The organism is Rhodospirillales bacterium, assembly GCA_028824295.1.
In the GTDB taxonomy this organism is placed as follows: Bacteria; Pseudomonadota; Alphaproteobacteria; order TMED109; family TMED109; genus VXPW01.
Window position 1 is genome coordinate 1 of the sequence record JAPPED010000002.1, and the last position, 57671, is coordinate 57671.

The 57671-nt window shown below is 66.2% G+C and carries 50 protein-coding genes, 1 pseudogene and 1 riboswitch (1 of these 52 running past the window's edge); of the genes and pseudogenes, 28 read left to right on the top strand and 23 right to left on the bottom strand.

Annotated elements, in window-relative coordinates; translation table 11 throughout:
* From OXH60_01065 to OXH60_01080, 4 genes are all read right to left on the bottom strand, one after another.
* The coding region (locus OXH60_01065; GenBank protein MDE0710709.1) for a methyltransferase type 11 at positions 1-345 on the bottom strand (345 nt) is incomplete at its 3' end.
* A 19-nt stretch (positions 346-364) separates the two neighbouring features.
* Positions 365-766 (bottom strand): carboxymuconolactone decarboxylase family protein, encoded by a 402-nt coding sequence (locus OXH60_01070; protein MDE0710710.1) that lies wholly within the window; start codon positions 764-766, stop codon positions 365-367.
* Between the two features lie 29 nt (positions 767-795).
* Positions 796-2163 carry an aspartate aminotransferase family protein gene (locus tag OXH60_01075; protein ID MDE0710711.1) on the bottom strand — a complete coding sequence of 456 codons (1368 nt, stop codon included), beginning with the start codon at positions 2161-2163 and terminating at the stop codon, positions 796-798.
* A 223-nt stretch (positions 2164-2386) separates the two neighbouring features.
* Complete coding sequence (locus OXH60_01080; protein MDE0710712.1) at positions 2387-3160, bottom strand: SDR family oxidoreductase; 774 nt, start codon at positions 3158-3160, stop codon at positions 2387-2389.
* Between the two features lie 392 nt (positions 3161-3552).
* Between OXH60_01080 and OXH60_01085 the strand changes: the two genes are divergently transcribed.
* The 4 genes from OXH60_01085 to OXH60_01100 all read left to right on the top strand — a co-directional run bounded on the left by OXH60_01085 (position 3553) and on the right by OXH60_01100 (position 7670).
* Positions 3553-4155, top strand: coding sequence for a DUF899 family protein (locus OXH60_01085; protein ID MDE0710713.1), 603 nt, complete (start codon positions 3553-3555; stop codon positions 4153-4155).
* 217 nt (positions 4156-4372) lie between these two features.
* Positions 4373-5851 carry an acyl--CoA ligase gene (locus OXH60_01090; GenBank protein ID MDE0710714.1) on the top strand — a complete coding sequence of 493 codons (1479 nt, stop codon included), beginning with the start codon at positions 4373-4375 and terminating at the stop codon, positions 5849-5851.
* Positions 5848-6834 (top strand): 2-dehydropantoate 2-reductase, encoded by a 987-nt coding sequence (locus tag OXH60_01095; protein MDE0710715.1) that lies wholly within the window; start codon positions 5848-5850, stop codon positions 6832-6834. Before OXH60_01090 ends, OXH60_01095 begins: the two co-directional genes overlap by 4 nt.
* 92 nt (positions 6835-6926) lie before the next feature.
* Positions 6927-7670 (top strand): methyltransferase domain-containing protein, encoded by a 744-nt coding sequence (locus OXH60_01100; GenBank protein MDE0710716.1) that lies wholly within the window; start codon positions 6927-6929, stop codon positions 7668-7670.
* A 99-nt stretch (positions 7671-7769) separates the two neighbouring features.
* Here OXH60_01100 and OXH60_01105 read toward each other — a convergent pair whose 3' ends face one another.
* Both OXH60_01105 and argJ read right to left on the bottom strand, forming a co-directional pair.
* The gene (locus tag OXH60_01105) at positions 7770-8195 is read right to left on the bottom strand and encodes a (deoxy)nucleoside triphosphate pyrophosphohydrolase (protein MDE0710717.1); all 426 of its coding nucleotides are present in this window, start codon (positions 8193-8195) and stop codon (positions 7770-7772) included.
* Entirely contained in the window at positions 8176-9411 is a 1236-nt protein-coding gene (argJ, locus tag OXH60_01110) for a bifunctional glutamate N-acetyltransferase/amino-acid acetyltransferase ArgJ (protein ID MDE0710718.1), read from the bottom strand. Before argJ ends, OXH60_01105 begins: the two co-directional genes overlap by 20 nt.
* 375 nt (positions 9412-9786) lie before the next feature.
* Here argJ and secA point away from each other — a divergent pair, with 375 nt between their 5' ends.
* Positions 9787-12420 (top strand): preprotein translocase subunit SecA, encoded by a 2634-nt coding sequence (secA, locus tag OXH60_01115; protein ID MDE0710719.1) that lies wholly within the window; start codon positions 9787-9789, stop codon positions 12418-12420.
* Here secA and ubiG read toward each other — a convergent pair.
* Complete coding sequence (ubiG, locus tag OXH60_01120; GenBank protein ID MDE0710720.1) at positions 12417-13169, bottom strand: bifunctional 2-polyprenyl-6-hydroxyphenol methylase/3-demethylubiquinol 3-O-methyltransferase UbiG; 753 nt, start codon at positions 13167-13169, stop codon at positions 12417-12419. The genes secA and ubiG overlap by 4 nt on opposite strands.
* 178 nt (positions 13170-13347) lie before the next feature.
* On the opposite strand from ubiG, the gene OXH60_01125 reads away from it, so the two are divergent.
* The 9 genes and pseudogenes from OXH60_01125 (at position 13348) to clpB (ending at position 25766) form a co-directional block, all read left to right on the top strand.
* Entirely contained in the window at positions 13348-14568 is a 1221-nt protein-coding gene (locus OXH60_01125; protein MDE0710721.1) for an aspartate kinase, read from the top strand.
* Between the two features lie 96 nt (positions 14569-14664).
* On the top strand, positions 14665-16932 hold the full coding sequence (locus OXH60_01130) for a GAF domain-containing protein (protein MDE0710722.1): 2268 nt from the start codon (positions 14665-14667) through the stop codon (positions 16930-16932).
* A gap of 123 nt (positions 16933-17055) precedes the next feature.
* A complete protein-coding gene (locus OXH60_01135; GenBank protein ID MDE0710723.1) occupies positions 17056-17622 on the top strand; it encodes a helix-turn-helix domain-containing protein in 567 nt (188 codons plus the stop codon).
* A complete protein-coding gene (gene ispG, locus OXH60_01140; protein MDE0710724.1) occupies positions 17622-18734 on the top strand; it encodes a flavodoxin-dependent (E)-4-hydroxy-3-methylbut-2-enyl-diphosphate synthase in 1113 nt (370 codons plus the stop codon). Before OXH60_01135 ends, ispG begins: the two co-directional genes overlap by 1 nt.
* A gap of 9 nt (positions 18735-18743) precedes the next feature.
* A complete protein-coding gene (hisS, locus tag OXH60_01145) occupies positions 18744-20003 on the top strand; it encodes a histidine--tRNA ligase (protein ID MDE0710725.1) in 1260 nt (419 codons plus the stop codon).
* Complete coding sequence (gene prfA / locus OXH60_01150; GenBank protein MDE0710726.1) at positions 19996-21078, top strand: peptide chain release factor 1; 1083 nt, start codon at positions 19996-19998, stop codon at positions 21076-21078. Before hisS ends, prfA begins: the two co-directional genes overlap by 8 nt.
* A gap of 8 nt (positions 21079-21086) precedes the next feature.
* Entirely contained in the window at positions 21087-21935 is an 849-nt protein-coding gene (gene prmC / locus OXH60_01155) for a peptide chain release factor N(5)-glutamine methyltransferase (GenBank protein MDE0710727.1), read from the top strand.
* 207 nt (positions 21936-22142) lie between these two features.
* A pseudogene (locus OXH60_01160) lies at positions 22143-22382 on the top strand (DUF4167 domain-containing protein).
* An 822-nt stretch (positions 22383-23204) separates the two neighbouring features.
* Positions 23205-25766, top strand: a complete 2562-nt coding sequence (clpB, locus tag OXH60_01165; GenBank protein MDE0710728.1) for an ATP-dependent chaperone ClpB — start codon at positions 23205-23207, stop codon at positions 25764-25766.
* 53 nt (positions 25767-25819) lie between these two features.
* Here the strand turns inward: clpB and OXH60_01170 are convergent, their stop codons facing one another.
* The 3 genes from OXH60_01170 to pip all read right to left on the bottom strand — a co-directional run bounded on the left by OXH60_01170 (position 25820) and on the right by pip (position 30709).
* Positions 25820-28561 (bottom strand): M23 family metallopeptidase, encoded by a 2742-nt coding sequence (locus tag OXH60_01170; protein ID MDE0710729.1) that lies wholly within the window; start codon positions 28559-28561, stop codon positions 25820-25822.
* Between the two features lie 256 nt (positions 28562-28817).
* Positions 28818-29750 carry an alpha/beta hydrolase gene (locus tag OXH60_01175; GenBank protein ID MDE0710730.1) on the bottom strand — a complete coding sequence of 311 codons (933 nt, stop codon included), beginning with the start codon at positions 29748-29750 and terminating at the stop codon, positions 28818-28820.
* Between the two features lie 5 nt (positions 29751-29755).
* Positions 29756-30709 (bottom strand): prolyl aminopeptidase, encoded by a 954-nt coding sequence (gene pip / locus OXH60_01180; GenBank protein ID MDE0710731.1) that lies wholly within the window; start codon positions 30707-30709, stop codon positions 29756-29758.
* 131 nt (positions 30710-30840) lie between these two features.
* On the opposite strand from pip, the gene rpmE reads away from it, so the two are divergent.
* Positions 30841-31062, top strand: a complete 222-nt coding sequence (rpmE, locus tag OXH60_01185) for a 50S ribosomal protein L31 (GenBank protein MDE0710732.1) — start codon at positions 30841-30843, stop codon at positions 31060-31062.
* On the opposite strand, the gene OXH60_01190 is transcribed toward rpmE, so the two are convergent.
* Genes OXH60_01190 through OXH60_01205 form a run of 4 tightly spaced genes read right to left on the bottom strand, consistent with a single transcriptional unit; the run spans position 31031 to position 33872 of the window.
* Positions 31031-31543, bottom strand: coding sequence for an acyl-CoA thioesterase (locus OXH60_01190; GenBank protein MDE0710733.1), 513 nt, complete (start codon positions 31541-31543; stop codon positions 31031-31033). The two genes, rpmE and OXH60_01190, sit on opposite strands and share 32 nt — an antisense overlap.
* Positions 31540-32340, bottom strand: coding sequence for an alpha/beta hydrolase (locus tag OXH60_01195; GenBank protein ID MDE0710734.1), 801 nt, complete (start codon positions 32338-32340; stop codon positions 31540-31542). The genes OXH60_01190 and OXH60_01195 overlap by 4 nt, the downstream gene beginning before the upstream one ends.
* A complete protein-coding gene (locus OXH60_01200) occupies positions 32337-33632 on the bottom strand; it encodes an O-acetylhomoserine aminocarboxypropyltransferase (GenBank protein ID MDE0710735.1) in 1296 nt (431 codons plus the stop codon). The genes OXH60_01195 and OXH60_01200 overlap by 4 nt, the downstream gene beginning before the upstream one ends.
* A 51-nt stretch (positions 33633-33683) precedes the next feature.
* Positions 33684-33872 (bottom strand): DUF1192 domain-containing protein, encoded by a 189-nt coding sequence (locus OXH60_01205; protein MDE0710736.1) that lies wholly within the window; start codon positions 33870-33872, stop codon positions 33684-33686.
* A 103-nt stretch (positions 33873-33975) separates the two neighbouring features.
* On the opposite strand from OXH60_01205, the gene OXH60_01210 reads away from it, so the two are divergent.
* Positions 33976-34974 (top strand): NAD(P)H-quinone oxidoreductase, encoded by a 999-nt coding sequence (locus OXH60_01210; protein MDE0710737.1) that lies wholly within the window; start codon positions 33976-33978, stop codon positions 34972-34974.
* A 138-nt stretch (positions 34975-35112) separates the two neighbouring features.
* Here the strand turns inward: OXH60_01210 and OXH60_01215 are convergent, their stop codons facing one another.
* From OXH60_01215 to OXH60_01235, 5 genes are all read right to left on the bottom strand, one after another.
* Complete coding sequence (locus OXH60_01215; protein MDE0710738.1) at positions 35113-35838, bottom strand: DsbA family protein; 726 nt, start codon at positions 35836-35838, stop codon at positions 35113-35115.
* Positions 35839-35871: 33 nt separating this feature from the next.
* Positions 35872-37233: a M48 family metalloprotease gene (locus tag OXH60_01220; protein MDE0710739.1), complete on the bottom strand. Its 1362-nt coding sequence runs from the start codon at positions 37231-37233 to the stop codon at positions 35872-35874.
* A 41-nt stretch (positions 37234-37274) separates the two neighbouring features.
* A complete protein-coding gene (gene meaB, locus OXH60_01225; protein ID MDE0710740.1) occupies positions 37275-38471 on the bottom strand; it encodes a methylmalonyl Co-A mutase-associated GTPase MeaB in 1197 nt (398 codons plus the stop codon).
* A gap of 13 nt (positions 38472-38484) precedes the next feature.
* Positions 38485-40635 carry a methylmalonyl-CoA mutase gene (gene scpA / locus OXH60_01230; GenBank protein ID MDE0710741.1) on the bottom strand — a complete coding sequence of 717 codons (2151 nt, stop codon included), beginning with the start codon at positions 40633-40635 and terminating at the stop codon, positions 38485-38487.
* A 78-nt stretch (positions 40636-40713) separates the two neighbouring features.
* Positions 40714-41130 carry a DUF1178 family protein gene (locus OXH60_01235; protein ID MDE0710742.1) on the bottom strand — a complete coding sequence of 139 codons (417 nt, stop codon included), beginning with the start codon at positions 41128-41130 and terminating at the stop codon, positions 40714-40716.
* 61 nt (positions 41131-41191) lie between these two features.
* Here OXH60_01235 and OXH60_01240 point away from each other — a divergent pair, with 61 nt between their 5' ends.
* Positions 41192-41752 (top strand): class I SAM-dependent methyltransferase, encoded by a 561-nt coding sequence (locus tag OXH60_01240; protein ID MDE0710743.1) that lies wholly within the window; start codon positions 41192-41194, stop codon positions 41750-41752.
* Between the two features lie 68 nt (positions 41753-41820).
* On the opposite strand, the gene OXH60_01245 is transcribed toward OXH60_01240, so the two are convergent.
* Genes OXH60_01245 through ggt form a run of 3 tightly spaced genes read right to left on the bottom strand, consistent with a single transcriptional unit; the run spans position 41821 to position 44529 of the window.
* Positions 41821-42669, bottom strand: coding sequence for a carbon-nitrogen hydrolase family protein (locus OXH60_01245; GenBank protein ID MDE0710744.1), 849 nt, complete (start codon positions 42667-42669; stop codon positions 41821-41823).
* On the bottom strand, positions 42662-42931 hold the full coding sequence (grxC, locus tag OXH60_01250; GenBank protein MDE0710745.1) for a glutaredoxin 3: 270 nt from the start codon (positions 42929-42931) through the stop codon (positions 42662-42664). Before grxC ends, OXH60_01245 begins: the two co-directional genes overlap by 8 nt.
* 8 nt (positions 42932-42939) lie before the next feature.
* The gene (ggt, locus tag OXH60_01255) at positions 42940-44529 is read right to left on the bottom strand and encodes a gamma-glutamyltransferase (GenBank protein ID MDE0710746.1); all 1590 of its coding nucleotides are present in this window, start codon (positions 44527-44529) and stop codon (positions 42940-42942) included.
* A gap of 341 nt (positions 44530-44870) precedes the next feature.
* Positions 44871-44972, top strand: a riboswitch (SAM-I-IV-variant riboswitch).
* Between the two features lie 206 nt (positions 44973-45178).
* Between ggt and metF the strand changes: the two genes are divergently transcribed.
* The 11 genes from metF to OXH60_01310 all read left to right on the top strand — a co-directional run bounded on the left by metF (position 45179) and on the right by OXH60_01310 (position 57517).
* Positions 45179-46066 (top strand): methylenetetrahydrofolate reductase [NAD(P)H], encoded by an 888-nt coding sequence (metF, locus tag OXH60_01260; protein ID MDE0710747.1) that lies wholly within the window; start codon positions 45179-45181, stop codon positions 46064-46066.
* The gene (metH, locus tag OXH60_01265; GenBank protein ID MDE0710748.1) at positions 46063-49758 is read left to right on the top strand and encodes a methionine synthase; all 3696 of its coding nucleotides are present in this window, start codon (positions 46063-46065) and stop codon (positions 49756-49758) included. The genes metF and metH overlap by 4 nt, the downstream gene beginning before the upstream one ends.
* 509 nt (positions 49759-50267) lie before the next feature.
* Entirely contained in the window at positions 50268-51041 is a 774-nt protein-coding gene (locus OXH60_01270; protein ID MDE0710749.1) for a F0F1 ATP synthase subunit A, read from the top strand.
* Positions 51042-51090: 49 nt separating this feature from the next.
* Positions 51091-51318 (top strand): F0F1 ATP synthase subunit C, encoded by a 228-nt coding sequence (locus OXH60_01275; GenBank protein ID MDE0710750.1) that lies wholly within the window; start codon positions 51091-51093, stop codon positions 51316-51318.
* A 93-nt stretch (positions 51319-51411) separates the two neighbouring features.
* On the top strand, positions 51412-51906 hold the full coding sequence (locus tag OXH60_01280; protein ID MDE0710751.1) for a hypothetical protein: 495 nt from the start codon (positions 51412-51414) through the stop codon (positions 51904-51906).
* Positions 51903-52412 (top strand): F0F1 ATP synthase subunit B, encoded by a 510-nt coding sequence (gene atpF / locus OXH60_01285; protein ID MDE0710752.1) that lies wholly within the window; start codon positions 51903-51905, stop codon positions 52410-52412. The genes OXH60_01280 and atpF overlap by 4 nt, the downstream gene beginning before the upstream one ends.
* 40 nt (positions 52413-52452) lie before the next feature.
* Positions 52453-53019, top strand: a complete 567-nt coding sequence (gene hslV / locus OXH60_01290; protein MDE0710753.1) for an ATP-dependent protease subunit HslV — start codon at positions 52453-52455, stop codon at positions 53017-53019.
* A complete protein-coding gene (hslU, locus tag OXH60_01295; GenBank protein ID MDE0710754.1) occupies positions 53016-54323 on the top strand; it encodes an ATP-dependent protease ATPase subunit HslU in 1308 nt (435 codons plus the stop codon). The genes hslV and hslU overlap by 4 nt, the downstream gene beginning before the upstream one ends.
* Positions 54324-54531: 208 nt before the next feature.
* Positions 54532-55839, top strand: a complete 1308-nt coding sequence (locus OXH60_01300) for a DUF3422 domain-containing protein (GenBank protein MDE0710755.1) — start codon at positions 54532-54534, stop codon at positions 55837-55839.
* A gap of 157 nt (positions 55840-55996) precedes the next feature.
* The gene (locus OXH60_01305) at positions 55997-56683 is read left to right on the top strand and encodes a DUF2461 domain-containing protein (GenBank protein MDE0710756.1); all 687 of its coding nucleotides are present in this window, start codon (positions 55997-55999) and stop codon (positions 56681-56683) included.
* 33 nt (positions 56684-56716) lie between these two features.
* Complete coding sequence (locus OXH60_01310) at positions 56717-57517, top strand: N-acyl homoserine lactonase family protein (protein ID MDE0710757.1); 801 nt, start codon at positions 56717-56719, stop codon at positions 57515-57517.
* Positions 57518-57665: 148 nt separating this feature from the next.
* Here OXH60_01310 and mnmG read toward each other — a convergent pair whose 3' ends face one another.
* Positions 57666-57671, bottom strand: partial view of a tRNA uridine-5-carboxymethylaminomethyl(34) synthesis enzyme MnmG gene (gene mnmG, locus OXH60_01315; protein MDE0710758.1) — the end only. The gene runs 1875 nt beyond the window's last position; the window shows 6 of its 1881 coding nt (coding positions 1876-1881); the start codon falls outside the window, past its right edge; it ends in the stop codon at positions 57666-57668.

The following is a 57671-nucleotide window of genomic DNA, read 5'->3' on the forward strand; positions in this document are numbered from 1 at the left end:
GCGCCACACGTCGCGGAGCACGGCCGCCTCATCCTCCGCGTTCTCCAGGGTGTGCAGCAACAAGACCCGGTCGAACACGCTGTCAGCGACGGGCAGCGCCTCCGGCTCGACCCCGACCCGCAAGTGCCGCGATGTGGCGTCGCGCTCCGGAACGCCCGGATGCAGCCCCACCACCCGGTCAGCATCGGTCGCCAGCCCGGCGAGGGCGGCGCCGGTGGGTCCAAGTACCGCGACTCGAAGCCCGCGGTAGTCGCTCCAGCCCGCCTCCACCGCGGCGATCAGGAGGCGCGCCGCCTCCGAACCCCGCGGCGTCCGGTAAAAGCGAGCCGTCGCGTCCGGCGACACCAGCCTGCCTGTTGTACCCCTACGGAGCTACCTTGAACCCTTCGTCGACCGGCACTTGGTAGCCGTTGACAAGCGCATTCGTCTGGTTGGCCATGCCCGCAACGGCCAGCAGCTCGCCGATCATCGCTTCAGTCGCGCCCAGCTTGCGGGCGGCGGCGGTATGCGAGTGAACGCAGTATTCGCACGCATTGGTCGCGCTGACCGCCAAGTACACGAGTTCCTTGACCAGCGGGTCGAGCGCCCCCTCTCCCATCACCTCCTTGAGCGACTCCCAGGTCCGCTCCAGGGTCGGCGGATGGTTGGCCAGCGCCTTCCAGAAGTTGTTAACCCGCTTGAGGTTACGGGTCTTCATGATGTCGTCGAAGACGGCCTGAACCTCGGCCGGTGCATCCTCGTACTCGATCAGTGGAACGGTTGCCATGATGACTGTCCTCGCGCCGGGAACCGAACTCAGTCCGTCGCTTCGATGGCCGAACGGAGCGTCGCAAACAGGAGGTCGATCTCTGCGCCGGAGATGATCAGCGGCGGCGAGACCGCAATCGTGTCTTGCGTGTAGCGCACCAGCACTCCCGCCTCGTAGCAACGCATGAACACCTCGCGCGCGCGCTCACCGGGGGCTCCCTCACGGGATTGCAGTTCGACGCCGACCATGAAACCGAGATTGCGGACGTCCACGACGTGCTCGAGGGAATCGAGCGTGTGCGCTGCCTCTTCGAAGGGGAGGGCCTTGGCGGCCGCTCCCTCGAAGATCTCTTCGTCTCGGTACAGGTCCAACGTCGCCAACGCTGCGGCGCAGGCAAGCGGATGCCCAGAATACGTATACCCGTGGAACAGTTCGATGATGTTCTCCGGGCCCGTCATCAGGGCATCGTGAATCGGCTTGCGCACCCCGACGGCGCCCATCGGGACGGTCGCGTTGGTCAGTCCCTTGGCGATGGTCATGAGATCCGGCTGGATGCCGAACCGATCAGCGGCGAACGCCGCGCCCAAGCGCCCGAAGCCGCAGATCACTTCGTCGAAGATCAGCAGGATTCCGTGGTCATCACAATGGGCCCGAAGGCGTTCCAGGTATCCGATCGGCGGGACCAGAACTCCGGTGGAGCCGGCGACGGGCTCGACGATCACGGCGGCGATGCGCTCCGCTCCGTGCCGCTCGATGATCTCCAGCAGTGCGTCGGCCCGCTCGGCCCCGTGCTCCGGCTGGCCGCGGCTGAAGGCGTTGCGGTCGGGAAGATGCGTGTCCGGCAGGTGATCGACCGCCGTCAGCAGGTTGGGGAACTGCCGCTGGTTTGCCGCAATTCCGCCGACCGAGAGGCCGCCGAAGTTGACCCCGTGGTAACCCCGTTGGCGCCCGACCAGGATGGTGCGCTCGGTGTCGCCTCGCGCCTGGTGGTAGGCCAGCGCGATCTTGAGGGCAGTGTCCACTGACTCCGACCCGGAATTCGTGAAGAACACGTGATCCATGTCGCCGGGAAGGAGCTCGCGCAGGCGACTGGCGAGCAGGAACGTCTTCGGGTGGCTCATCTGGAAGGCGGTCGCGTAGTCGAGTTCCGCGACCTGGCGCTGGACCGCTTCCACGATTTGCCGGCGACAGTGGCCGGCGTTGACGGCCCAGAGGCCGGCGGAGCCGTCAAGGACCCGCCGACCGTCCGTGGTCCGGTAATACATTCCTTCAGCGGCTTGCAGCAAACGGGGCGCGCGCTTGAACTGGCGATTCGCCGTGAACGGAAGCCAGTAGGCATCGAGATCGTTTGGAGCAACCGCTTCCGAGGAGGGCGTCTCGGAGAAGGTGTGCACAAGCTTGGGGACGATGCTCATGGGAGTTCTCGCAGTGTTGATCCCGTCATTCTAGGCCTCCCGTCCACGCCCGCGCAGGCGGGCCCCGCTGGACGGGGACAGCTGCGAGCATTCGGTCGTCAATTCCGGAACTTACATGACGTCGACGGGTGACGAGGGATCGGCTTTCCCGGTCGCGTTCCGCCCCGTCGGTGTCTCTCGCCGGGCGTTCCGCCTAGGCGACCGGCGGCCCTTGCAGCTGCGTCTACACGACGGCTGCCATGCCGCCGTCAAGGTTGATCGCGGTGCCGGTGATGTAGGCGGCTCGATCGGATACCAGGAACGCGACCAGATCGGCGTATTCCGCCTCTTCTCCGATGCGGCCAAGCGGCACGGACGCCGACAGCTCCTGATAGAGCTCCTCGACAGGCCGCCCGGCGGCGCGCCGGACCCACTGCTCGCTCTTCAGCAACCCGATGCAGATGGTGTTGACGCGGATCTGGTCGGCCGCGTACTCGTTGGCCAGCGACTTGGTCAGGTTGATGCCGGCGGCCCGGGAAACGCTGGTCGGCAACGCGCGCGCCAGTGGCGCCTTGCCGCCGACGATTGTCGCGTTGACGATGCTCCCACCGCCACGTGCGCGCATGATCGGCACCACAAGCCTGCACACGCGCACTGCCCCCATCACCTTGAGATCAAGGTCTTCCTGCCAAGCTGCGTCGTCCACTTCCTCCAGCGATGCGGCAGCCGACTTGCCGGCGTTGTTGACCGCGATGTCAACGCCGCCGAAGCGGTCCACGGCCGCCCCGACAAACCGTTCAATGTCGGCGGCCTTCGACACGTCGGCAGGTACTGCAAGGACCTCGGATCCGGTCGTGGCGGCAATCGTTTCGGCGACGTCGCTGAGATGTGCCTCCCGGCGCGCGCAGATTGCCACCTTGCAGCCCTCCGCCGCCAGCTTTTCCGCGGTCGCGCGGCCCAACCCGTCGCTCCCGCCGGTAATGATTGCAACACGATCTTTGAGTCCCAGTTCAAGCATCCCGCTTGCTCCCTTGCAGCAGCACCCTCCGGCCGGCTCACGGATCCGACGGGTCAGGCCAGCGGCCCGCAGTCCTACCCCAGAGATGGGTGAGCCCACAAGGCCGCGGGCGCACAGCGATGCCGTGAAACGCCGACCCCGCCCCGGCTGGTACCATTCTGGACGACGTCTGCGGACGGTGACGGGAACGCCGCCACGGGAGCGGGGCGGGGGCACACGGCCCGTGTGCCTCGCGCCGACGCCGGGCGCGTTGGCCGGCAGGCGGCCTCCCGTCGAGAGGGGGCACGGCGGTCAAAGCCAGCATCGCGATCGCAAGGCGCCATGGTGCGCGGGGATTGCCCCATCACGTGAAGGGTGACGGAATGATCCCGAACAACGGAAAGGGCTTGGCAATGGCACAGGACAAGATCGTCGAACTCGAGCGGAAGATCTGGGAGCTGACGAGCGAACTCACCGCATTGCGCAAGGCGGGCTCGGATACGCCCGTTCCGGACTACAACTTTCAGACCCAAGAAGGAGAAGCGACCCTGCGCGACCTGTTCGGCGGTCGCGACAAACTGCTCGCCATCCACAACATGGGCCAAGGCTGCCGCTACTGCACATTGTGGGCTGACGGGTTCAACGGCCTGCTGCCGCATCTGGAGTCGGCGATGGCTGTGGTCTTGGTGTCGAAGGATCCGCCGGAAGTCCAGCGGAAGCTCGCCAATGCGCGGGGCTGGCGTTTCCGACTCGCCTCCCACGGCGGCGGCAACTACATCAGCGAGCAAGGCGTCGCGAAGGGTGGCGACAACGACCCTGGCGCCGTGTTGTATCAGCGCGATGGCGACACGATCCTGCGCAGGAACGCGTGCGTGTTTGGCCCAGGCGACTTGTACTGCGCGCTGTGGGGGCTGCTTGGGCTGGCGGGGTTGGACGCCTCCGACTGGACACCCCAATTCAATTACTGGCAGCGTCCCGCGCAGCTCGACGACGGCGGCAAGGACGTGCTGGACTGAGAAGATCCGCTGGGAGCGGGCGCGCCCGCCCGCGCGAGACCGATGGCGAAGCGCCTGGTCCCGAACCGCGGAAATTAGTCAGGCAGGCCGGCGGTGCGGTTTCGCGGGAGCCGGCATTGCGCGCGATTCGATGACGGCGAGCCTAGTCCCGGACGTGTGCCCCTATGCTTGAACCATGAACCCACCGTGCGCAGTGACGGCCCTTTTGGCCAGCGGCATGAGTGACGGGCCGGCGCTCGTCGAGCCGGGTCGCGCGACCATCACGTACAACGACTTGCAGCAGTTGATCGCGGCCACCCGCGCCGAGCTGCACAGGTGCGGCATCGGACGGGGGATGCGGATCGCGCTCCAGCTGGGCAACGGGCCCGTCATGGCGACGGCGTTCCTGGCCGCCAGCGCCACCGGGACCGCCGCCCCCCTCAACCCGGCGCTTCGCCGGGAGGAATGCGACTTCTACCTCGCCGATACCAGGGCGGCGGCGCTGATCGCCGAAGCCGGGGCGGACGGTCCCGCGGTCGCGGCAGCGGAAGCACTCGACATCCCGGTGATCCGTGTGCACGCGGATGTGGCCACGGCCGGCGGGTTTCGCGTGGAAGGCCCGGACGGTGCCGTCCCTCCCGACCGGGCGCCCGCAACGTTCGACGATATCGCGCTGCTGCTGCATACGTCGGGCACGACGGCGCGGCCGAAGCTAGTGCCCCTGACGCACGCGAACCTGCAGGCGTCCGCCCGCAATATCGCCGGCACCCTGGAACTCACGTCCGGAGACCGCTGCCTGAACGTGATGCCACTCTTTCACATCCATGGCCTTGTCGCCTGTCTTGCCGCGCCGTTGGCCGCCGGTGGATCAGTGGTCGTGCCGCCGGGATTTGATGCGTTCTCCTTTTTTCGCTGGCTCACCGACGCGGCTCCGACTTGGTACTCCGCAGTGCCGACGATGCACCAGGCGATCCTCACGCGTGCCGCACGGAACCGGGCCGCCATCGGCGACAGCCCGCTGCGCTTCATCCGCTCGAGCAGCGCCTCCCTGCCCCCGATCGTCATGACCGAGCTGGAGGAGACTTTCGGGGTACCGGTGATCGAAAGCTACGGGATGACCGAGGCGGCCCACCAGATGGCCTCGAACCCGCTGCCGCCGGCAGTCCGGAAGCCGGGCTCCGTGGGCGTGGCCGCGGGACCGGACGTCGCCATCATGGATCCGGACGGTACCCTGTTGGCGCGCGGAACCGTCGGCGAAGTGGTGATCCGCGGCTCCAACGTCACGGCCGGTTATCTCGAGCGCCCCGAAGCCAACGCCGAAGCGTTCACCGACGGGTGGTTCAGGACCGGTGACCTCGGACGGCTAGACGACGACGGCTACCTGTTCCTCGAAGGCCGGATCAAGGAAATCGTCAATCGTGGCGGCGAAAAGATCAGTCCGCGCGAAATCGACGAGGCCCTGCTGGCGCATCCTGACGTGGCGCAGGCGGTCGCGTTTGCGGTGCCGCACCCCAAGCTCGGCGAAGATCTTGCGGCGGCGGTCGTTGCCGCCGACGGCAGGGAGCCGACACCGGAGGAACTCCGGCAGTTCGTCGCCGAACGCGTGGCGGCGTTCAAGGTGCCGCGAAAGGTGCTGATCGTCGACGAGATTCCCAAGGGACCAACCGGCAAGCTGCAGCGAATCGGGCTCGCCAAGCAGCTCGGGCTCGGATCGTGAAGGTCTGCGTCTTTGGGGCAGGCGCCATCGGCGGCCTCGTGGGCGCCCGGCTCGCGCGGAACGGTGTCGATGTCTCGTTGATCGCCCGGGGGCCCCACCTCGCGGCCATGCGCGAACGCGGCTTGCGGTGCAGCGGGATCGACCCCGACGACGATTTCACCGTGCAGCTTCCGGCGACGGACGATCCGGCCGAACTCGGGGTCCAAGACATCGTGTTCGTGGGCCTGAAGGCGCACTCGGCGGCCGAAGCCGCCGGAACGATGACCCCGCTCCTCGGTCCCAACACGGCCGTGGTGCCGGCCGTCAACGGCTTTCCGTGGTGGTACTTCCACGGGTTCGGTGATCCGTACGAGGGACACCAGGTCCATGCCGTCGACCCTGGGAGCGCGCAGTGGAATGCGATTGGTCCCGACCGGGTGGTGGGCTGCGTGGTGTATCCCGCGGCAGACCTGCCGGCCCCCGGCCACGTGCGCCATACCGAGGGCACCCGCATGCTGGTCGGAGAGCCCGACGGCGCGGTCAGCGACCGCGCCCGGGTCATTGGACGCATGCTAACCGAGGCTGGCTTCAGGGCGCCGGTTCGCCGCAACCTGCGGGGCGACGTCTGGATGAAACTCTGGGGCAACCTCGCCTTCAACCCGGTCAGCGCCCTTACGGGCGGGACGCTGGAGGAGCTCGCCGCTGATCCGGCAGTACGCGGCGTCATCCGGGCGATGATGTTGGAAGGCGAGCACGTCGCGAATGCGCTTGGCGTCAAGTTCCCGCTCGACATCGAGACCCGGATCGATGGCGCTGGCGCCGTCGGTCCGCACAAGTCCTCGACGCTGCAGGACCTGGAACAGGGTCGGCCACTCGAAATTGACGCCCTGACCCTTGCCGTCTCCGAAGTCGGGAAATTGGTCGGGGTCGAGACACCGACGATCGACCTTGTCTACGCCCTAGTCCGGCAGCGTGCAGTCACAAAGGGATGCATGCCGGCGTGAGTGCCGCTGGTCGCCCGCCGACCGCCTCGTCCAAGGTCCCGCAACTCTTCGACCGACGGGCGGTGCGGCGACGCCTGGCGCGGAGCGCACGCATGGAACCGCCCGACCTGCTCGGTGCTTCGGCCCGGACGCTCCTGGAGCGGCTCGACGAATTCCAGCATTCGCCGAAAGCATGCCTCCTGCTGGGTGCCCGTCACCGCTCGCTGGTCCACGCTGTCCGCCGTCACGCCCGGATCGATCACCTGACCGTCCTCGCCCCGGACGCCGTCGGCGCGGTCGCCACGCCAGCAGAAACCGTCGTCGGCGACGAGGAACTCCTTCCCTTCGCCGCCGAAGCCTTTGATGCGGTGCTGGCGCCACTAGCGTTGCATCGGGTGAATGACCTCCCCGGCACCTTCGTCCAAATTCGTCGCATTCTCCGCCCCGGCGGGTTGTTCCTGGCTTCGCTCCCCGCAGAGGAAACGCTGCGTGAACTCAGAGAGGTCCTGCTGGAGGCCGAAGCGACCACCACCGGTGGGGCAGCACTCCGGGTACCGCCGTTCGCCGATGTGCAGACGTTGGGCAACTTGCTGCCGCGGGCCGGATTCGCCACGCCCGTCGCCGACATCGACCGGCAACAGCTCGGTTTCCGAAGCGTGGGCATCCTGCTGCGGACGTTGGCCCGCGCCGGAGAGCGGGGCGGGCTGCGCACGTCGGTGGAGGGCCGTCTCGAGCGGCCGACGTTCCTGGAGGCAAGCCGTCTCTACGAGGCGCGTTACCCGCAGCCCGGCGGCGGCATCACCGCATCGCTGGATCTCGTGACGTTGACGGGCCGGGTGCCGCCAGAGCCGCGCTAGGCGGCCGGTTGCGGTGCCGGCTCGTGGCATCGGCTCAACGCTTGCGCCGCTGTGCGGTATGGCTGACGGCAGGTCGCCGGGGTCATGCCCCGGATGATGTCAGGCGGACAGCAGGGCCCTGAGGTGCGGAGTCAGCGGTTGGTCGGCAGCCGGCATCGCCAGCGTGTCGAGCTGGGCCGTCGACACCCACGCCAGTTCCTGCAGCTCGCGCGGCCTAGGCTCCCCGACCCAGCGGCGCAGGACAAACACGGGCATCAGGAGATGCATGGCGTCGTACCCGTGGCTCGCGAAGGTCAGCGGCTCTAGGTCAACCGGCTCCGCCACCAGGCCGAGCTCCTCCGCCAGTTCCCGCACCAGGGCAGCCTCTGGCGTCTCCCCATGTTCGACCTTGCCGCCGGGCAACTCCCAGAGCCCGGCCATCGGCTTCCCGGGAGGACGGCGCGTCACCAAGAGCCGCGACTCGGCGTTCACCAGTGCTCCGGCAACCACCAACACCAGCGGCAGATCAGCTCCGGTAGTCGGCATTGATAGCGATGTATCCGTGCGTGAGGTCGCAGGTCCAGACCGTGGCGTCCGCCGTTCCGGCCCCCAGGGACACCTCTAGGGAAATCTCGGAACCCTGCATGTGGTGGGCCACGGGCGCTTCATCGTAGCCGGGCACGACACTGCCGCCGCGCGCAACGGGGATGCCGCCGATGCTGATCCCGACGCGCTCAGCCCGCACGGGCACGCCAGCCTTGCCCACTGCCATCACGATACGTCCCCAGTTTGCGTCTTCCCCCGCGACCGCGGTCTTCACCAGCGGCGAATTGGCTATGGAGAACGCCACGGCGCGCGCATGGGCCTGACGAGTGGCATCCCGGACCGTCACCGTCACCAGCTTGGTGGCGCCTTCGCCGTCCCGGACGATCTGGCGGGCCAGATCAGCCATCACGCCCTCCAACGCCTCGCGGAACGCGTCGAGCCGAGCATCGCCCGCCGATTCGATGGGTGTCTCGGCCGGCGCCGCACGGGTCGCGAACAAGGCGCACGTGTCGCTCGTGGACGTGTCGCTGTCGACGGTGATGGAATTGAACGTCCGGTCCGTCAGCGGGCCCAGCAGGTGGTCGAGGACGTGGCCCGGGAGATCCGCATCGGTGAACACGAAGGCGAGCATGGTCCCCATGTCGGGCGCAATCATCCCCGAGCCCTTCGCGATGCCGCCAATGGTCACCCGGCGCCCGTCGATGCTGGTCTCCGCACACGCTCCCTTCGGGAACGTGTCCGTCGTCATGATCGCTTCTGCGGCGGCTTCCCAACCCGCTTCGCCGCCCCCGGCAGCGATCGTCGGCACGGCCTTCACGATTTCCGGCAACGGCAGCGGCTCACCGATGACCCCGGTCGACGCCACGTAGACCTCGTGCGGCTTGCAGCCGAGGACGTCGGCGACGGCTTCGGCCGTGGCCCGCACCGCGGCGCGGCCCGGCTGGCCGGTGAAGGCATTGGCGTTGCCCGAATTCACCACCAGGCCGCGGGCCCGTCGATGACGCCGCACCCGCTTGCACCAGAGCACCGCCGGCGAAGCCGTGCGCGACCGGGTCAGGCGTACGGCGGCGGTCGCGGCTTCTGGCAGGCTGGCGATCAGCAGGTCGTTCCGCCCCGGCGTGCGAATGCCGCAGTGGCCCGACGCGAGGACGACGCCCGGAATCTCCGGCATGTCGGGGAAGCGCGGCGGGGCGAGAGGGGCGCGTTCAGACATCACATCAACCGAGCGGCAGCCCGAGCACGGGGTTCTGGCTCGGCAACGCCCTCGCGGAACGAATGCCCTTCCGGGTTTCCGGACGCCATCGACACGCGCCGAGCGGGCGCGCATTGTAGGGGCTCGCGTGGCGGAATCCGAAAACATGTTACGATCAAGGCCGCCTGCGACGGGTTCGGTTCGGCCCGGGTACAGGCAGGACAGGATGGGGACTTCCGTCTTCCGTGGCAGCGGTAGAACGCGGGGTGAAACCCCGGGTAGCCGAAGCAGTGCCTTCGCGCGCCGCCGGAACGGTATCGGAAGTCGCTCCTGACGGTCCTATATAGGTCCCCATCGAAAGCTGTTGCCGGGGCGCGCGCTCCCCCGGAAAAGGCCGCAATGTTAGGTGCCGTTGCCCAGCGCATCTTCGGGACACCGAACGAGCGCACACTTCGCAAGTACCGCCAGGCTGTCGAGCACATCAATACGCTCGAGGCCGATGCGCGCGCCTGCACCGACGAGGCCCTGCGGGCACGCACCGGCCAGTTCCGCGAACGGCTCGACGGCGGTGAATCCCTCGACGATCTCCTGCCCGAGGCGTTTGCCACCGTCCGCGAGGCGGCGCAGCGGGCACTCGGACAACGCCCCTTCGACGTGCAGCTCATCGGCGGCATCGTGCTCCACCAGGGGAGCATCGCCGAGATGAAGACCGGCGAAGGAAAGACGCTCGTCGCGACGCTGCCCGCGTACCTCAATGCGCTCGCCGGGAGCGTCCACATCGTGACCGTCAACGATTACCTGGCACGCCGGGATGCCGGCTGGATGGGCGCAATCTACAACTTCCTCGGGCTCGAGGTCGGCTGCATCGTTCCGGGCCTCAACGACGAGGAACGCCGGGCCGCCTATCGTGCCGACATCACCTACGGCACCAACAACGAGTTCGGGTTCGACTACCTCCGCGACAACATGAAGCACCGGCTAGCCGACATGGTTCAGCGGCCGTTTCTGTTTGCGATCGTCGACGAGGTCGACAGCATCCTGATCGACGAAGCCCGCACGCCCCTGATCATCTCGGGCCCGGCCGAGGACACATCCGAGCTCTATCGCGGGGTCGACCGGGTGATCCCGGGCCTCCGGCCCGAGGACTACGAGGTCGACGAGAAGTCGCGGGCCGCCTCGTTCACCGAGACCGGCAGCCAGCACGTGGAGGAGCTTGCCCGAGCGGCCGGGCTGATAAAGGACGGGGGTCTCTACGATCCTGACAACGTGAGCGTCCTGCACCATCTGCATCAGGCACTGCGGGCGCACCTGCTGTTCCAGCGAGACCGCGACTACATCGTCCGCAACGGCGAAGTGGTGATCATCGACGAGTTCACCGGTCGGATGATGGAGGGGCGGCGGTATTCCGACGGCCTGCACCAGGCGATCGAGGCCAAGGAGCGGGTGGAGGTCAAGCGCGAGAACCAGACCTTCGCGTCGGTCACGTTCCAGAACTATTTCCGCCTCTATCCGAAACTTTCCGGCATGACCGGAACGGCCGTCACCGAGGCCAGCGAATTCGGCCAGATCTACGGCGTGGATGTCGTCGAGGTACCGACCCACCGCACCATGATCCGCGAGGATTGCGACGACGAGGTGTACCGGACGGCCGCCGAGAAATGGGCGGCGATCTCCGACGAGATCCGGGCCGCCCGCACCCGCCAACAGCCAGTCCTGGTCGGCACTACGAGCATCGAGAAATCCGAGGATCTGTCCAAGCGCCTGAAAAAGGCCAAGATTCCCCACCAGGTCCTGAATGCCCGCTATCACGAACGCGAGGCCGCCATCATCGCGCAGGCCGGCGTCCCGGGCACGGTGACCATCGCGACCAACATGGCCGGTCGCGGCACCGACATTCAGCTCGGCGGCAACCTGGAAATGCGCTTGGCCGCCGTCACCGACGACGACGGTCATGTGGACGAGAAGCGGGTGGAGGCGATCACGACGGAGATCGAATCCGCCAAGCAGCAGGCGCTATCCGCTGGCGGCCTCTATGTGCTGGGCACCGAACGGCACGAGAGCCGCCGCATCGACAACCAGCTTCGGGGCCGCTCCGGCCGCCAGGGCGATCCCGGAATGTCGAAGTTCTTCCTGTCGCTGGAAGACGACCTGATGCGAATTTTCGGCGGCGAACGGCTGGACAACATGCTGTCCCGCCTTGGCCTGGAGGACGGTGAGGCAATCGTCCACCCCTGGGTCAACCGCGCCATCGAGAAGGCGCAGGTGAAGGTCGAGCAGCGCAACTTCGAGATCCGCAAGAACCTGCTGAAGTTCGATGACGTGATGAACGAGCAGCGAAAAGTGATCTACGAGCAGCGGCGCGAGCTCATGGAGGGGGGCGACGTCTCCGACACGGTCGTCGACATGCGGCGGGACATCGTCGAGGAGTTGCTCGAGCGGTTTGTGCCGTCGAAGGCCTACGCCGAACAGTGGGAAATCGAGCCGCTCACGCGGGCCCTGCGCATGCTGTCGGGCCTGACGCTGCCGATCGCGGAGTGGGCGGCGGCCGAGGGAGCCGACGAGGACACGCTGCGAGGCCAGATCAACGAAGCTTTGGATGCGCACATGGCAACCCAGGAAACCCGGATCGGCGCCGACGTCTTCCGGACCCTGGAAAAGCAGCTGCTGTTGCAGATCCTCGACGGCCTCTGGAAGGAGCACCTGCAGGCCCTGGAGCATCTGCGCCAGGGCATCGGCCTCCGCGCCTACGGTCAGCGTGACCCGTTGAACGAATACAAGCGCGAAGCGTTCGAACTCTTCGACCGCATGCTGAACGCCATGCGCCACACGCTCACCCGGATTCTCCTGTCATTTCCCGTGGAGCAGATGCAGGCGCGCGCCGCTCCACCGCCGCCACCGCTGGCGCCCGCCGAGAGGGTCCCGGCGACAGCACAGGCCGGCGGCCCGCTCCGCTCGCGGCGCCGCGTGGGGCGGAACGATCCCTGCCCGTGTGGCTCGGGCCGCAAGTACAAGCATTGTCACGGGCGGGCCTAGCCGGGGCGGACGGCGGCCAAGATGTAGTTCACCGACACGTCGTCGCTGACCTCCCAGCCCCTGTCAAGCGCACGGTAGCTCAATCCCCGAATCGCCGTCACCTGCAAGCCTTCCGCCTCGAGCGGGCCCGCAAATTCGGACGGCCGGACAAACTGCGAGAACCGGTGCGTGCCGCGCGGCAGCAGTCCCAGGACGTACTCCGCACCCACGATGGCCTTGGCCAGCGCCGCGAGAGTCCGGTTCAGCGTGGATCCGACGAGCACACCGCCGGGCGCCAGGCATGCCGCCGCCTGGCGCAGGAACGCCGTCGGGTCCGGAACATGCTCCACCACCTCAAGCGCGGTCACCAGGTCGAACCTGCGGCGCCGCGAGGCTAGGTCGGCCAGCGACGAGTCCCGGTAGTCGATCTCCAGCCCTTCGACGGCAGCGTGGCGGCGCGCCACCTCCAGCTGGGATGACGCCGCGTCGATCGCGGTCACGCGCGCGCCCATGCGGGCCAGCGGCTCGGCCACCAGGCCCGCGCCACAGCCGATGTCGAGCGCCCGTACGCGGCGAAGCGGAGCGCGCCCACGGCCATCCGAACCTCGGGTCGCGGTGACCTGATCGCGGATGAATGCGAGCCGCGCCGGGTTCATGGCGTGGAGCGGTGCCATGGGGCCATTCGGGTCCCACCACTCGGCCGCAAGCTTGTCGAAGCGAGCGATTTCGTCCGGATCGACGTCGACGGACGATGCGTCGGCACGGGCCATGATGGACTCCACTGCAGGATTCCTCTTCCTGTCGGCACTCGCAGCCACAGCAGGAGTCGAATCCGCGCCCGTACTATGCCATTTTCTGACGATGCGGCCCCGCATGCGGACTCGGCCGTCTCCATGACAACACTGGTCCGGACCGCGGGAACCGCGGCACCCGGCGGGTCCGGCGCAGATGGCACGCATCGTCTTCAAGTTCGGCGGAACTTCCGTTTCGGACGTGGCGCACGTTCGGCGGGTAGCGGCCCGCGTCGTCAAGGCCTTTCGGGCCGGCGACGAAGCCGCGGTGGTGGTATCGGCAATGGCCGGGACGACGGATCAGCTGGACTACTGGACGCGCGAGATCGGCGGCATGATGGACGCGCGCGAGTACGACACCGTCGTTGCCGCCGGCGAGCAGATCACCGCCGGCCTGATGGCGCTGGCGCTCCAGTCGGAAGGATTGATGGCCCGATCGTGGCTGGGATGGCAACTGCCAATCGAAACCGACGACGCCCATGCCCGCGCCCGCATTCGTCACATTCATGCCGCCGAGATCGAAGACCGGCTTGCCCGCCGTGAAATCCCGGTGTTGGCGGGCTTCCAGGGCATCGCATCGACCGGCCGCATCACGACCCTCGGACGGGGCGGCTCAGATACCTCCGCGGTGGCCATCGCCGCGGCCCTCAACGCCGACCGGTGCGACATCTACACGGATGTCGAGGGGGTGTTTACCGCCGATCCGAGGATTGTCCCGTCGGCAAAGCGGATTGAACGCATTGCCTACGAGGAAATGGTCGAACTGGCCTCGCTCGGCGCGCGGGTCCTGGAGACCCGGGCAGTCGAAATGGCCATGCGCAACAGCGTGAGCGTCCAGGTACGCTCAAGCTTCCACGACACGCCCGGCACGCTGCTGGTGGACGAGGACGAGATCATGGAACAGGACGTAGTCACCGGGGTCACGTACAGCCGTGACGAAGCCAAGCTCACGCTGACGGGCGTTCACGACAAGCCGGGCGTCTCAGCCAGCATCTTCGGGCCGCTCGCGGCGGAAGGCGTGAACGTCGACATGATCGTGCAGTCGGGCTCGCACGGGGGGGAACGGATCAACTACACGTTCACCGTCGTCGAGCGGGACATGGAGCGCGCAGTCCGCGCCATCGAGGACGCCCGGAACGAGATCGGGTTCGATTCGATCGTGGCCGACGCGAATGTCGCCAAGGTCTCGATCGTGGGGCTGGGCATGCGCACCCGACCCGGCGTCGCGCAGACCATGTTCGCGACGCTGGCCGAACGCGGCATCAATCTCCAGGTCATCTCCACCTCGGAACTGAAGATCAGCGTGCTCATCGACGAGACTGCGACCGAGGAAGCCGTTCGTGCCTTGCACGCTGCCTACGGGCTCGATTCCGCGTAGCACGCCCCTGCCGGCGCACGACCGGCGAATCAAGGGCACAATGGGCCTCCTGCCATGACCGGGATCGGGCGTTCCGACACGCCGAGGAGGTCAGCCATGCCAACGCCGCCCGCGCCGCTCGAACCGCGCCGCCTCCTGGCCCGCGTGCAGAAGATCATGGGCGGCCGGAGATCGGCCAATGCCCGCCTCGGGCAGGTGGTTCGGGAAGTGGCCGAGGCGATGGGCTCGGACGTGTGCTCATGCTACCTCCGTCGGGCCGGCAACCTGCTGGAGCTGTTCGCCACCCAGGGTCTTGACCGCCGGGCGGTCCACCGAACCCGGCTGCGCCTGGGCGAAGGACTGGTCGGCGCGGTCGCTGCCCGTGGGGAACCCCTGGTGATCGAGGATGCGCCCTCGCATCCCCGCTTCGCTTTTCGGCCGGAGACCGGCGAGGAACCGTTCCATGCGTTCCTGGGCGTGCCGCTGCTGCGCGGCGGGCGATCGGTCGGGGTGCTCGTCATCCAGAGCCGTGATACCCGCTCCTACGTCGACGCCGACGTCGAGACGCTGCAAACCGTGGCCACAGTGCTGGCCGACCTCGTCAGCCGCGAGCGCCTCGTGGACCCGGTGGAACTGGCCGAGGTCAGCGGGAACGTCATGCTCCCCCGTCGGTTCCAGGGAACACCTCTGGCGGGCGGGGTCGGGCTCGGTCAGGTCGTCCATCACGGCCCGGCGACGGCGTCACGCAACACGGTCGCCGAGGATCCCGACGTCGAGCGGGCGCGGCTGCGCACCGCGATCGCCGAACTGACCGCCGATCTCGACCACATGGCCGCTACCGTTGAATCGACGGGCGGCCGGGTCGAACGCGAGATCCTCGACGCCTTTCGGCTGTTCGTGGCCAGTTCCGGCTGGATTCGCCGCATGCACGAGCATGTCGAAGCGGGATTGACGGCAGACGGCGCGGTCATCCAGGTGCAGGAGGAGACGCGCGCCCGCATGCTGCATTTGCCGGACGCCTACCTCCGCGAGCGTCTCGCCGACTTCGATGACCTGGCCAACCGCCTGCGCTCCCTGCTGGCCAATGACAGCGAGCGTGAACCCTATCCGGAAGACGTCGTGGTGGTGGCTCGCGAAATCGGGCCGGCCGCCCTGCTGGAGTACGGGATCGAGCGAATCCGGGGACTGGTGCTGGAAGGCGGTTCCCCGTCCATGCACGTCTCCATTCTCGCGCGCAGCCTCGGCATTCCTGTCGTCGGGCAGGTGCGGGAGGCGACGCTGCATTGCGAGGAGGCTACTCTCCTCGCCCTGAACGGTGATTCCGGCGAAGTGTTCATCGACCCGCCGGAAGACGTGTTGGAACAGTTCCGAAGCCTGCTGCGGGCCGGCACCGCCGACGCCGAGTGGCACGAGCAGATTCGCCTGTTCCCGCCAACCACCCTCGACGGGGTCTCGGTCTCCCTGCAGATCAACGCGGGGTTTGCCGCGGACGCGGACCAGATCGTGGCCACCGGCGCTGACGGCATCGGATTGTACCGCACTGAGCTGTCGTTCCTGCTGCAGCGCACGCATCTTGATGCGGACCGGCAGGAGGCGCTCTACAGCGAAGTGCTGAGGCGCGCGGCCGGCCATCCGGTGACATTCCGCACGCTGGATCTCGGCGGCGACAAACGCATCGACTCTCTCGAGACCTACCGGCACGGAGCCCGCAACCCGGCGCTGGGGTGGCGCGGGGTCCGGACAGCGTTCGACCAGCCGCAACTCCTCAAGGAACAGCTCCGCGCGCTGCTCCGCGCGCACGCGGGCCGGCCCATGCGCGTGATGTTCCCGATGGTGGCCAACGGGACGGATCTCGAACGCGCGCGCGCGGTGCTGAAGCACGCGCTGGCCGCCCACAAGACAGACGGCGGCGTCCCCCCCGATCGCCTGCAGGTCGGGGTCATGATCGAGGTGCCGGCGCTCGTCTGGCAGGCCGGAACCGTCCTGCGCGACGTCGATTTCGTATCCGTGGGGACCAACGACTTTACGGCGTTCCTGTACGCCCGGGACCGGGGCGATCCGGTACTGACCCAGCGGTACCCGTTCCTGTCGGGTCCGCCGCTGACCGCGCTCCGAACCCTGGTCAAGAGCGCCCGCCACCGGAACGTCGAGTTGTCGGTCTGCGGGGAGGTGGCTGGCCAGCCGCTGGCCGCCCTGGCCCTGATCGCCATCGGCGTGCGCAGCCTGTCCATGAGCCCGGCATCGGTCGGTCCCGTCAAGACCGCCATCCGGAGCTTCTGGATGGGGAAAGCCGAGTCTTACCTGAAACGGCTCATCCGCACCTCTCCCGGTAACTTCCGGCCCCAGTTTCAGAATTTTGTGCGGGACCACGGAGTTCGCATCTAGTTCCCGGCTGCTGTATGCTGACGCACTGCCACGGGCGGCGCCCGTCGAGATGCAGGGCAGCGAATGCTCCTGCGCGGCGGCCGTTGCATGTGAATATGGGTGACTGGGCCGCGATCGGTCGTTATGCCGGTAATTTCCCCCGCCGTAGTTTCAAATCAGCTCCAACTGCGGCTGCCCCGGACCCCCTCGACAGCAATCGGAAACAAGCTCGCGCATGCGGGCGACCTGCTGCGGAGCACGCGGGAACAGCTCGGCCTTTCCCTGGCCGAGGTGAACCGCGACCTGCGTATATCCCGAACCCAGCTCGCTTACATGGAGGCAGGGGAATTCGAACGAATCTCCTCTGTCCCCGCGCTTCGCGACGGCCACGTGCGCACGTACGCGCTGTACCTCGGCGTTGACCTGCAGCCGATCATGGATGCCGTGCACAGCCAGGCCGGAGACGACGCAGCCGCGGAGCACGAACCCCTCTATCCGCCGCCGCCGCGCCGCAACCCTCTGGCCTACGTGATGATGGGCATTTCGCTGGTCATCCTGGTCCTCTTGATCATGGCGTGGGACCGCTTGTCGACGGTGGAAGCCTACTTGCCGGCGGACGGCGTCGAAGCCGCCGGCCTTGAAGCGCCCACGGCGACCGTACCGTCAAGCTCGCTGCAACGAATAGGGATACAGAGCGAGTTCAGAGAGTGATTTCTCCCGGCCAAGCAAGTGCGCCACCCGAACGTCGTCGCTCGCGCGCTATCAAGGTGGGGCCGGTAACGGTCGGCGGGGACGCGCCGATCTCCGTTCAATCGATGACCAACACCCCGACGGCGGACGCTGCTGCCACGCTGGCGCAGGTCAAGGCGCTCGCCACTGCCGGTGCCGACATAGTCCGGGTTTCGTGCCCCGACGAGCCGTCGACCGAAGCGCTTCGGACCATCGTCCGTGACTCCCCTGTCCCCATCGTCGCGGACATCCACTTCCACTATCGCCGCGCCATCGAGGCGGCCGAAGCCGGGGCTGCGTGCCTGCGGGTCAATCCGGGAAACATCGGCGGCCGCGAACGAGTTGGGGAAGTCGTGCGGGCAGCCCGCGATCACGGGTGCTCCATCCGGATCGGCGTGAACGCCGGATCGCTCGAGCGCGACCTGCTGGAGCGATACCACGAACCGACGGCACCAGCCATGGTCGAGAGTGCGATGCGGCACGCGGCCATGCTGGAAGACCAGCAATTCTTCGACTACAAAATCAGCGCCAAGGCGTCGAGCGTCCGCCTTGCGGTGGAAGCCTATCGCGCCCTGGCCGAGGCCACCGACGCGCCATTGCACTTGGGGATCACCGAATCCGGAGGTCGCGACACGGGCTCCGTGCGATCGGCGGTTGGCCTCGGCATGCTGCTGGCCGACGGCATCGGCGACACGATCCGCGTCTCGTTGTCGGCGGACCCGGTAGAAGAGGTTCGTGTCGGCAACGAGATTCTCAAGTCGCTCGGCCTCCGGCACCGGGGTGTGACGGTGATCGCCTGTCCGAGTTGCGCCCGCCAGCAGTTTCCCGTCATCGACACGGTCCGCCGCATCGAGGAACGACTGCAGCACATCGCGCAGCCAATCACGGTGTCCATCATCGGCTGTGTGGTCAACGGTCCGGGGGAAGCCCGCACCTCCGATGTCGGCGTGACCGGCGGCGGCCGTGGGGTGCACCAGCTGTACGTCGACGGGGAACCGCACACCCGGCTTCAGGGTGACGACTTCGTCGAACATGTGGCCCAGCTAGTGGAGGAGCGCGCACGAGTTCTTGAAGACCATGCCGCAAAAGCCTGAGAGAGCGTCATGGCTAAAGGATTGCAGCCGGTGCGCGGGACCCATGACCTGTTCGGAGACGACAAACGCCGATTTGACCACATCGTAGCCGCCGCCCGGTCGGTCGCCGCCACCTACGGCTATGCGCCGATGGCGACGCCGGCGTTCGAGTTCACCGAGGTGTTCCGCCGCACGCTGGGCGAGACTTCCGACATCGTCACCAAGGAGATGTACACCTTCGCCTCTGGTTCCGGCGAGGAGGTGACGTTGCGCCCGGAAGGCACGGCTCCGGTGGCCCGCGCCTTAGTTTCGGGCGGACGGCTGCAGGTGCTGCCGGCGCGGCTGTTCTACGACGGGCCCATGTTCCGGCGCGAGCGGCCGCAGAAGGGCCGGATGCGCCAGTTTCACCAGGTCGGCATCGAGTTGATCGGCGAGCCTTCGCCGGTGGGCGATGTCGAGGTGATCGCGGCCGGTGCGCGCCTGCTCGAGCGGCTCGGGCTGACAGATTCCGTCACCTTGCATCTCCACACCCTGGGCAACGGCGCCAGCCGCGACCGTTACCGAACCGCGCTCATCGCCTACCTCGACCGGCACCGCGCAAGCCTGTCCGCCGACTCGCAGCGGCGGCTGGACCGGAACCCGCTGCGAGTGCTGGATTCGAAGGCTCCGGAGGATCGCGAGGTCGCGGACAAAGCGCCGCGGCTGCTTGATTACCTCGATCCGGACTCGGCCGGGTTCTTCGCTGAAGTCCGGTGCCAGCTCGACGCATTGAACATCAGCTACGAGATCGATCCGCTGCTGGTGCGGGGTCTCGACTACTACATGCATACGACCTTCGAGTTCGTCACGGATCGGCTCGGGGCCCAGGGCGCCGTCCTGGCCGGCGGCCGCTACGACGGTCTCACCGAGCGGATGGGCGGGCCTCCCCTCGCCGGGACCGGCTGGGCAGCGGGAATCGAGCGTCTCAGCATGCTGACCGGTGACAACTTGCCGGAGAGGCCCCGGCCCATACTTGTTGCCCGCGTTTCGGAGGACGCCACGACGCAGGCGCTCCAGTGCGCCGAAGCCCTGCGAGATGCGGGCCTACCCACCGAGCTCGCATTGCAGGGAAGTCTCAAGCGTCAGCTGCGACATGCGGACCGGATCGAGGCCCGGGCCGCCGTTCTCCTAGGGCAGCGCGAGCTCGAGGCGGGCGTGGTCTCGGTGCGGGACCTGGACTCCGGGGACCAAACCGAGGTTCCGTTTGTGCGGCTTCCGGGCCACGTATTGGAGATGATCGACGGTGGTTGAGCCGGGCCTTGAGGATGCATTCGAAGGGATCCTGAAGCGCCGGCGGGAGCTCGAGGCGGCGCTCGGCGACCCCGCCCTCAACCATGACCGTCGGGGGCAGATTGCGCGCGAACATGCCCAGCTCCAGCCGATCGCCGAGAAAATCGACGAGTACGCCAGCCTCGCGACGGAGCGCAGCGGGCTCGACGAGATCCTTGCCGACCCGGACACGGACCCGGCGCTGCGGGCGCTTGCCGAAGAGGATCACGCCAGGATCGAAGCAAGCATCGACACCTGCGGAAAGGACATTCGCGAGCTCCTGGTGCCGGCGGACGAAGCCAACATGCGGGACGTCATCCTCGAGGTGCGAGCCGGCACCGGTGGCGATGAGGCCGCCCTCTTCGCTCGCGATCTCTTCCGCATGTACGAACGGTACGCCGAAGCCCACAGCTGGAAGTTCCGGATCCTCTCCCTCAGCGAAAACGCTCTCGGCGGAGCCCGTGAGGCGATGGCGGAAGTGGTGGGGCGGGGCGCCTATGGCCGGCTGCGGCACGAATCCGGCGTGCATCGCGTGCAGCGGGTTCCCACGACGGAAGCATCGGGGCGCATCCACACGTCGGCAGCGACGGTGGCCGTCCTTCCGAAGGCTGAAGACGTCGACTTAGTCATCGAGCCCGGCGACCTCCGGATTGACACCTTCCGCGCTCAGGGCGCGGGCGGCCAGCATGTCAACAAGACCGACAGCGCAGTCCGGATCACGCATCTTCCGACCAATACGGTCGTGGTGTGCCAGGACGAGAAGTCGCAGCATCGGAATCGGGAAAAGGCGATGAGCGTCCTGCGGGCTCGCCTCTATGAGCAGGAACGCCGCGCGCAGGAACAGGAACAGGCGGACCAGCGCAGGACCCAGGTCGGCTCAGGGGATCGCTCCGAACGTGTGCGGACCTACAATTTTCCGCAAGACAGGATTACCGACCACCGGATCAACCTCACGGTGCATCGCATCGATCAGGTGCTGAGCGGGGAAACGCTGGACCGGCTGGTTGAGGCCCTCATGGCCGAAGAGAAACGCCAGCGACTGGCCAGCGGCGCCTGACCAACCCCGTGCGCCTCACGGTCGAAGCGGCGATTCAGCACGCACAGACCGTGCTGCGAAATGCAGGAATCGACGGTCCGAGGCGGGAAGCTCGCCTGCTGGTGGGGCTTGCCACGGGTGTGGACGCCTTCCTCGCCTCCGAAACCCGGTTGTCGTCGGACGCCGCAGGACGGCTTGAAGTGTTGGTCGCGCGGCGTGCGGCGCGCGAGCCCTATGCGCACCTGGCTGAAGAGCGGGAGTTCATGGGGTTGCGTTTCTTTGTGTCCGGAGCGGCACTCATCCCTCGGCCGGAAACAGAATGTCTCGTCGAAACCCTTGTCCGGGACCGGCCGGCGCGGCACGTCCTCGATCTCGGCACCGGCACCGGGGCGATGCTGCTGTCGCTCCTTGACCAGTGGCCCAACGCGCGCGGGATTGGCGTGGATCGATCCGTGGCGGCACTAGCCGTCGCCGGCCGCAATCTAGCGGCGCTGGGACTCCGTGGCCGCGCCTTGCTGCTGGCGTCCGACTGGACCGGTGCCCTCCGGGCTGTCCCGACCTTTGACCTGGCGGTCTGCAACCCGCCCTACGTACGGACCGATGAGTTCGGGACCCTGGATCCCGAGGTGCGCGACTACGAGCCGCGCCTAGCCCTTGATGGAGGTTCGGACGGCCTTGATCCCGTGCGAGCACTGCTCCCCCGGCTTTTCCGGGTGCTGGAACCCGGCGCCCGTGCGGCGTTCGAGACCGACCCACGCCTATGGGAAGGCCTAGCGACGCTCGTGGAGCGGTATGGCGGGCGCGACATCAGTTGCGTCCCGGATCTGGCCGGCCACCGTCGCGGCCTGATTGCACGGTTTCCGGGTTTGACGAGCTGAATCCGCCGCTCGAATCATCGTCGTCAACGGATCGCATCTTCATGTATAGTACGCGCAATTGGTCCTCGTATCGGTGCTGGCCGAATTGCTGTTGAACGGCCCCGCGTACTTCCGATCGACTCGTGTTTTGCCAAATGCACGTGCCTCGCGCACGGACCATGCAAGCAGACTCATTCTCAAGACCCAACAGGAGTAGCACGACCCCACATGTACGACCGACCTAAATCTCCCGCTGGTCCCCGCCGCCATCGCGGTCGGCCCCAGGCTCGACGCGGCAGCGGTCCAAACCAGACGTTCGAAAGCAACGGCGGCCCGGGCATCAAGGTGCGGGGATCGGCTCGCCAAGTTGCGGATCGTTACCACGGCCTGGCTCGCGACGCGCTCTCGTCCGGGGACCGGGTTGCCGCGGAAAACTTCCTGCAGCACGCCGAGCATTACCAAAGGATCCAGGCCACGCTGAACGCACCTGCACCGACCAATCCGGTGCGTTCCAATGGCCGCGCCGACCGACGTCACGACGGGGACGCCCGGCCCCAAAGCGAAGAGCCCCTCCCGGCCGACGGTCCCTTCCGCTAACCAGCCGCCTGGCGACCGCGTGATCACCTGGATGCCGCGGCGTCCATAAACCAGCGATGCCGATCCCGGACGGCGTCCGCCGCCTGTAGCCACGCCAATTCCGGCTGTCGGTCCGGCGACGTGTCGTCTGACCGTATCGCCTCGGCACGAACCGGCATCTGCGCCCGCACGTGCAACGGCCCAAGGGCACCGATTGGAGGCGTCGCGGGGATGGAACCGCCACCCCCACGGATCGCTGGCTCAGCCAGCACCCCGTAGATGCCTGGTGAACCCCGGTGAGCGGATCAGCCGCTCGATCTTCGACGAGGACGCTCGCCCGTTCCCGCCGACAAGGCGTGGTTCGGAACACGCACCGGCGTCGAGTTTACGAATAGATGGGAAGTCCGCCCGCAGCTCTGGGCGTGTGGTCCGCACCCGGCGAGATTCCGGCCCCGAGCCGACGGCGGGTCCGTTGGAAAATTGCTGCCCGCTCGGTTCCGCAGCCTTCGGAGCGGGCGCCACAAGACATGGTCGATTTCCCTTGACGGAACGGGAATCACCCGCGCAGCGATCGTACCGATCGGTCGGTCGGACGCCGGCCGGGCTTTCCGAAACCGCTTCACGTTGCGAACGGGCCAAGCCTCCCCATATGAAAGACGCGGCTCCTGAATGGCTGCACCACGTGCTGCAAGTCGGCACACAAGGGAAACTCGTATGGATCTTCAGTCGCTGAGCGAACGCTGCCAGGGCTTGGTGCAGTCCGCGCTGACACGCGCACGGGCCGCCGGCCACCAGTCGTTCGTTCCGGAACACCTGCTTCGGGAGCTGCTGTCCGACCCGGCCGGTCTGGCAGCCAACCTCATGCGAAGCGCAGGTGCCTCCCCGGAACAGGCGCTGGCGGGGTGTGATGAGCGGCTCGCGGCACTGCCGATCGTGGATGGACCGGGGGCCGGGCACCTCACACCACATCCCGAGACGTTGCGGGTGTTGGAACAAGCCAATAAAGCGGCGACGGCCGCGGGCGACCGCTTCGTCACGGCAGAACGCCTGCTGGCCGCGCTCGCCGTACTCAAGAACTCCTGGTCCGCCCGGATCCTGTTGGCCGCGGGTCTTGAGCCGTCCCGCCTGGAAGCGGCGATCGAACAGCTTCGCAAGGGCCGCACTGCCGACAGTGCGCAGGCGGAAAGCGGCTACGAAGCGCTCCGCCGGTTCACCCGAGACCTCACGAGCGAGGCCAGAGAGGGGCGCGTGGACGCCGTCATCGGACGCGACGAGGAAATCCGACGCGTCATGCAGATTCTTTCGCGCCGCACCAAGAACAATCCAGTGCTGATCGGCGAGCCGGGGGTCGGGAAGACGGCCATCGTGGAAGGATTGGCGATGCGGGTTGTCAATGGGGATGTTCCGGAAGCCCTGCGCGACGCCCGCATCTTCTCACTCGACCTCGGTGCCTTGGTCGCCGGCGCGAAGTACCAGGGCGAGTTCGAGGAACGACTGAAGGCCGTGCTGGCCGAAGTCGAACATGAGACCGGCATTGTCCTCTTTATCGACGAGATGCATACCCTGATCGGCGCCGGCGCGCCGTCCGGTTCAACCGACGCATCCAACCTCCTCAAGCCGGCGCTCGCGCGGGGCGTACTGCACTGTGTCGGAGCCACGACGCTCGACGAGTACCGAAAGCACGTGGAAAAGGACGCCGCGCTCGCGCGCCGCTTCCAGCCGGTGTACGTGGCCGCGCCGTCCGTTGAAGACACCGTTTCGATCCTGCGAGGCATCAAGGAGAAATACGACCTTCATCACGGCGTGACGATTTCCGATGCGGCGCTGGTCGCGGCAGCAACCCTCTCGGACCGCTACATCAGCGACCGCTTCCTCCCGGACAAGGCCATCGACCTGGTCGACGAGGCCGCCTCCCGAAAACGCATGGAACTCGACAGCAAGCCGGAGGCGCTGGACGAGCTTGATCGCCGGATTGTTCAGCTGAAGATTGAGCGTGAAGCGCTCCGCAAGGAGAGCGATTCCCGAGCCGCCAAACGCCTCTCAAAACTGGAGGACGAACTTGCGGAACTCGAGGAGCGGGCCTCGGAGCAAAAGGCCGAGTGGGTGGCATCCAAGGACGTCATGGCCGCCAACCACAAGCTCAAGGAGCAGCTCGACAAGGCCCGGTCGGAACTGCAGCTGGCCCAGCGGGACGGCAACCTGGCCCGAGCCGGCGAGTTGGCGCACGGAGCGATCCCGACGCTGGAGGCGAGGCTGGCCGAGTCGGATCAGAAAGGTGCCGGCAGCTTGACCGGGACGGCCGTCCTGGATTCCGATGTCGCGTCAGTCGTGGCGCGGTGGACCGGCATTCCCACGGAGAACCTGCTCGCGAGCGAAGCTGAACGGCTGGTGCATCTCGAATCGGTACTGCAGTCTCGGGTCGTGGGACAGGACGATGCGCTGAGCGCGGTCGCCAACGCCGTCCGACGTGCCAAGGCAGGCCTGCAGGACCCCAATCGACCGCTGGGATCCTTTCTGTTCCTGGGCCCGACCGGCGTCGGCAAGACAGAGCTTGCCAAGGCGCTGGCGGAATTCCTGTTCAGTGATGAGCGTGCGCTGCTCCGGTTCGACATGTCGGAGTACATGGAACGGCACTCCGTGGCTCGGATGCTGGGCGCTCCGCCGGGGTACGTCGGCTACGAGGACGGAGGCACGCTTACGGAAGCCGTGCGGCGGCGCCCCTACCAGGTCATCCTGTTCGACGAAATCGAGAAGGCGCACCCGGACGTCTTCAACGTGCTGCTCCAGGTACTGGATGACGGGTGCCTGACCGACGGCCAGGGCCACGTGGTCAACTTCCGGAATACGCTCGTGATCCTGACCTCGAATCTCGGCAGCCAGTTCCTCGGTGACGATTCAATGGAAGCCGAGGCCAAGCGGCTCGCCGTCATGGAGGCGGTCCGGGCCCAGTTCCGGCCCGAGTTCCTGAACCGGCTCGACGAGATCATCCAGTTCCGCAGCCTCGCAGAAGAGCACATGGGTCGAATCGTCAACATCCAGCTTGACCGCCTCATCAAGCGAGCGTCCCGGCAAGACCTCGCGATCGACGTAACCGAGGGCGCGCGCGAGTGGCTGGCACGGCGAGGCTACGACCCGGCGTACGGTGCCCGGCCGCTCAAACGCGTGATCCAGCGCGAAGTCGAGAATCCGCTCGCGGCGCTCGTGCTGGCCGGCGGCATTCGCGAAGGCAGCCCGGTTCGCGTGTCATGCGACGGGGACTCGCTGTTGCTGCAATAAGCAGCTTCGAACCAAGCCGGGGGCAATCACGCCCGGCCCAGGGCGGAGCCCCTTCAGTTGAAGGCGGCGCCGCCCGCCGACGGACGGACGGCCAACCGAGCGGCCCCCGGACCGAAGTCGTTCCAGGCTTCGTCAATGTGATTGCGCTCGCTCAGGAACGCCACGAAGCTGTCCCCTTCAAGGAACACGGGGCTCGGCAGGTCGATGCTCTGCGGATTGACCTGCTTGTTCCGATACAGAACCTCGTAGTGCAGGTGCGGGCCCGTAGACCGGCCGGTTGAACCGACGCGTCCGATCACCTGCCCCTGTGTCACGCGCGTTCCCTGCTGGAGACCCTTCGCGTACCGGGATAAATGCGCGTAGGCCGTCTTGTACTCGCTGTTGTGCCGGATCCGGATGTACTTACCATAGGCACCGTACCGTCCGATCCGCTCGACCACTCCGTCCCCTGCGGCATAGACGGGCGTGCCGGTCGGCGCGGCAAAGTCCATACCCCGATGCATCCGATTGAAGCCCAAGATCGGATGACGGCGCATGCCATATCGCGAGGAAATGCGCGCTCCGTCGATCGGCGTGCGCATCAGGGCCTTGGTAGCGCTCCGGCCCTCGCCATCGAAGTAGCCTGCCGGCGCGTTCACAGGATCGAAGTAGTACAGCGAGCGTTTCTCGCCACGAACAACCATGGCCGCATACACGATCCGCCCGTGGTCGACCATCTTGCTGTCGACCACGTGACCCTCGTACATGACCTCGACTTCGTCGCCGGGCTGCAGATCCCGCTGGAAATCGACGTCGAAACTGAATAGTCGCACCAGTTGCTCCAGTACCGGGAGCGGCAGCCCCATGTGGCTGGCAGCTTGGTACAGGCTGGTGTCGATGGTGCCGACGGTGCGATTGAACACGACATGAAATGCGCGTTCTACCCGGTGGGTGACGTAGGCACCGTCCTCGAGAACTGCTTCGACGCTGCGCAGTGGATCCAATTGTATGGAGAACCCTTCCAGCGGACGAGCTCCCTTGTCACCGGCGCCGACGGCGACGTGCAGAACCTGCCCGATGTCGAGCGTTCGGGGATCGAATTCCCCGCTGATGGCCCGGACTGCCTTGTCAACCTGCAGTCGGTTCGCACCCGTGCCAACGAGCATCTTGGCCAGCGTGTCGCCCTGCCTGGCCGCGACCTCGAAACGTTCCACGTGGTCGCCATCCGGTAGGCTGGAAAAGGAGCGGACCGGGTCGGCATCCAGCGACGGGTCGGGGCCCAAGTCGGCGGCGATTCCCTGCTGTGGCTCCGGTGCAAGCGCCGCGAGCTGCACTTCCGCCTGCGCGGTATCTGTCCAAGCCGCCTTGTATCGACCGCGTGAGTCCCTGAGGACCAGAACGCCGCGCTTTTTCTTTGCCAAGGTTTCCAGGAAAAAGCCCGACAGCGGCTCGTCTGCGGGTGCACGGGGGTAGATCAGCTTCTGGCCAGGCTGAAGCCGGTCGACGCGACCGACTTTTCCGAAGGCGGCTGCCGCAGCGTGCGCGTGGGTCCGCCGTTCCCCGATTCCGGCCAACACGGACAGCAGGAAGTCTCCCGATCGGATACGGGTCTGTTCAAGCGCGTTTTGCAGTCGCTCTTCTTGGACCGCAGCCTGTTGGTCTTCGAGGTCCCGTGGCCATGCCCGACTTGCCAGACGTTCAGCCGTGACCTCGACCTGCGCCCAGTTGACCCGCTGCGCCGTCCATTCGCCCGTCGCGGTGCGCGCCACCAAAACCGCCTTCCTGCGGCGGTCGGAAACCGCAAAGTACGTTACCGCACCGCCCTCCAGACCGTACGAAAAATGCTGGCCGGCGATAATGGATGTCGGCCGCTTTTCCCTGGCGAAGGCGCGTACGGCGCCCCGAATTTCGGTGAGCGACATGCCAGCTCGCTGCAAGTGCAGGCCCAGCGTGTCGCCGCGCTTGAAGGTCTCGTCGACGCGGCGGCCGATCCCCCTGGGGGCCAGGCGATCGCTGATGCCGGCGAATTCGTCGGCCTGGCCGGTCGGCGTTGCACTTGTTGGCTCGACCGGAGGCGGAGGCGGGGCAGGCTCGGCCGCAGCCACGTCGGCCACCGGGCGGAAGACACCGAACGCATCGCGACGCATGTCCGCATTGCGCCCGCGGTTCGGGAGCGCGACCGCCTCCAGGACGGTCTTTCCGTCCTGAACCGAAAATTCGACGTCGATCGGTTCACCGATTGCCAGTCGGCGCAAGTTGACATGGTTCCGCAGACCCGTCGCGGCACGGTGAGCGTCATCACGCGTGGCGCCGGCCCGCAACAGCGCCATGACCAGGTTATCGCCCCGTCTGAGCTCGAGCCGCCTTGATCCCGCGCGCGCCGTCTCTGGCGTCGTGCCGACGGCGGCTTCAATCCAGTCGGCCGCTTCCTCATCTACGTAGACGCCGCCACGAACCCGGTCGCTCTCGCCTTCCCGGACAGCTACGACCGACCGTCCGCGACGCAAGGGAATGGCAACCGCGCGCAAGGCCGAGTCGCCGACAATCGGTACCGACCGGTACAGGATGACAACCTGTCCGGCAGCCATGCGCCGCAAGTTGAGATGACGCCGCAACGTGCGGACAAAGAGCTCACCTTCTACTCGAGAGATTCCTTCGCGCGTAAACAGTCGCGACAGAGTTTCGCCGGGGGCCAGCGCATCCGAGTGCACGGCCATGCCATCAATGTTGGTGAGCGGCTCGCGCGCAGAAGTCCCTGTAGCAACCAGTACAGACGCAGCAAAAACAACAGCAATCAGCGGGACCTGGATACGCATGCGAAGTCCGGGCAGGCAACACAAACGCGGGCGCACGGCCCAGGTCCGAGCAAACACCTGAACCATCGTCTAAAGCCCAAATCGATCATGCGGATACGAAAGTGTCGTGTCAACGGGTCCACAACGGCTCAGCAGGTATGCGGGGGAGCTGGCGCAGGCTTGTCGCTGGCCACGTGCACGGGGCATGGGAAACGTCATTACGGTTCCCGGCCAGCCGCCGACTGCAAGGCGGCGCCGGCGCCCGCACCCGTCCCCATCATGGCGGACCCGGCGCCTCCGCATGAACGCGTTCAAGGAACGCCAGCATTCGGTCGTTCGCGAGGTCCGGCTGCTCAAAATGCACGAAATGGCCCGCCGACTCGGCCACCTCGATCGTCAGGTTTGAGAAATAATCTTCGAGCCCGTCGGTCCACTCACTCCGCAATACGGGATCGTGTCGCCCCCAGAGAACGTAGGCCGGGACGTGGATGACCTGCGGGGCCGGCGCCTCACCCGCAATTGCGCGGCGGCGCTCCTCCGCGATCGATCGGTACCAGTTGAAGCCGCCTTGCAGCGCGCCCGGCTGCATAAAGTTGTCGACCCACGCCTCCAGGTCTTCATCGAACGCATGCGGATCATGGCTCCAGTGACGCAGAAAATGCGAGAGATAGATGCGGCAGGTGTCTCGACTGGTGCCTACGAGTTCGGCCGACCATTCCATCTGGTGAAACGTCTGGTACCAAATCTCACGGAACTGCCCGTGCTGCAGCCAGCGCCCGCCGATGCCGTCGTACGGGCAGTTGAAGAAGAACAGGCCTCGCAGGCGCTCCGCATGCGCGCGCGCCAGCATCTGCCCCACAAACGCCCCGACGTCATGCCCGATCACGGTGAACGCGCCGGCCCAGTTCGCGCCATCCGTTCGCCCGCCCAGATGATCGGCAAGAGCCAGCAGGTCATCCGCATACGCCTGCGGCGCACACACGTGCCCGGGTTTCGAACTCCGGCCGAAGCCCCGCAGATCAGGCGCCACCACGTCATAACGCTCCGCCAGGGCCGGAAGATTCTTCCGCCACGTGCGGCTGAATTCGGGCCAACCGTGCACCAGCATGACCGGCGGACCGTGGCGGTTGCGGCTGCGAAGAAAATGGAGCGCAACTTCCCCGAGCCGGACATCGTGGCGTGTCCAGGCGTGCGTCTCATCTGCGTGCATGACCGTTATCCGTACCGCACGCCGAGCTCGGTGATGGCGGTGGTCAGCGCATTCCGGATCGGCGGCTCCGTTCCGGCGTGTCCAGTGCCCGGCACGACCGTGAGCTCCGAATCAGGCCACGCCCGCGCGATGGCGGCCGCGGCGGCAGGCGGACACAGCAGGTCGTACCGTCCCTGCACGATTCGCCCGGGAATCCCCCGAAGCCGGTCAGCGTTCCGCACGAGCTGATCGGGCTCCAGAAAGAAATCATTCTTGATGTAGTGCCATTCCACATACGGCGTGTTCGGCCCTTTCCCGTCATCGGAGCCAGGCCCCCGGTCGAGCCGGGCCGGCAGCTTCGGCTCCGGCGGCGTAATCGTCGAGAGGGTCCCTTCGTATACGGCCCAGGCGTCGGCAGCGGGCAGATGAATTCTTGGGTCCGGATCTTCAAGCCGTCGCCCGTAGGCGCGGATCGGGTCCTCCCTTTCGCGTTCGGGCAGCAGGTCCCGAAACGCCGCCCACAACTCGGGCCGGAAGATTTCAGCCGCACCGCGAAACGCCCATTGGCACTCCTTGCGAGTTCCCAGGAAGACGGCCCGGAGGACAATCCCGAGAACTCGCTCAGGAAAGGCCTGTGCGTAGGCGAGCGCCAAGGTGCTTCCCCAGGACCCCCCGACCACCAGCCATCGTTCAATGCCCAAATGTGTGCGGACCTGCTCCAGGTCGGTCACCAGATGCGCGGTGGTATTGGCAGAGAGGCCTCGTTTCGGACGTGAGCGGCCCGCACCGCGCTGATCGAACAGCACGATCCGGAAACGGGCAGCATCGAACAGTCGCGCGTGGGCCGGCTGACAACCGCTGCCCGGCCCGCCGTGCAAGTACACGGCCGGGATTCCGCCTTCACTCCCGTACGTCCGCACGTGCAGTACGTGCCCCTCGCCCACCGCGAGGTCCGCCTGCTGGCTGCGATCGGTGTCCACTACGGCACCCTACGCGAAAAAACCGGATCTGTGCGGACTCGACGCCTTCGGCGGCACACGGGTTGTCCAGCCGTAGCCGATCCGGTATTTAGGCTTGAATTCTCCCGCCTGCAGTTGCGATGGTCGAGGCCATGAAGAAGGATATTCACCCGGATTATCACGAGATCACCGTGGTCATGACCGATGGAACCGAGTTCGCGACACGGTCGACATGGGGCAAACCTGGGGACACCCTCAAACTGGACGTGGATCCGCTGACTCATCCCGCGTGGACCGGCGGTCCGGTGCAGCTGCGCGAGTCCGGCGGCCAAGTGGCGCGATTCAACCGTCGGTTTGCCGGACTGAAGTTGTAGGCCCCGCGCTCAGTTTTTTCCCCGCTCCTTCGCTGCCTGCCATCAGGCGCTGGACGGCGGCGAGAATGCCCGCCGGAACCGCCACCGTCTGCTCTTGACGTTCTCGGGCCACGAACACGTGGACGAAATAACCGATTGCGGCGGGGTCAGGATCGCCACGTCGGAATAAGCCGATATCAAAAATAAGGCTCTTCCGCCCGACATGTGCCGCGCGGACCCCGGCATCAACAGGATCGGGATATCGAAGCTGCTTGAAGTACCGGCACCGCGTCTCAGGCGTGATGCCGATGGCCTCCGACGTGGCGGGATCCCACCCGGCATCCTCCGCGTAGAACCTGTTTACGACCGTGTCAAACAGCTGATAGTGCACCACATTGTTCATGTGGCCGTAAATGTCGTTATCACCCCACCGGGTCTGGAGCTCCCGCCAGTACGGGTAGTGCGCGCGCAGTGCCTGCGGCTCCGGGGCGGCCGTATTCATGGTTGCGCTTCAAAGGCCGTCCGGACCGCCTGGAGTGTCTGTTCGGGCGCCTCGATCATCATCATGTGCCCGCACTCCGGAATTTCCTCGAACACGGCGCCGGGAATGGCGAGACTCAACTTCCGACCGGCCCGCGCCGGTGTCATGCGATCATCGGTGCCGCTGATCACCCGCGTCGGCATCGTGACAGCTGCAGCTGCAACCGGACCCTCTTCGTAGGCGTTGCAAAGGGCAAGCGCCGCATGCAGTGTGCCGGCCGGGGCACGCGCCAGCAGACGGAGCGCGCCGCCGGTCATCCACATCCCCGGATTGCGCCCGCCTCCCAGTCGCGCAGCGGCAGCGTGCCCCCATTCCGTCATCATCGCTGCCGCTGCGGTCGGTCGGTCGGCAGCCGCCTCCAGAAGATTCGGGTGCACGGGCATGGCCGGCGCCGCCCCGAACAGGGCCAAGGCGCTAACCCGTTCCGGATGCCGGCGGGCGCTTTCAAGCGCCACCAGGGCGCCCATGCTGTGGCCGGCCACGCAGGCGACGCTGGCCCCGAGTTCCGACAACACGGCCATGGACCAGTCGGCGAGATCGGCGACCGTCGCCGCGGGCGGTCCGTCGCTTCGACCGTGGCCGGGAAAATCGGGCGCGCAGACCGCGTAGCCATGGTGGGCGAACCACCGCGCCGGAAGACTCCACACGCTGTGGTCCATCCCAGCACCGTGCAGGAGGACAACCGCCGGCATATCGGGCTCGAACGGTCGGCCACCGTCCGCCAGGTAGACTGCCCGTCCGGCTACCCGAATCTTCATGCGCGTGTCGCGGCGTCCAGCCCGCGCTTGAGATCGGCCTGCAGGTCGTCAATGTGCTCGAGACCCACCGACAAACGGACCAGCCCTTCGTCCACGCCCGCCTCGCGCAGGCCAACCTTGTCGAGCTGCGCGTGCGTCGTGCTGGCCGGGTGAATCACCAGCGATTTCGCGTCGCCCACGTTGGCGAGGTGCGAGAACACGGACAGTTTGGCGATCAGTGCACGTCCCCCATCGCGTCCCCCAGGCGCGCCAAACGAAATGATGGCGCCGGGGCCACGGGGCAGCAGCCGCTCGGCCAGCGCATGGTCAGGGTGCGATTCGAGGCCCGGCCATGCGACCCAGGGCACGTCCTCCCGGGCTTCCAGCATCTCGGCCACTGCCCGGGCGTTCGCCACGTGGCGGTCCATGCGCGGCCCCAGGGTCTCGACTCCGAGCAAGATGTAAAACGCATGCTGGGGACTCATGCAGGCTCCGAAGTCACGGAGCCCCTCGGCTCGGGCCCGGGCGGCAAATGCAGCCGGACCGAATTCGTCGGCAAAGCGGATGCCATGGTATCCGGCATAGGGCTCAGTGATCGTGGGATACCGCCCGCTCCCCACCCAGTCGAAATTCCCGCCGTCGACTAGGGCGCCGCCGATGGCCACGCCGTGGCCGCCGAGAAACTTTGTCGCCGAATGCATCACGATGTCGGCGCCATGTTCGATTGGGCGCAACAAGTGCGGGGTTGCAAACGTGTTGTCGACGAGGAGCGGGACCCCCGCCGCATGAGCGATGTCGGCGACCGCCTCTAGGTCCAGCACTTCGAGGCCCGGATTGCCAATCGTCTCGGCGAAGACCAGTCGAGTTTCCGGCCGGATGGCCTTGCGCATCGCGGCGTGATCCCGCGGATCGACGAAGGTGGTCGAGATCCCGAAGCGCGGAAGAGTCAGGTCCAGCAGGTTGCGGCTGCCGCCATACAGGGCGCCGGAGGAGACGATGTGATCGCCGGCGGACAACAAGGTCGCGATTGCCAAGTGGAGCGCCGCCTGACCGCTCGCGGTACAGATGCCGGCGACACCCCCTTCGAGCGCTGCAAGGCGTTCTTCCAGAGCGGCAACCGTCGGGTTGGAGATGCGGCTGTAGATGTGCCCGGCGCGCTCCAGGTTGAACAGCGACGCCGCGTGGTCGGCATCCTCGAAGACGTAGCTGGTGGTCTGGTAGACCGGCTGGGCTCGGGCGCCGTACTGCGGGTCCGGGCGCTGGCCCGCATGCACAGCAAGGGTGTCTAGGTGGTAGTCGCCAGTTCTGGACATAAAGAACTCAGGTCAGCAGCGTGAACAGGGAATGCCTGGCCGGCCCAGCGGTCAGGACCGGAAAACCTGCTCGGCGGCGGCAGTGGCCCGTTGTTTCCGTTCCAGCTCCTGCTGCGTGCGCGAACGTTCCCGGTCGAGTTCGACCAGGTACTGCTTCAGTGCGTCAACCGAGAGCGGTTCCAAGTTCCGCGGGAAATTGGCCGCGGGCTTCGGGACCAGGATGTCGTCTTCCATCGCCATCAGGGCACTTTACCCACAGGTGCCGGCAGCCGCCAGAATGCGGGTAACAACTGATATTCGTCTGGCATACTGCGCGCTTCATCAGCCATTTCGGACAACTTTGATGGTCCTTCCCGTCCAGATGGATGCAATTGAGGTCGTTGCGCCCGGCGGTCCGGATGTACTGGTCCCGTGCCGACGGCCGGTCCCCGAACCCGGCCATGACGAAGTCCTGATTCGGGTGCAGGCGGCTGGCATCAACCGCCCGGATGTCATGCAGCGGCAGGGATTGTATCCGGCGCCGCCGGGGGCGAGCGACCTGCCGGGGCTTGAAGTTGCGGGCGAGATCGTGAAGGCCGGGGCCGGTGTCGACCGTTTCTCGGCGGGCCAGTCGGTCGCAGCGCTCGTGGCAGGAGGCGGCTACGCGGAGTACTGCGTCGCACCTGATGCTCAGGTGCTGCCGGTACCGGACGGTGTTTCCGTCGCGGACGCTGCGGGATTGCCTGAGACGTTCAACACGGTCTGGGCCAATGTGTTCGAGCGCGGGCGCTTGCAGGCCGGCGAAACGTTGCTGGTGCACGGCGGCGCCTCGGGAATCGGCACGACCGCCATCCAACTCGGGCGGGCGTTTGGGGCGCGGGTGTTCGCAACCGCCGGCAGCGACGATCGGGCGCGGGCCTGCGAGGGTCTCGGTGCGGAACGGGGAATCAATTACAAGACGGAGGATTTCGTCGCGGCAGTCCTCGGAAGCACCGGCGACGCGGGCGTCGACCTGATATTGGACATGGTGGGAGGCGCCTATTTCGCCCGGAACCTCGATGCGCTGAAGGTCGAGGGGAGACTGGCAATCATCGCCTTCCTCGGCGGTTTCAAGGTGGAAGCGAGCCTGCTCCCGCTCCTGCAGAAGCGGCTCACCGTCACCGCCTCCACCCTCCGTCCACGCAGTGTCGCCGAGAAGGGCCGACTACGGGATGCATTGGTCGAGCATGTCTGGCCCTTGTTCGTCACGGGGCGCATCCGGCCGGTGACGGCCCGCACGTTCCCCCTCCATCAGGCGGCCGCCGCTCACCGGGAAATGGAGGCCGGCAGCTGCGTCGGGAAAATCCTGCTGACGGTCGATTGAGACGCCGACGACTCGCGATGTTCCGGCAGCACGCCCTCACCGCACCGCTCGTGGCGGTCACCTGAGCGAAAGCTCGGCGAACCGGGGCCGGCCGGGTCCAGTTCCGCAGCGGCCCGGACCCGCCGACGCAGACCTTGCTCAGCCGGGTCGGGCGGCCGAGATGGCGCTCCGAAGTGCCTCCTCGTCGAGCCAGCCCGGATAGGCCTTCTGGTTGACCAGGAAGAACGGCGTCCCCTGAACCCCGACGGCCTCGCCGACCGCGGCGTTGCGCTCCAGAGCGGCCACGATTGACGCGTCCTCCATGTCCCGCGCTAGTCGCACGACATCAAGGTCGATTTCCGCGGCGATCTCCATTACCCGGGTGTCCGTCAGCGCTCCGCGATGCTGCATCAGCGCGCGGTGGAGTTCGAAATACGCACCCTGCTTGTCGGCAGCCAGAGCCGCAAGCGCTGCCGTCCGGGAACTCGGGGCGAGGATCGGGAACTCCACGAAGACGAAGCGTACGTCGGTCTCGCTGTCCAGGACCTGAAGGATGGCGTCCATCGACCGCTTGCAGTAGCCACAGTTGTAGTCAAAGAACTCCACCACCGTGATGGCGTCCGAGCCCGCGGCACCGACCGCCGGCGAGCCTTCCACGATGGTCTCGTAATTGGTGGCAAGCGCAGCATCCTGCTGTCGCTTGGCCTCTTCCGCCAGCCGCCGCTGGTGCTTTTCGACGGCTTCGTAGATGACGTTGGGATTCTCGTTCAGGTACTCGCGGACGATCGTTTCCACGTCTTGCCGGTTCAGCTCGGCGGCCCCAAGCGGGCCACCGAGGAGCGCTGCAAGAATCAGCGCGCCAAGCGCAGCGAAGGTTCTCAGCATGGGTGTTTCTCCGAGCAGTTCCAGGACAACAATCTAGCGCCGGGTTGCGCCCGATGAGTCCCGCAGCAGCTGGCCGATGTCGTCGGCCCGCTGAAAGGCGGGCGAATCCGGGGGCAAGTGCTTGAGCGCTCGTTCGGCAAAACGCCGGGCATCGGCGGCGCGACCACGGATGAGCGCGTGTTCGGCCGTCGCGAGCATGGCCAACCCTTCCTTCCCTGCGCGGCTGTGCGCAGCCGCAAGCAGGCGCCAAGCCTTGGCGTTCGCCGGTTCTAGGTCCACGACGCGTTCGAGTACGCCTATCACGTCCGAAAGACTTGAATCATCTCCGGTTTCCAGCTCCGCCTGAGCGAAGCCAACCAGGATCAGGGCCGCCTCCGGCGCCAGTTCCGCGGCCTGCCGATAGCTCTCGGAAGCTTCCGAGACACGGCCGTTCTCGAGGAGGATCTGGCCGCGCAGCTCGTGGAAGTAATGGTCTTCGGGACTCTGGGCGATAAGCCCGTCAATCCTCGACAGCGCCGCGGTCAGGTCTGACTTTCGGTAGTACGCAATGGCGCGCGCATACTGCCCGGCGACGCTGTCATCTCCGCCATAGCGCTGCAGCGTTTGTTCGGGCGGGTCGGTAAAGGCAACGATCTTGGCTACGAGGCGGTCGTAGGCGGCCAGTTCGGCGGCGCGTCCTGCAGACAGCGGCACCTGCTCATCACGCGTCCAATCCAGGATCTGCTGGATGCGCTCTTGTGTCAGTGGATGGGTACGAGCGTACGGATCCAGGAGTTCCAGCGTTTGCTCCTTGGCTTGCAGCGCGATCAGCAACTCCACCAACGGGCGTGCTGGCCGACCCACCGCGGCCAGGTACTGAAGGGCCGCCAGGTCCGCCGCGTACTCCGCCGAGCGCGAATGCTGGAGGAACATCCTGCTGGCAATGTTCTCGCCCAGCGACATGCCGGCCGCCCCGAGCGAGATGGCATCGTCCCCTCCGCCCAAGGCGCTTGCGCCGATTGTGATCAACGTGGTGGCCAGCCCGGCGATCGCCGCATTTTCCGCCGCCTCGCGGGTCCGCACGAGATGTCCTGCGGCAATGTGCCCGGCCTCATGGGCAATCACGCCCACGAGGGCATCCGGGGTGCCGGCGCGGACGATCAGGCCCGTGTGAATGAAAATGTTCTGGCCGCCCGCCACGAACGCGTTGATCGTCGGTTCGTTCACGAAGTACAGCCGGACCGAGCTCGCCTCCAAGCCGGCAGCCGTAAACACGGGGTCCGCCCACGCGCGGACGTGCGTTTCGATTTCCGCATCCCGAATCAGTGGGATTCCTTGCGCCGACACTGCCGAAACAGTGGTCGCGACGACAACCCCTGCGGCCAAGAGCACCGCTCCCAACCGCTTGGCGCGCACGGACGCTGACGCCGATTTCCGTTTCCGACGCGGGCACAGCGTCATCCTGCCGTCCCGGTCGCGATCCTTCCATCGCGCATCATGTCCAGCAGCGCGGCCGCAGCCGCAGCTGGAGCCATGCGACCCGAACGAACCTCGACTTCCCAGCGGGCCACGTCTGATCGGGGTTTCGCATGAGCTTCCCGGAAGGACTCCCGCAGCGCGAGATTCACATAGCTCCAAACGGCCTCCGCCGCCTGGCGGGCTCGGGCGTCGTCTCGGCTCCCGTCACTCGTGGTGACCGCCTCGAAGGCCTCGATGCGTTCCCAGGCGTGGCCGATGCCCATCCCCTCAACCGCCGAGCATGCGAACACCTCGGGCTTCCACGTCTCCGACGGCGGAGACATCAGCCGGAGTGCCCGCTTGTACTCGCCGACAGTGAGTTCCGCAGCCCGCTTCAAGTCCCCATCAGCCTTGTTGATCAGGATGAAGTCCGCGATCTCCACGATCCCGCGCTTGATCCCCTGCAGGTTGTCGCCCGCCCCGGGCTGCACCAGCAGGGCAACGAGGTCAACCACCTCGCGGACGGCAAGCTCTGCCTGGCCAACCCCCATGGTCTCGATCAAGATGACGTCGAAGCCGGCCGCCTCGCACAGCGTGACCGATTCCCGTACGCCGCGGGCAATGCCTCCGTGCAGACCGCCCGACGGGCTCGGACGGATGTAGGCGCTGTCGGACCGGCCCAACCGCTCCATCCGGGTCTTGTCGCCGAGAATGGAGCCCCCGGAGATCGTGCTCGAGGGATCCACCGCAAGCACGGCTACGCGTTTCCCCCGGCCAATGGCATGAAGCCCGATCGCTTCAGAAAAGGTCGATTTTCCGACCCCGGGTGGGCCCGAGATGCCGATTCGGATGGCGGTACCGGCATTCGCGAAGACCGCCTGTACCAGTCCGGCTGCTGCCGACCGGTCACGTGGATGGCGGGATTCGACCAGGGTGATCCCGCGCGAGAGCGCCCGCCGATGGCCGCCAAGGATTTGCTCCGCCAGTTCCTGGATCGCTGGCGAAGCGGTGGCCGGCGCCGGCAAGGCCGAAGCCGCGTGGGGGCCAGCCTCGGCGGCGTCCGCCGTCGGGCCGGCAGGGTTGTCCGGTTCGGTATCGCGGGCGGGAAGGCTGCGTGCGTAGATGATCCACCCGATAACGCACGCCAATGCCAACGGCGCGAATATGGCGGCTACCAGGTACAGGTCGCTAGCCACCCCCGCCCGCCTCTCAGCGTCCGTCTTGGGCTTCGATCAACGTCAGCACGCGAGCGGCTGCCTCGGGAACCGGCGTCCCCGGCCCGAAGATGGCGCCCACCCCGGCGTCCCGCAGCGCGTCGTGGTCCCCGGCCGGGATCACGCCGCCGCAAATCACGTGAATGTCGTCGGCCCGCTCTTGTTTCAGCGCGGCGATCAGTTCCGGCACCAGGGTCAGGTGGCCGGCAGCCAGCGTCGACACGCCGACCACGTGCACGTCGTTCTCGACCGCCTGCCGGGCGACCTCCGCCGGCGTCCCGAACAAGCCACCGACGTCCACGTCGAAGCCGACGTCTGCGAACGAGGTTGCGATCACCTTCGCGCCCCGGTCGTGACCGTCCTGTCCAAGTTTCGCGACCAGGATGCGAGGCCGGCGGCCGTGGCGTTCGGCGAACTGCGACGTGCGGCTGCGCAACGCGGTGAGTTCGTCGTCACTGGTCCTGGCTCTGGAATAGGCCCCGCCTGCTACTTGCACCAGCGCCGTGTGGCGGCCGAAGACGCGTTCCATGGCGAGAGAGATTTCGCCCACGGTCGCCCGGGCGCGGGCCGCGTCGACGCTCAGCGCCAGCAGGTTAGCGTCGTCGGCAGCCGCCCCCGCGCTCAGTGCATCGAGCGCCCGCTGGCAGGCTTCCGAGTCCCGTTCTGCCCGCACCGACTTCAAGCGCTCGACCTGGCGCACCCGCACCTCTTCCGTATCGATGGCGCGTACTTCCACGCCGGTCTCCTGATCGGTGCGATACCGGTTCACGCCCACTAGAACATCGTGCCCTTCGTCCAGACGCGCCTGACGGCTGGCGGCGGAGGTTTCGATGCGGAGTTTCGGCATCCCGCTCTCCACCGCCCGCGTCATGCCGCCCAGCTCCTCGACCTCGTCGATCAACGCGCCCGCCGAGCGGACCAGTTGTTCCGTCAGGTGTTCCACGTAGTAGGAACCCCCAAGCGGATCGATCGTCCGCGTCATGCCGGCTTCTTCCTGGAGGATCAGTTGCGTGTTCCGCGCGATCCTGGCCGACGTATCCGTGGGCAGAGCGATGGCCTCGTCAAAGGCGTTCGTGTGAAGGGACTGGGTACCGCCCAGCACGGCCGCCAGTGCCTCAACCGTCGTGCGCACCACGTTGTTCAAGGGGTCCTGCTCCGCCAGCGACACGCCCGAGGTCTGGCAGTGCATGCGGAGCATCAGCGAACGGGGGTCGCGCGGCGAGAACATCCTCGCCATGCGTTCGGCCCACAACACCCGGGCAGCGCGCAGCTTGGCGGCCTCCATGAAGAAATTCATGCCGATGCCGAAGAAGAACGACAGCCGCGGCGCGAACTGATCGACTTCGAGCCCTCGCCCGAGCGCGGTCCGCACGTATTCGAGTCCGTCCGCCAGCGTGAAGGCCAGCTCCTGCACCGCCGTCGCCCCGGCTTCGTGCATGTGGTAGCCGGAAATGGATATGGAATTGAAGCGGGGCATGTGGGAAGCGGTGTAGGCGATCACGTCGGCCACGATTCGCATCGATGGCCCGGGCGGATAGATGTACGTGTTTCGGACCATGAACTCCTTGAGGATGTCGTTCTGAATCGTGCCGGTGAGGGCCGCGGGAGCGACTCCCTGTTCCTCGGCCGCGACGATGTACGCCGCCATCACCGGCAGCACCGCCCCGTTCATGGTCATGGACACGCTCATCTGGTCGAGCGGAATGCCGTCGAACAGGATCTTCATGTCTTCAACCGAATCGATCGCGACACCCGCCTTTCCGACATCGCCCTGCACGCGCGGATGGTCGGAGTCGTACCCGCGGTGGGTGGCCAGATCGAAGGCCACGGAAAGGCCCTTCTGACCGGCGGCGAGGTTTCGCCGGTAGAACGCATTGGACTCCTCGGCCGTGGAGAAGCCCGCATACTGGCGGATGGTCCACGGTCGGCCCGTGAACATGGTGGCCCTCGGACCCCGCAGGAAGGGAGCGAATCCCGGCAGCCCCTTCGGGAGTCGGGGATCACCGACATCGGCGGTCGTATAGAGCGGTTTGACGTCGATGCCTTCCGGCGTTGTGTGCACATGCCCGTCGGGGTCGCCACCATACTCCCGGCGCGCGCGCTCGGCCCACTCGGCGAGGTCAGGAACCGTGAACGGATCGGTCATGGCTGAATTCGCAGTGCCTGTGGATCGGTACCCGAACTGCGTCGGGGCTCGGTACCGCGCACGAGCCCGGCGCGAAGGTTAGTGATCGGCCCGGTCGATCCACGGAAGCGGGCAGACCGGCACGCCTTCTTCACGCAACTCCCGGGCTTCCTCGCAGGTGGCCTCGCCGTAAATGCTCTTCTCTTCGCGTTCCCCCGCGTACATGGCCCGGGCCTCGGCCGGAAAGCGATTACCCACGTACGTGCTGTTCTTTTCGACCGTCCGGCGGAGCTTGCGCAGGGCCTGCAGCATCGCAGCCTGCTCCTGCCTGCGCTCCGGTTCCCCGTCCTGGCCGCGGGCCGGTCGCTGCGCCATCGGCGCCTTCTTCACCTTCACCGTATCGCATACAGGACAGCGAATCTGGCCCTTGGCGGCCTGCTGGTCATAGTCAGCCCCGCTCGGAAACCAGCCTTCGAAAACGTGGCCGCTGTCGCATTCGAGGTCGAATAGGATCACTGGACGCGTTCGCCCTATTGCCAGACTGTTGCATTCTAGACCAATTGGCAGGAACGAGGCCATGCGGGAGATGAACTCCGAGGACGGCCCGCGCGCCAGGCTCCCCGGGACCGCACCTTCGCCGTGGATCGTGCGACATGGACGCGCCGCCGGCCGGGGGCGCACCGTGCTCGACCTTGCCTGCGGGAGCGGGCGCCATGTGCGGCATTTCCTGGCTCAAGGTTGTCACGTTACCGGCGTCGACAGGGATCCGGATGCCGCAGCCCCCATCCGCTGCGGCCGTTTCGAACGCATCGTGCAGGACCTCGAAGACGGTAGTCCCTGGCCGTTCCCGAAGCGCACCTTCGATACGGTCATCGTCACCAACTATCTGCATCGGCCGCTCTTCCCCCACATCGTGGCCGCCGTCGCCGTCGGGGGCCGGCTACTGTACGAGACGTTCGCCGTGGGGAACGAGCGGTTCGGCCGGCCCCGTGACCCCAGGTTTCTCCTGCGGCGCAGCGAATTGTTGGCCGCGGTCGGTGATTCCCTGCGCGTGCTCGCATACGAAGACGTCGTGACGCCGCGGCCCGCCCGGGTCCAGCGAATCGCGGCCGTCCGCGACACGGCCGGCGCAGCTTGACGCCTCGCGGCGCCGTGACCGCAAGCCGGCGCCAGCTGCCGGCCGCTACCTGGCGTAGCCGATTGCCGCTAGCAAGTCGGCGGCGGCCCTGACCAGCGTCGCTGCACCGCCAGGCTCGGAATCATGTCTCGGGCCTCCGCGACGGCATCCGGGTTCAGGTCCGTCACGACCAGTTCCGGCTCGTCCCCGGCCGCGGCAACCACTTGACCCCACGGGTCCACCACCATCGTGTGTCCCCACGTCCGGCGCCGCCCATAATGAACGCCGCACTGCGCTGGCGCGAAGACCCAGCTCCCTGTCTCGATCGCCCGAGCGCGGAGGAGCGTTTCCCAGTGCGCGCGCCCCGTGGGACGCGTGAATGCCGAGGGGATGGAGAGAAACCAGGCGCCCGCCTTGGCAAGTGACTGATAGAGCTCAGGAAACCGGAGGTCGTAGCAAACGGTCATGCCCAGCAATCCCCAAGGCGTCACGGCTGTTACGGCACGGGTGCCGGAACGATAGCGCTCGGATTCCCGGTAGCTTTCGCCTGACCCGGGATCGGCATCGAACATGTGAATCTTGTCATACCGCCGCACCACCGCTCCGTCAGCGTCGATCAGCAGTGACCGATTGGCCAATCTGCCGTCCGAATCGTCCGGCTCGACCGCGAGCGAGCCCAGCAGCACCCAGATCTCGGCCTCACGTGCCGCCTGGCACACGGCGCGGGTAGCGGGGTGGGACTCTTCAGGAGCGGCCGCCGCCTGCATGGCGCTGGCCGGGGCAAGCAACGGCGCGTTTTCCGGGAATGCCACCAGGTCCGCCCCGGCAGCCCGGGCGGCATGCACCTGCTGCTCGATGATGCCCAGATTCGCAGGGAGATCTGGCGTGCTGGTGAGCTGCGCGCAGGCCAAGCGGAAAGGTCTGGAGCGCTCAGACATCTCCGAGCAATCGGTCGAGTTCGCCCGATGCCGCGGCGGCAGCGAGCTCGTCGGAACCGCCGACGTGGGATCCGTTGATGAATATCTGGGGAGCCGTTCGCGCGCCGCCGGCCGCCGTCATCATTTCCGCCCGAAGCTCCGGGCTGCCGGTCACGTCGATCTCCCGGAAGGCGACTCCGCGGTCGCCGAGCAGGCGTTTCGCCCGATAGCAGAACCCGCAGAGCATCTGCGTGTAGACAACGACGTCGGGAGCCGTGCCCATGGTGCCTCCTATGTGCCGATGGCCGCGCCGTCCTTCCGAGGGTCGGAGCCTGCCGACAAGACCCCGTTGTCGGGATCGATCGAAATGGCTTGGCCGCCGCCGAACGGCAGGTCAGGGACGTCAACCGCGTGTCCAAGGCGCTCCAGTGCGTCTCGCGTCGAGCGGGGCACCCCCCGCTCGCAACTCAGCACACCGTCGAAATGGAATGCCCGCGGGCAATCCAGCGCCTCCTGCACATCCATGCCAAAGTCCAGGACGTTGGTCAAAAAGTGCGCTTGGCCGACCGGCTGGAAGTGCCCGCCCATCACACCGAAGGGCATCCAGGCACGATCGCCGCGCACGGCCATCGCGGGGATGATCGTATGCATGGGACGCTTGCCCGGCATGAGCTCGTTCGGATGGCCGGGTCCGAGCGAAAAGCCCGCTCCGCGGTTGTGCAGCATCACACCGGATCCCGGTGCAAGGATCCCGCTTCCGAACGAATGGAACAGCGAATTGATGAACGACACCGCGTTTCGGTCAGCATCCACGACGGTGAGGTAGACCGTATCCCGGTGTTCGGGTAAATCCGGCGGCGTAAGTCCCGGAGTCATCCGCTGCACATCAATCCGCGCGCGAAGCGCGTCAGCGTGTGCGTCGCTTAGCAGGGCTTCCACGGGCACCTCGGCGTGCTCCGGATCTGCCAGTCGCGCCGCACGTTCGCAGTAGGCCAAGCGCGTCGCTTCGGCTTCAAGGTGAAAGCGCTCCGGGCCCAGGGGGTCCAGCTTCGCCAGATCGAACCCGCTCAGCACGTTGAGCATCAGCAGCGCGATGATGCCTTGCCCATTCGGCGGGCACTCGTATACATCCACCCCGCGGTACCGTGTACGTATCGGCGCCACGTAGTTGACGGCAGCAGCCGCAAAGTCTTCCTCCGTGTGCACACCGCCCGCTGCCTGCAACTTGCCGACGATGTCCTGAGCCACCGGGCCTTCGTAGAAGGCCCTTGCCCCGTGACTGGCGATGGCCTGCATGGTCTCGCCAAGACGCGGCTGGCGATGCACCTGTCCCGCGCGGGGCGGAAGTCCCTGCGGGAGAAACACGGCCGCGGCGTCCGGGTCCGCCTGCAGCTTGTCGTGTTCGCGGCTCCAGGCGTCCGCGATCACGTCGCCGACCGGATAACCCTCGACCGCATAGGCGATGGCCGGTGCGAGCGCGCGGTCGAGGCCCAGACGGCCGTGATCCGCCAGCAAGCGTTCCCAGGCACGCACGGCACCGGGGACGGTCACCGCGTGCGGGCTGGTAAACGGGATCGCCCCTAACCCGGCGTCCCGCAGCGCGCCGGCCGATGTCGCCGCGGGTGCCCGACCCGAACCGTTCAGGGCGATGACTTCACCGCCGCCCGCCGGCGCGTACAAGCAAAAGACGTCACCCCCGATTCCGGTTGAATGGGGCTCCACCACTGCCAGGACGGCCGCCGCGGTAACCGCCGCGTCGATCGCGTTGCCGCCTTCGCGCAGCACGTCGACGGCCGCCAATGTGGCCAATGGATGAGACGTCGCGGCGGCGGCGTTGGTGCCGCGCACCGGGGAGCGGCCAGGCTGGTGAAGGTCACGCATAGGATCTGGGTCCAAGTGAAATCGACGGACACGTCAAGCACGAATGCCCCGGCACGCCCCGGGGCATTCTATTGGGAAGAAGCGGGCGCGGTTGTATGGCCGGTCGGCAGGCAAGCGGTCACCCTTCCGGGGCTCGCTGGCGCCCGCGGTGCCGTCTCGTTCAGCGCACCTGCCGAGCCCGCGGTCGGTCCCGATTCGGGCGATCGGGCGCCCCGCGCCGGCGTTCCTGCCGCCCTGTTGAGTCGCGAAACAGGTGTCATGCGATGGCCGTCCGGCCGCCTGTGACAGCCGCGTCTGGACGTTGCGTATCTTGACCCGTTGATATCCCGTCTCTACAGTCGTCAATGCATCCTGAGGGGTTGACGCACCCCACCAACCTGCAGCCCGTGCAAGGTGGTTTCCCGCTGGGGAGATGCGGCCGGACGGCAATCACGGGCGTCAGCCTCCTCAGCGCCGCGCCGAAGGAGGTTCTCATGTCGCACGGCTCCGGGCCCGCTTCTCCGGGCAAGCGCACGGTTTCGCCGTGCCGGAGCGGCTTGCCCGCCACGTCGCCATCAGCACCAAGCCATTGCGCCGGCCTTGGGCAGCCGCCGCCCGTGCACGGCCTCCCGACGGGTTCCACCGCATCGGAACCACTGTCTGGAACGCGATGACACGACCCTCCATCAGCTTTGAGTTTTTCCCGCCCGCGGATGCGGGCGCCGTGCAACGCCTGCAGCGGGTCATGAATCTGCTGGTACAGCTCGGACCCAACTTCTTTTCGGTCACCTATGGTGCCGACGGCTCCACCCGCTCGCGCACCGAAGGACTCGTGTGCTGGATCCGCCAGGAGCTTCCCGTGCCCCCGGCCGCTCATCTGACCTGTGTCGGGTCAACCCGGTCCCAGACGAACGCCCTGGCGCGGCGCTGGTGGTCGCTGGGAATACGGCACATCGTGGCACTTCGCGGCGACCCGCCGAAAGGCGCCGATCAGTATCGCCCGGAACCGGACGGCTACCGCAATGCGGCCGATCTCGTGCGCGGCATCCGCGCTGCCGCCGATTTCGAGATTTCGGTGGCAGGCTATCCGGAGCCGCACCCCGAATCTCCGTCACCGGCAGCGGATATCGAAAACCTGAAGGCCAAGGTGGATGCCGGTGCCGATCGGGTGCTCACGCAGTACTTTTTCGACAATGCCTGTTTCCTACGCTTCCGCGACCGATGCCGCGCCGCTGGCATTACGGCGCCGATCGTGCCCGGGATACTCCCGGTCACCGATTTCGCGCGGGTCGCGGAATTCAGCCGCCGCTGCGGCGTGACGATCCCGTCGCACATGGCCGCGACCTTCGAGCCCCTGGACACCGACGCCCGTACCCGCGAAATGATCGCCGCAGGCGCTGCGGTGTCGCAATGCGAAGATCTCCGGCGCGAGGGGGTGAACGCGTTTCACTTCTATACGTTGAACCGTGCTCGGCTCAGCTACGCGATCTGCTGGTGGCTGGGCCTCCGTGGACGCATTGAGGCGTCGTCGGCCGGGGCGGCGGACCCGGACGCATGAGCGGACCGGCAGCGGACATGGCCGTCCGGCGGCGAGAGCTGGAGCGCCGTCTCCGCGAACGGATTCTCCTGCTGGACGGCGCGTTCGGCACCATGTTGCAGGGGCGAGGTCTCGAGGAGCGTGACTACCGAGGGGGGCGCTTCCGGGAGCATCCGCACGACCTTGCGGGCAACTTCGACATCCTCTGCCTGACTCGCCCGGACGTGGTGGCGGATGTTCACGACGCCTATCTCGGCGTGGGCGCCGACATCATCGAGACCTGCACCTTCAGCGCGACGTCCATCGCCCAGGCGGATTACGGAACCGGGGATCTGGCGCGGGAGATCAACTACGCTGCGGCCCGCATCGCCCGGGAGGTCGCCGCCCGCCACGAAGCCGACGGTCGGTCACGCTTTGTGGCCGGGGCCCTGGGCCCGACCAATCGGACAGCGTCAGTTTCGCCGGTAGTCGAAGACCCGGCCGCGCGCAACGTCACCTACGACGAGCTCCGCCGGGCGTATCGGACGGCCGCGCTCGGCTTGATCGAGGGCGGCGCGGACCTGCTGCTGGTCGAGACGGTGTTTGACACCCTGAACGGCAAGGCGGCGCTGCACGCCATTGCCGAGGCGTTTGATCGCGCCGGGGTTCGACTGCCAGTCATGATCTCCGGCACGATTACGGACGCGTCGGGGCGGACGCTGACCGGCCAGACACCGGCCGCCTTCTGGGCGTCCGTGCGCCATGCCCGGCCGTTTTCGATCGGGTTCAACTGCGCCCTGGGGGCGCGGGAGCTTCGCCCGCATCTCCAGGAGATCGCCCATCTCGCTGACCGGCCAGTGTGTCTCTATCCGAACGCGGGGCTCCCCAACGCCTTCGGCGGCTACGACGAAACGCCGTCGAGCATGGCCGCCGACCTCGGCGAGTTCGCCGAGAACGGGTGGCTGAACATCGCGGGCGGTTGCTGCGGGACCACGCCCGAGCACATCGCCGCCATCCGGGATGCCGTCGTGGACAAGGCTCCGCGAACGGCCGCGCCGCCGATGTCGTACTGCTTCCTGTCCGGACTGGAGCCGCTCGCCATCAACCAGGACACCGGCTTCGTCAATGTCGGCGAACGCACCAACGTCACGGGGTCGGCCCGGTTTCGGCGACTCGTGCTGGACGGGGATTTCGACGCGGCGCTGGAGGTGGCCCGCGACCAGGTCCGGAACGGCGCCCAGATCATCGACATCAATCTCGACGAAGCGATGCTCGATGTGGAAGCGGCGATGGCGCGGTTCCTCCGCCTGATTGCCGCGGAGCCGGAAATCAGCCGGGTGCCGCTGATGCTGGATTCCTCGAGCTGGTCCGTGCTGGAGGCGGGCCTCAGGAACGTCCAGGGCAAGCCCATCGTGAACTCGATCAGCCTCAAGGAAGGCGAGGCGGCGTTCCGCCAGCAGGCGGAAGCGGTCCTGCGACACGGCGCTGCCGTCGTGGTGATGGCCTTCGACGAACAGGGACAGGCGGAGACGGCCGAACGAAAGGTCGAGATCTGCGGGCGCGCCTATCGGATTCTGGTGGACGAGGTTGGCTTCCCCCCTGAGGACATCATCTTCGATCCCAACATCTTTGCCGTGGCCACCGGCATCGAGGAGCACGACGACTACGCGGTCGCGTTTCTCGAGGCCTGCCGTCAGATCAAGGCAACGCTGCCCGGAAGTCTCGTGTCCGGGGGTCTCTCCAACCTCTCCTTTTCGTTCCGCGGCAACGACAGCGTCCGCAAGGCCATGCACTCGGTGTTCCTCTACCACGCCATCGCGGCCGGGCTCGACATGGCGATCGTCAACGCAGGGCAGCTCGCCGTCTACGCGGACCTTCCCGCGACCCTCCGGGAAACGGTGGAGGACGTCGTCCTCAACCGACAGCCGGACGCCGCGCAGCGTCTGCTCGAGATAGCCGCCGGACCAGTCCGTGCCCTCGAGACCGAAGACGAAACGGACCCCGAATGGCGCCGCAAACCAGTCGGTGAGCGGCTGATGCATTCCCTGGTCGAGGGAATCACCGAGTTCATCATCGAGGACGTCGAGATTGCCCGCCAACAAGTGGAGGATCCGCTCGACGTCATCGAGGGCCCGTTGATGGACGGCATGAGCCGGGTGGGCGACCTGTTCGGTTCGGGGCAGATGTTCCTGCCCCAGGTCGTCAAGAGCGCCCGAGTCATGAAACAGGCAGTGAACCACCTGGAGCCGTTCATCGAAGCGCGCAAGCAGGGGCGGGCCCGCGCCCGGGGTCGCATCGTGCTTGCCACCGTGAAAGGTGACGTGCACGACATCGGCAAGAACATCGTCGGCGTCGTGCTCGGGTGCAACCACTTCGAGGTCATCGACCTTGGCGTCATGGTTCCGTCTGCGGCCATCCTGGAGGCCGCCCGTGATCACGACGCCGACATGGTGGGCCTGTCAGGGCTGATCACGCCGTCGCTCCGCGAAATGTGCTTGGTCGCCGGCGAGATGGAGCGCGAAGCGCTCCGCATCCCGCTCCTGATCGGCGGTGCAACCACCTCCAAGGCCCATACCGCGGTGAAGATTGCGCCAGAGTACTCCGGCCCGGTCGTGCATGTGGCCGATGCGTCGCGCGCCGTAACCGTCGCCTCCAGCCTCGCCAGCAGCACGCGCGCCCCGACGCTGGTCGCTGAAGTGCAGGAGGAATATGGAAGGATCCGCGAGCAGCACGGGGATCGACGCAGACGTTCCAACCGCTTACCGCTCGAGGAGGCGCGGAAGCGACGAATCCACATTGACTGGAGCAACGGGATCCCGCCTCCGCCCCGCGACACCGATCTGCTCCAATTCGCGGCCTACGACCTCGATGAACTCGCGGAGCAAATCGACTGGACACCGTTCTTCCACACTTGGGAACTCACGGGGAAGTGGCCCCAGATTCTCGATGACCCGGTGGTCGGCGAGGCCGCTCAGGGCCTCTTCCGGGATGCCCAGGCCATGTTGCGGCGGATCGTGGACGAGCGGTTGCTGGAAGCTCGGGGGGTCACCCGGATGTTTCCGGCCAACGCCGTCGATGACGACGTCGAGGTGTACGCCGACGCCACCCGCTCGGATGTGCGGGCGCGGTTCGTCTTCCTTCGCCAGCAGATGGACAAGTCCGCCGGTCGTCCCAACCTTTGTCTGGCCGACTTCGTTGCCCCCAAGACAACGGGGCTGGCCGACCACATCGGCGCGTTCGCCGTCACTGCCGGCATCGGCATGGACGCCGCGAGGGAAGGCCAGGATGCGTACGCCGAGATCCTTCTCCAGTCGCTGGCCGACCGCCTTGCCGAAGCCTTCGCGGAACGCATGCACGAAAGAGTGCGGAAGGAGTTCTGGGGTTACGCGCCCGACGAGGACCTGGACAACGAGGCTTTGATCGACGAGGCGTATCAGGGCATCCGTCCGGCTCCGGGATATCCGGCCTGTCCCGATCACAGCGAGAAGCGCACGCTGTTTCAACTGTTGGAGGCCGACACCCGCGCCGGCATCACCCTCACCAACAGTTTCGCGATGATGCCGGCCGCGTCGGTCTCCGGTCTCTACTTCGCCCATCCGGAGACGAGATACTTCGGTGTCGGCCGGATCGGCCGAGACCAGGTGGAGGACTACGCCCGGCGCAAGGGATTCGCCGTGGCGGAAGCAGAGGAAACGCTTGCCGCCAATCTCGGGTACGCCCCGGAGGACTGTTAGGCCTCGGATCGCGACGATGTGCGCCGGGCGGGTTCGCGAACGCCGTGCCGCCGTGTGCTCGCTTGACGACTCCGTGAGAGGCGGTTAGCGTCCGAATTGCCCGTTTCCACGGGTATTGGTGCGGGAATCAGCAGATCGTGGCGGACGACACGCCCAACGGCCGCGATGTTCCGCCGGATCTTTCCCGTCTCGCGGATCGCCTGGCCGATGACACGTCGTCTTCGTCCGGCAACGTTCGATCTGACCGAGGCGCTCGCGGTAAGGCTTTCGGCGGGGCGCTAAAGGTATCTTCCGAAATGATTGCGGGAATCGCCCTGGGCGGCGGGGCCGGCTGGTTGCTTGATGACTGGCTGGACACGTCGCCGACGTTGTTGATCATCTGCGTCGGGCTCGGGTTCGCCGCTGGTCTCCGTAACGTGTTTCGCACTGCCCAAGGTTTCAGCCGGCGGCAACCGGACCAAGAACAGAATTCTCCGCCTCAAGATCCGCCCTCCGGAACGTAACGCTCAATGGCAACCGACAGCAGCGCGAGTGGTGACGCGGCCCACGGGCCGCTCGAACAGTTCGAGATCGTCGCCCTCGAACCCATTCAGATCGGGGGGCTCGACCTCTCGTTCACCAATTCAGCTCTCTGGATGCTGATCGCAGTCGCCACCATTGCTGTGGTGTTCGCCGGCGGCATGCGGCGGCGCGCGATTATTCCCGGGCGATGGCAAGCGGCGGTGGAACTGACCTACCGGTTCGTGGCCAACATGCTGCAGGACAACGTCGGTCCGCAGGGGGCCCGTTACTTCCCCTTTATTTTCAGCCTGTTCCTGTTCATCCTTTTCGGAAATCTCCTGGGGATGGTGCCCTACAGCTTTACGTACACCAGCCACATTGCCGTAACGTTCGCCATGGCCGCCGTGGTATTCGTCGGCGTGACCGTCATTGGGCTGGTGCGACACGGAGTCCGGTTCCTGTCAATCTTCGTCCCGTCCGGTGTCCCGATAGCGCTCATCCCGTTGATGGTGCCGATCGAGATCATCAGCTATTTCGTCCGACCGGTCAGCCTTTCTCTGCGCCTGTTCGCCAACATGATGGCCGGGCATACGATGCTCAAAGTCTTTGGGGGCTTTGTCGGCCTCCTGCTGTCCGCCGGCCTCGGGCTCCTAGCGCCGGTGTCCATCATCCTGATCGTGATCCTGACCGGCTTTGAGTTGCTGATAGCGGCCATTCAGGCCTATGTCTTCGCGGTCCTGAGCTGCCTGTACCTGAGTGACGCGCTGGATCTTCACCACTAAGTTCCGTTCCTCATTTCATTTTCACCCTCACTCCCGAAAGGATCTTCCCGTGGAAACAGAAGCTGCCAGGCTGATCGGCGCCGGTCTCGCCACCATCGCGCTCGCTGGAGCCGGTATCGGCATCGGCAACATCTTCGGAAACTACGTTTCTGCCGCCATTCGCAATCCGTCAGCCGCGCCCAAGGTCTTTGGCAACGTGCTGTTGGGCTTCGCATTGACGGAGGCGATCGCACTGTTCGCGCTGCTGATCGCGTTCCTGATTCTCTTCGCCGTCTAGCCTGAATTGCCGCCAATGGCTCGCCGCTTCCCCGTTGTTTGCTCCATTGCGTCCGCCGCGTTGCTTCCAGCTGTGGCGTCCGCGGAGAGCAACATGCCGCAGCTTCGCGTGGAAACGTTCGCATCCCAGATTTTCTGGTTGGTGGTCACGTTCTCGCTGCTCTACGTCGTGATCAGCCGGATCGTGCTGCCGCAGGTGCGAACCACCCTGCGGGCCCGTGAAACGCGGATTGGCGCCGACAGGGAGCAGGCGGACGAGCTTCGCAAGGAAGCCGAAGCCGCGCACCACCGCGGGAGTGACGCGCTGGCGGCCGCGCGTGCCGACAGCGATCGGCTGCTCCGGGAAGCGCACGACAAAGCGGCCGAGACCTTCCGGACAGAAACCCAGCGCCTGCAAGAGGCTCTGGAGAACGAGAGAGTCGAGGCGGAGGCCCGCATCGAAGCGAGTCGCGCGGTGGCGCTGCGGGACGCCGAGGCCGCGGCCGTAGAGCTCGTGCGGTCGCTCACCGGCAACCTGACGTCCGTGCAGATCGAGGATGCGGCCTTGTCCCGCGTCGTCGCACAGGCCGCCCGGGAAAAGACGCCATGACGTGGTCTGTGCTGGCCCAGGATCCGTCCTTCTGGGTCGCGATATCGTTCGTCCTGTTCGTAGGTGCCTTCGGGCGCCTGTTGTTTCGGAAGCTTGCCGCTGTCCTGGATGCACACCGGAACGCGGTACGCGATGAACTGGACAGCGCGGCAGCTCTCCATGCCGAAGCGCAGTCCCTCCGTGACCGCTATACCGACGAGGCCGCGGAGGCCGAGAAAACGGCCGGGGAGATTCGCGGCCGGGCGCAAGAGACCGCCGGGCAAATTGCCGCAGATTCAGATCAGCGGCTGCAGGCACACCTCTCCCGGATGCGTGCGCGCGCCACGGAAGAGATCGCCCGCACCGAGGAGGCCGCGCGGCAGATGTACCGGGAGCGGGTGGCCGACCTGGTGCTGGAAGCGTCGACTCGCCTGCTGCGCGAACGAATCGATGCCGAGACACAGCTTTCCCTCGTTCAGCAGACAGTTGACAGCCTTGGACAGTCACTGAAGCAGCGGCAAGCGTGAGACCCTCTGCGGTGAACTTGCCCCCTGCCTGCCCCAAATGATGTCCATGTCCGAGACCCCGAAAGTCAAAACGCCTTGGCATGGGACCACGGTACTGTCGGTTCGGCGGGCTGGAGCGGTGGTCATTGCCGGAGACGGGCAGGTAACCCAGGGCGACACCGTCATCAAGGCCAACGCCCGCAAGGTGCGCCGCCTGGCCGGAGGCGCCGTGCTGGCGGGATTTGCGGGTGCCACCGCCGACGCCTTCACGCTCTTCGATCGGCTGGACGCCAAGCTCGAGCGGCATCCGGGCCAGTTGATGCGGGCATGTGTCGAATTGGCGCGCGACTGGCGAACCGACCGGTACCTTCGCCGCCTGGAGGCAGTCATGGCAGTTGCGGATCGCGAAGTGTCACTGCTGGTATCCGGTGTCGGCGATGTTGTGGAACCGGCGGACGGCCTCATCGGCATCGGCTCTGGAGGAGGTTTCGCCCTGGCTGCGGCCCGCGCCCTGAGCGAAGTCGAGGGGCTCGATGCCGAAGAGATCGCCCGGCGGTCGCTGGCCGTCGCTGCGGAACTCTGCATCTACACGAACCACCAGATTTCAGTCGAAGTCATCCACCAATGACGGCGTTCACACCACGCGAGATCGTCGCGGAACTCGACCGTTTCATCGTCGGCCAGCGGGCCGCAAAGCGGTCGGTGGCCATCGCGCTTCGGAATCGCTGGCGCCGCCAGCAGCTGGAACCGCCGCTGCGTGAGGAAATCCTCCCCAAGAACATTCTGATGATGGGGCCCACCGGTGTCGGCAAGACCGAGATTGCGCGTCGGCTCGCGAAGCTGGCGCAAGCTCCGTTCATCAAGGTGGAGGCGACGAAGTTCACGGAAGTGGGCTACGTCGGTCGCGACGTCGAGTCGATCATCCGCGATCTGGTCGAGAGCGCGATCATGATCACGCGGACCAGATTGCAGCATGAGGTGGCAACGCGCGCCGAGGCAGCTGCCGAGAAACGCGTCATCGATGTCCTTGCGGGGCCGTCGGCCTCGCGTGACACCCGCCAAAAGATGCGCGACAAACTTCGGTCCGGCCAGCTTGATGAGCAGGAAATCGAAATCGAGGTGAGCGAGAGCCCCGGCGGGTTCCCCTCATTCGAACTGCCGGGCGTGCCCGGAACACACGTCGGCATGGTCAACCTGGGGGAACTGCTGGGCAAGTCGTTCGGCAATGTCACGCAGAAGCGTCGCATGACGGTGGGCGAAAGCCACAACGTCCTGCTCGAGGAAGAAAGCAATCGGTTGATCGACGACGATGAACTGCATCGCACCGCAATCGACGCGGTGGAACAGAACGGAATCGTGTTTCTGGACGAGATCGACAAGATCACGCGCGCCGAGGACCGCGCCGGAGCGGATGTGAGCCGAGAGGGCGTGCAACGCGACCTTCTGCCGCTGATCGAGGGCACGGTGGTACCCACCAAGCACGGTCAGGTCAGAACCGGTCACATCTTGTTCATCGCCTCTGGAGCTTTTCACCTCGCCAAACCGTCCGACCTGCTGCCCGAACTGCAGGGCCGCCTCCCCATCAGGGTAAGCCTAGACCCGTTGTCCGAAGCCGACCTGGTTCGCATCCTCACCGAACCGGAGAACAGCTTGACCCGGCAATATGAGGCATTGCTCGCGACCGACGGCGTCAAGCTGGAATTCCGGGACGACGGCATCAGTGCCCTGGCCAGATTGGCGGCCGAGGCCAATCACACGGTCGAGAATATCGGCGCGCGCCGACTCCACACGATTTGCGAGCGGCTGCTTGAGGACATCAGTTTCTCAGCCACGGATCGGTCGGATGAAGTAGTGACCATCGACGAGCAGTTTGTGCTCAAGACCCTCAGCGACGAAATTGACCAGAGCGATCTGAACCGATTTATTCTGTGATGCGCTGATCCGCGCAAGCTTCGGATTGCCGGAAGCCATCGACTGCGGGAAGTGCAGCGCGGCAATCCCTCCCCCTTTCCTCTGCCAGACGCGACTCGGCATCGGCGGATCAGGGAGGGGCATCGCCCCCACCATGTTCGCCGTCCGCGCGTCCCGCCCGAATCGCCCTGCAATATATTGTGCCTTTGCGTAGAAGAGGATACGGCGAATGACGGAAGAGAGGCTTGAAGACCACCCGCAGCGCTATGCGCTGTCGAACGAGTTGCATGCCCGTCCTTTCCCTGAATTGCGCGCTCCGTGTCACGCCGTAGTCCTCGCCATCAAGCAGTCCGGCCAAGCTGAGAATCGCGGCCCGGAAGCCGACCGGGCGCATCTCCATGAACTATTGAATCGACACGGAGCGGATCATCCCCCTCCGGATGGCAACCATTTTTCAGGTCGACTCGGCCGCAATCTGCTGAAATGGGAACGTCACACCGAATTCGTGACCTATACGATCTATGCCGATGGTGTGGCCGGGGTTCCGTTTACCGGCTCCATCTCGACGACGTTCCCTCGTGACTGGCTCAATCGGGCCCCCGGCAAGGTTCTCACGTCCGTGCTGGTCAGGGTCGAGCTGGCCGAATCAGTGCCTGAGCTCGGCGAGGCCGACTATGCCCGGATGCGGGATTGGTTCGTGCCGGAAAGCCTCGCCATGTCCAGCGTTGTCGACCAACAGGCCATAGCTGCCAGCGACTTCCGCATCGATACGGCGGGGCACGTCCGGTTTGCGCTGCTGGCGCGGTCCGATATCGGCCCGCGCCGACTTGGGCGAATCGTCCAACGACTTGTGGAGATCGAGACCTACAAGTCCATGGCGATGCTGGCCTTGCCGGTGGCGCGTGAGGTAGCCGCACGCGTAGCGGAACTCGATCGGGAAATGACCTCGCTGGTCCGAACCATGGTCACATCCGGCGGCGGCGAAGCCGAGACGCTGGACAGGCTTCTCTCGATGTCTGCTGAAATCGAGGCTCTCTCATCGTCCTCGGCGTTTCGTTTCGGCGCTGCTGAAGCCTATGCGGCCATTGTGCACGAACGCATCGGTGCACTACGGGAAGAGCGGGTAATGGGCCGGCAAACCCTGGCAGAGTTCATGTTGCGGCGTTTTGATCCCGCGATGCGAACCTGCACCTCCGCCAAGAGCCGATTGGACGAACTCTCTCAGCGTGCGACGCGAGCAGCCACGCTGCTGCGCACGCGCGTCGAAGTGAACATCGCGGCACAGAACCGGAGCCTTCTCAAGAGCATGGATCGACGAGCTGCCCTCCAGTTGCGGCTGCAGCAAATGGTCGAGGGGTTATCGGTCGTCGCCATCAGCTACTACGCCGTCAGTCTCACCGGGTACATCCTCGCCCCGATCTCTCAGCATCTGGACGCCGACGAGGCGCAACTCCAGGCAATGGTCGCAATCCCGATCATCGGCGTCGTTTGGTGGATGATCCGGAGGCTGCGCCTGCGCGCGGCGGAACGCCTGTAAGCGGTCATGACTGTAGGTTTCCGTAGCAGATCATTTGATCACTGTATGATCTTACTGTGATCTTTGGCGGGCGGCGCGTAGTTGTGTTGGCGCTCACCGTTGTCAGATCGCTCTACCGCCTGCCCACAATCTATCCGGTACCCTCGAAAGACACGTCATGACGTCGAGCCAGATCTCTCCCTCACTCTTTGATTTCCTGCGTGACCTCAAGGCCAACAACGACCGGCCATGGTTCGAGGCAAACAGGGAGCGCTACCAGTCTGAAGTGCGTGACCCGATGCTTGAATTCATCGGGGCGTTTGCAGAGCCGCTTTCCGAAATCAGCCCGCATTTTCGCGCCGACACGCGGCCACATGGCGGCTCCCTATTCCGGATCTACCGTGACACGCGCTTCTCCAAGGACAAGACACCCTACAAGGTCAACGTCGGCGCACACTTTCGTCATGTCGCCGGCCGGGACGCGCACGCGCCGGGCTTCTATCTCCATCTGGAGCCAGACGCGTGCTTCGCGGGCTGCGGCGTGTGGCGTCCCGATAGCGGAACGCTTGGACGCATTCGTGACGCGATCGTTGATCGTTCAGAGGAATGGGTGTCAATCACGACGGATTCCTCCTTCCAGGACGTTTTTGAACTCAGGGGCCAGTCGCTCAGGCGTCCACCGAGGGGTTACGATCCCGAGCACCCGTTGATTGAAGACCTCAAGCGCAAGGACTTCATTGCATTGGCAACCTTCTCCGAGTCTGATGCAGTCAAGCCCGAGTTCTTCCGTCAATTTGTCTCCATAGCCCAAGAGGGCTCCGGCTTTGTTCGATTCTTGTCGCACGCCGTTGGAGTTCCCTGCTAGAGCTCCCGCAACACGCCTTACGGAAAGTTACCCATGACCGACACCTGGGAAGTCACCGCGATCCGCTACGGAACGCATGCGAACCGGAAGCGCCATGAAAACTTCATCGGGGCGGACCCGCACGAAGGAAACATGCCGCTCGACTACTTCGTTTGGCTGATACGAAATGAAGAGCGATCAATTGTGGTGGATGTCGGCTTCGATGAGGCTGAGGGCAAGCGGCGCGGCCGGACCGTGGAACGGGCCCCCCGTGACGGACTGGCCATGCTTGGGGTTGACAGCGCCAAGGTGCGCGACGTCATCATCACACACCTGCACTATGACCATGCCGGCACGATCGAGCACTTCGCCGAGGCCAACTTCCACCTACAGGAGCGAGAAATGCACTTTGCGACGGGCCCGTACATGGCGCGCCGCACGTTCGCCACGCCGTATACACCGGATCACGTGTGCAACTTGGTCCGGAAGGCCTTCCAGGGAAGGGTCGTGTTTCATGACGGTGATCGGGAGATCGCCCCCGGGGTGTCCGTACATCTTCTTGGCGGCCACACCATGGGCCTGCAGTGCGTTCGGGTGCGAACTCGAAGAGGATGGGTCGTACTTGCCTCCGATGCCGCGCATTTCTTTGAAAACATGGAACAATCTGCGCCGTTCCCGATCGTCTTTTCCGTCGCAGACATGCTCAAGGGGCACGATCGAATCGCCGGCCTTGCCGACAGCGCCGGCCACATCGTTCCCGGCCATGATCCGTTGGTGACAACGATCTACCCAGCTTATAGCGACGCCTTGAAGGGGATTGTCTTCCGGCTAGACGTCGATCCCAGCAGTCGCTAGAGCCAGACCCGGCCCCAACTTTGGCATTCGGTGCCTTCTTGCCGACGTCCGACCGACTCCGGGTTCGTTACAGCGGTCCGCGGCCCCTTGTTATGTCGGGACCCATGTTTCACGTGAAACATTCCGCTGCAGACACGAGCACGTCTGCTCATGC

Coding starts and splice junctions, on each gene's coding strand:
- OXH60_01200 (MDE0710735.1), bottom strand. CDS start 33,632: ATGTCCAGAACTGGCGACTACCACCTAGACACCCTTGCTGTGCATGCG.
- OXH60_01075 (MDE0710711.1), bottom strand. CDS start 2,163: ATGAGCATCGTCCCCAAGCTTGTGCACACCTTCTCCGAGACGCCCTCC.
- OXH60_01240 (MDE0710743.1), top strand. CDS start 41,192: ATGCGGGAGATGAACTCCGAGGACGGCCCGCGCGCCAGGCTCCCCGGG.
- OXH60_01070 (MDE0710710.1), bottom strand. CDS start 766: ATGGCAACCGTTCCACTGATCGAGTACGAGGATGCACCGGCCGAGGTT.
- hslU (MDE0710754.1), top strand. CDS start 53,016: ATGACGGCGTTCACACCACGCGAGATCGTCGCGGAACTCGACCGTTTC.
- OXH60_01100 (MDE0710716.1), top strand. CDS start 6,927: ATGGAACCGCCCGACCTGCTCGGTGCTTCGGCCCGGACGCTCCTGGAG.
- OXH60_01205 (MDE0710736.1), bottom strand. CDS start 33,872: ATGGCGATGGAAGACGACATCCTGGTCCCGAAGCCCGCGGCCAATTTC.
- OXH60_01245 (MDE0710744.1), bottom strand. CDS start 42,669: ATGTCTGAGCGCTCCAGACCTTTCCGCTTGGCCTGCGCGCAGCTCACC.
- OXH60_01210 (MDE0710737.1), top strand. CDS start 33,976: ATGGTCCTTCCCGTCCAGATGGATGCAATTGAGGTCGTTGCGCCCGGC.
- OXH60_01175 (MDE0710730.1), bottom strand. CDS start 29,750: ATGCACGCAGATGAGACGCACGCCTGGACACGCCACGATGTCCGGCTC.
- OXH60_01195 (MDE0710734.1), bottom strand. CDS start 32,340: ATGAAGATTCGGGTAGCCGGACGGGCAGTCTACCTGGCGGACGGTGGC.
- metH (MDE0710748.1), top strand. CDS start 46,063: ATGAGCGGACCGGCAGCGGACATGGCCGTCCGGCGGCGAGAGCTGGAG.
- OXH60_01105 (MDE0710717.1), bottom strand. CDS start 8,195: ATGCCGACTACCGGAGCTGATCTGCCGCTGGTGTTGGTGGTTGCCGGA.
- ubiG (MDE0710720.1), bottom strand. CDS start 13,169: ATGGCCCGTGCCGACGCATCGTCCGTCGACGTCGATCCGGACGAAATC.
- OXH60_01135 (MDE0710723.1), top strand. CDS start 17,056: ATGCCGGTAATTTCCCCCGCCGTAGTTTCAAATCAGCTCCAACTGCGG.
- OXH60_01305 (MDE0710756.1), top strand. CDS start 55,997: ATGACGTCGAGCCAGATCTCTCCCTCACTCTTTGATTTCCTGCGTGAC.
- rpmE (MDE0710732.1), top strand. CDS start 30,841: ATGAAGAAGGATATTCACCCGGATTATCACGAGATCACCGTGGTCATG.
- clpB (MDE0710728.1), top strand. CDS start 23,205: ATGGATCTTCAGTCGCTGAGCGAACGCTGCCAGGGCTTGGTGCAGTCC.
- OXH60_01190 (MDE0710733.1), bottom strand. CDS start 31,543: ATGAATACGGCCGCCCCGGAGCCGCAGGCACTGCGCGCGCACTACCCG.
- scpA (MDE0710741.1), bottom strand. CDS start 40,635: ATGACCGATCCGTTCACGGTTCCTGACCTCGCCGAGTGGGCCGAGCGC.
- OXH60_01130 (MDE0710722.1), top strand. CDS start 14,665: ATGCCAACGCCGCCCGCGCCGCTCGAACCGCGCCGCCTCCTGGCCCGC.
- OXH60_01080 (MDE0710712.1), bottom strand. CDS start 3,160: ATGCTTGAACTGGGACTCAAAGATCGTGTTGCAATCATTACCGGCGGG.
- hisS (MDE0710725.1), top strand. CDS start 18,744: ATGGCTAAAGGATTGCAGCCGGTGCGCGGGACCCATGACCTGTTCGGA.
- OXH60_01280 (MDE0710751.1), top strand. CDS start 51,412: ATGCCGCAGCTTCGCGTGGAAACGTTCGCATCCCAGATTTTCTGGTTG.
- metF (MDE0710747.1), top strand. CDS start 45,179: ATGACACGACCCTCCATCAGCTTTGAGTTTTTCCCGCCCGCGGATGCG.
- secA (MDE0710719.1), top strand. CDS start 9,787: ATGTTAGGTGCCGTTGCCCAGCGCATCTTCGGGACACCGAACGAGCGC.
- OXH60_01300 (MDE0710755.1), top strand. CDS start 54,532: ATGACGGAAGAGAGGCTTGAAGACCACCCGCAGCGCTATGCGCTGTCG.
- OXH60_01125 (MDE0710721.1), top strand. CDS start 13,348: ATGGCACGCATCGTCTTCAAGTTCGGCGGAACTTCCGTTTCGGACGTG.
- grxC (MDE0710745.1), bottom strand. CDS start 42,931: ATGGGCACGGCTCCCGACGTCGTTGTCTACACGCAGATGCTCTGCGGG.
- OXH60_01310 (MDE0710757.1), top strand. CDS start 56,717: ATGACCGACACCTGGGAAGTCACCGCGATCCGCTACGGAACGCATGCG.
- OXH60_01270 (MDE0710749.1), top strand. CDS start 50,268: ATGGCAACCGACAGCAGCGCGAGTGGTGACGCGGCCCACGGGCCGCTC.
- OXH60_01215 (MDE0710738.1), bottom strand. CDS start 35,838: ATGCTGAGAACCTTCGCTGCGCTTGGCGCGCTGATTCTTGCAGCGCTC.
- atpF (MDE0710752.1), top strand. CDS start 51,903: ATGACGTGGTCTGTGCTGGCCCAGGATCCGTCCTTCTGGGTCGCGATA.
- hslV (MDE0710753.1), top strand. CDS start 52,453: ATGTCCATGTCCGAGACCCCGAAAGTCAAAACGCCTTGGCATGGGACC.
- ggt (MDE0710746.1), bottom strand. CDS start 44,529: ATGCGTGACCTTCACCAGCCTGGCCGCTCCCCGGTGCGCGGCACCAAC.
- OXH60_01090 (MDE0710714.1), top strand. CDS start 4,373: ATGAGTGACGGGCCGGCGCTCGTCGAGCCGGGTCGCGCGACCATCACG.
- OXH60_01170 (MDE0710729.1), bottom strand. CDS start 28,561: ATGCGTATCCAGGTCCCGCTGATTGCTGTTGTTTTTGCTGCGTCTGTA.
- OXH60_01085 (MDE0710713.1), top strand. CDS start 3,553: ATGGCACAGGACAAGATCGTCGAACTCGAGCGGAAGATCTGGGAGCTG.